This window comes from Prauserella isguenensis, assembly GCF_014191605.1.
Classification (GTDB): domain Bacteria; phylum Actinomycetota; class Actinomycetes; order Mycobacteriales; family Pseudonocardiaceae; genus Prauserella; species Prauserella isguenensis.
This window is the reverse complement of record NZ_JACHWU010000004.1, coordinates 1-57,671: the sequence shown is the minus strand read 5'-3', so window position 1 is coordinate 57,671 and position 57,671 is coordinate 1. Positions and strand designations below refer to the sequence as shown.

General features: G+C 70.2%; 51 protein-coding genes and 2 tRNA genes (1 of these 53 running past the window's edge). 21 read left to right on the top strand and 32 right to left on the bottom strand.

The window, feature by feature from the left end; genetic code table 11:
• The 3 genes from FHS23_RS16565 to FHS23_RS16555 form a co-directional block, all read right to left on the bottom strand.
• Positions 1-1,088, bottom strand: partial view of a pyruvate carboxylase gene (locus FHS23_RS16565; protein WP_183656377.1) — the beginning only. It extends 2,287 nt beyond the left edge of the window; the window shows 1,088 of its 3,375 coding nt (coding positions 1-1,088); it begins with the start codon at positions 1,086-1,088; its stop codon lies beyond the left edge, outside the window.
• 113 nt (positions 1,089-1,201) lie between these two features.
• Complete coding sequence (gene recG, locus FHS23_RS16560) at positions 1,202-3,358, bottom strand: ATP-dependent DNA helicase RecG (RefSeq protein WP_183656374.1); 2,157 nt, start codon at positions 3,356-3,358, stop codon at positions 1,202-1,204.
• Between the two features lie 141 nt (positions 3,359-3,499).
• A complete protein-coding gene (locus FHS23_RS16555; protein ID WP_183656371.1) occupies positions 3,500-5,176 on the bottom strand; it encodes a DAK2 domain-containing protein in 1,677 nt (558 codons plus the stop codon).
• Positions 5,177-5,323: 147 nt separating this feature from the next.
• Between FHS23_RS16555 and rpmB the strand changes: the two genes are divergently transcribed.
• Positions 5,324-5,515 (top strand): 50S ribosomal protein L28, encoded by a 192-nt coding sequence (rpmB, locus tag FHS23_RS16550; protein ID WP_075846683.1) that lies wholly within the window; start codon positions 5,324-5,326, stop codon positions 5,513-5,515.
• 331 nt (positions 5,516-5,846) lie between these two features.
• Here rpmB and FHS23_RS16545 read toward each other — a convergent pair whose 3' ends face one another.
• Complete coding sequence (locus FHS23_RS16545) at positions 5,847-6,479, bottom strand: LysE family translocator (RefSeq protein WP_221219692.1); 633 nt, start codon at positions 6,477-6,479, stop codon at positions 5,847-5,849.
• Positions 6,480-6,540: 61 nt separating this feature from the next.
• Here FHS23_RS16545 and FHS23_RS16540 point away from each other — a divergent pair, with 61 nt between their 5' ends.
• Positions 6,541-7,047, top strand: coding sequence for a CGNR zinc finger domain-containing protein (locus FHS23_RS16540; RefSeq protein ID WP_221219691.1), 507 nt, complete (start codon positions 6,541-6,543; stop codon positions 7,045-7,047).
• 218 nt (positions 7,048-7,265) lie between these two features.
• Here FHS23_RS16540 and FHS23_RS16535 read toward each other — a convergent pair whose 3' ends face one another.
• The 4 genes from FHS23_RS16535 to FHS23_RS16520 form a co-directional block, all read right to left on the bottom strand.
• Positions 7,266-7,928, bottom strand: coding sequence for a uracil-DNA glycosylase (locus FHS23_RS16535; RefSeq protein ID WP_183657375.1), 663 nt, complete (start codon positions 7,926-7,928; stop codon positions 7,266-7,268).
• Between the two features lie 69 nt (positions 7,929-7,997).
• Positions 7,998-8,519, bottom strand: coding sequence for a gamma carbonic anhydrase family protein (locus tag FHS23_RS16530; RefSeq protein WP_183656368.1), 522 nt, complete (start codon positions 8,517-8,519; stop codon positions 7,998-8,000).
• Between the two features lie 5 nt (positions 8,520-8,524).
• Positions 8,525-8,998: a GNAT family N-acetyltransferase gene (locus FHS23_RS16525; protein WP_183656365.1), complete on the bottom strand. Its 474-nt coding sequence runs from the start codon at positions 8,996-8,998 to the stop codon at positions 8,525-8,527.
• A 19-nt stretch (positions 8,999-9,017) separates the two neighbouring features.
• Positions 9,018-10,016, bottom strand: a complete 999-nt coding sequence (locus FHS23_RS16520) for a thiamine-phosphate kinase (RefSeq protein ID WP_343054016.1) — start codon at positions 10,014-10,016, stop codon at positions 9,018-9,020.
• Positions 10,017-10,106: 90 nt separating this feature from the next.
• Here FHS23_RS16520 and FHS23_RS16515 point away from each other — a divergent pair, with 90 nt between their 5' ends.
• Together FHS23_RS16515 and FHS23_RS16510 are read left to right on the top strand one after the other, a co-directional pair.
• Positions 10,107-10,346: an Lrp/AsnC ligand binding domain-containing protein gene (locus FHS23_RS16515; protein ID WP_183656361.1), complete on the top strand. Its 240-nt coding sequence runs from the start codon at positions 10,107-10,109 to the stop codon at positions 10,344-10,346.
• A gap of 271 nt (positions 10,347-10,617) precedes the next feature.
• Complete coding sequence (locus FHS23_RS16510) at positions 10,618-11,148, top strand: DUF3515 domain-containing protein (RefSeq protein WP_343054058.1); 531 nt, start codon at positions 10,618-10,620, stop codon at positions 11,146-11,148.
• An 81-nt stretch (positions 11,149-11,229) separates the two neighbouring features.
• Here FHS23_RS16510 and FHS23_RS16505 read toward each other — a convergent pair whose 3' ends face one another.
• Positions 11,230-12,327 (bottom strand): D-alanine--D-alanine ligase family protein, encoded by a 1,098-nt coding sequence (locus FHS23_RS16505; protein WP_183656355.1) that lies wholly within the window; start codon positions 12,325-12,327, stop codon positions 11,230-11,232.
• Positions 12,328-12,338: 11 nt separating this feature from the next.
• Complete coding sequence (gene pdxR, locus FHS23_RS16500) at positions 12,339-13,739, bottom strand: MocR-like pyridoxine biosynthesis transcription factor PdxR (protein WP_343054015.1); 1,401 nt, start codon at positions 13,737-13,739, stop codon at positions 12,339-12,341.
• A gap of 87 nt (positions 13,740-13,826) precedes the next feature.
• Between pdxR and FHS23_RS16495 the strand changes: the two genes are divergently transcribed.
• A complete protein-coding gene (locus FHS23_RS16495; protein WP_246382366.1) occupies positions 13,827-14,582 on the top strand; it encodes a pyridoxamine 5'-phosphate oxidase family protein in 756 nt (251 codons plus the stop codon).
• A 69-nt stretch (positions 14,583-14,651) separates the two neighbouring features.
• Here the strand turns inward: FHS23_RS16495 and FHS23_RS16490 are convergent, their stop codons facing one another.
• The 3 genes from FHS23_RS16490 to FHS23_RS16480 form a co-directional block, all read right to left on the bottom strand.
• Positions 14,652-15,203 (bottom strand): cysteine dioxygenase, encoded by a 552-nt coding sequence (locus tag FHS23_RS16490; protein WP_183656352.1) that lies wholly within the window; start codon positions 15,201-15,203, stop codon positions 14,652-14,654.
• A gap of 243 nt (positions 15,204-15,446) precedes the next feature.
• A complete protein-coding gene (locus FHS23_RS16485) occupies positions 15,447-16,508 on the bottom strand; it encodes an NAD(P)H-dependent glycerol-3-phosphate dehydrogenase (protein ID WP_183656350.1) in 1,062 nt (353 codons plus the stop codon).
• Positions 16,501-17,199, bottom strand: a complete 699-nt coding sequence (locus tag FHS23_RS16480; RefSeq protein WP_183656347.1) for a lysophospholipid acyltransferase family protein — start codon at positions 17,197-17,199, stop codon at positions 16,501-16,503. The genes FHS23_RS16485 and FHS23_RS16480 overlap by 8 nt, the downstream gene beginning before the upstream one ends.
• An 84-nt stretch (positions 17,200-17,283) precedes the next feature.
• Here FHS23_RS16480 and FHS23_RS16475 point away from each other — a divergent pair, with 84 nt between their 5' ends.
• Genes FHS23_RS16475 through FHS23_RS16465 form a run of 3 tightly spaced genes read left to right on the top strand, consistent with a single transcriptional unit; the run spans position 17,284 to position 21,252 of the window.
• Entirely contained in the window at positions 17,284-18,045 is a 762-nt protein-coding gene (locus tag FHS23_RS16475; protein ID WP_183656344.1) for a 2-phospho-L-lactate guanylyltransferase, read from the top strand.
• Between the two features lie 34 nt (positions 18,046-18,079).
• Positions 18,080-20,308 (top strand): RNA degradosome polyphosphate kinase, encoded by a 2,229-nt coding sequence (locus FHS23_RS16470; protein ID WP_183656340.1) that lies wholly within the window; start codon positions 18,080-18,082, stop codon positions 20,306-20,308.
• A complete protein-coding gene (locus tag FHS23_RS16465) occupies positions 20,305-21,252 on the top strand; it encodes an NUDIX hydrolase (protein ID WP_343054013.1) in 948 nt (315 codons plus the stop codon). Before FHS23_RS16470 ends, FHS23_RS16465 begins: the two co-directional genes overlap by 4 nt.
• A 201-nt stretch (positions 21,253-21,453) precedes the next feature.
• On the opposite strand, the gene FHS23_RS16460 is transcribed toward FHS23_RS16465, so the two are convergent.
• The 3 genes from FHS23_RS16460 to leuC all read right to left on the bottom strand — a co-directional run bounded on the left by FHS23_RS16460 (position 21,454) and on the right by leuC (position 24,665).
• On the bottom strand, positions 21,454-22,335 hold the full coding sequence (locus FHS23_RS16460; protein ID WP_183656334.1) for an HU family DNA-binding protein: 882 nt from the start codon (positions 22,333-22,335) through the stop codon (positions 21,454-21,456).
• Positions 22,336-22,585: 250 nt separating this feature from the next.
• Positions 22,586-23,191 (bottom strand): 3-isopropylmalate dehydratase small subunit, encoded by a 606-nt coding sequence (gene leuD / locus FHS23_RS16455; RefSeq protein ID WP_183656331.1) that lies wholly within the window; start codon positions 23,189-23,191, stop codon positions 22,586-22,588.
• A 61-nt stretch (positions 23,192-23,252) separates the two neighbouring features.
• Entirely contained in the window at positions 23,253-24,665 is a 1,413-nt protein-coding gene (gene leuC, locus FHS23_RS16450) for a 3-isopropylmalate dehydratase large subunit (protein WP_183656328.1), read from the bottom strand.
• A gap of 144 nt (positions 24,666-24,809) precedes the next feature.
• Between leuC and FHS23_RS16445 the strand changes: the two genes are divergently transcribed.
• Positions 24,810-25,529, top strand: a complete 720-nt coding sequence (locus FHS23_RS16445; protein ID WP_183656325.1) for an IclR family transcriptional regulator domain-containing protein — start codon at positions 24,810-24,812, stop codon at positions 25,527-25,529.
• Positions 25,530-25,691: 162 nt separating this feature from the next.
• Here FHS23_RS16445 and FHS23_RS16440 read toward each other — a convergent pair.
• From FHS23_RS16440 to gltX, 4 genes are all read right to left on the bottom strand, one after another.
• A tRNA-Glu gene (locus tag FHS23_RS16440) sits at positions 25,692-25,764 on the bottom strand.
• A 53-nt stretch (positions 25,765-25,817) separates the two neighbouring features.
• A tRNA-Gln gene (locus FHS23_RS16435) sits at positions 25,818-25,889 on the bottom strand.
• A 174-nt stretch (positions 25,890-26,063) separates the two neighbouring features.
• Positions 26,064-26,915, bottom strand: coding sequence for an HAD family hydrolase (locus FHS23_RS16430; RefSeq protein ID WP_425501134.1), 852 nt, complete (start codon positions 26,913-26,915; stop codon positions 26,064-26,066).
• Between the two features lie 87 nt (positions 26,916-27,002).
• On the bottom strand, positions 27,003-28,490 hold the full coding sequence (gltX, locus tag FHS23_RS16425) for a glutamate--tRNA ligase (protein WP_183656322.1): 1,488 nt from the start codon (positions 28,488-28,490) through the stop codon (positions 27,003-27,005).
• 173 nt (positions 28,491-28,663) lie between these two features.
• Here gltX and FHS23_RS16420 point away from each other — a divergent pair, with 173 nt between their 5' ends.
• Complete coding sequence (locus FHS23_RS16420) at positions 28,664-29,896, top strand: FAD-dependent oxidoreductase (RefSeq protein ID WP_183656320.1); 1,233 nt, start codon at positions 28,664-28,666, stop codon at positions 29,894-29,896.
• 1 nt (position 29,897) lies between these two features.
• Here FHS23_RS16420 and FHS23_RS16415 read toward each other — a convergent pair whose 3' ends face one another.
• The 10 genes from FHS23_RS16415 to FHS23_RS16370 all read right to left on the bottom strand — a co-directional run bounded on the left by FHS23_RS16415 (position 29,898) and on the right by FHS23_RS16370 (position 43,855).
• Positions 29,898-30,674 (bottom strand): fumarylacetoacetate hydrolase family protein, encoded by a 777-nt coding sequence (locus FHS23_RS16415; RefSeq protein WP_183656318.1) that lies wholly within the window; start codon positions 30,672-30,674, stop codon positions 29,898-29,900.
• Positions 30,675-30,977: 303 nt separating this feature from the next.
• Entirely contained in the window at positions 30,978-32,609 is a 1,632-nt protein-coding gene (gene cimA, locus FHS23_RS16410) for a citramalate synthase (protein ID WP_183656316.1), read from the bottom strand.
• Positions 32,610-32,968: 359 nt separating this feature from the next.
• Positions 32,969-34,015, bottom strand: coding sequence for a 3-isopropylmalate dehydrogenase (locus FHS23_RS16405; protein WP_183656313.1), 1,047 nt, complete (start codon positions 34,013-34,015; stop codon positions 32,969-32,971).
• Positions 34,016-34,276: 261 nt separating this feature from the next.
• Positions 34,277-37,579, bottom strand: coding sequence for a S8 family peptidase (locus FHS23_RS16400; RefSeq protein ID WP_183656310.1), 3,303 nt, complete (start codon positions 37,577-37,579; stop codon positions 34,277-34,279).
• A 150-nt stretch (positions 37,580-37,729) separates the two neighbouring features.
• Positions 37,730-39,325: a phosphoglycerate dehydrogenase gene (gene serA, locus FHS23_RS16395; protein WP_183656308.1), complete on the bottom strand. Its 1,596-nt coding sequence runs from the start codon at positions 39,323-39,325 to the stop codon at positions 37,730-37,732.
• A gap of 66 nt (positions 39,326-39,391) precedes the next feature.
• On the bottom strand, positions 39,392-39,559 hold the full coding sequence (locus tag FHS23_RS16390) for a hypothetical protein (RefSeq protein WP_183656305.1): 168 nt from the start codon (positions 39,557-39,559) through the stop codon (positions 39,392-39,394).
• Positions 39,560-39,749: 190 nt separating this feature from the next.
• Positions 39,750-40,199, bottom strand: a complete 450-nt coding sequence (locus FHS23_RS23935; protein WP_183656303.1) for a DUF397 domain-containing protein — start codon at positions 40,197-40,199, stop codon at positions 39,750-39,752.
• A 93-nt stretch (positions 40,200-40,292) separates the two neighbouring features.
• Positions 40,293-41,306: a ketol-acid reductoisomerase gene (gene ilvC / locus FHS23_RS16380; RefSeq protein WP_183656300.1), complete on the bottom strand. Its 1,014-nt coding sequence runs from the start codon at positions 41,304-41,306 to the stop codon at positions 40,293-40,295.
• 90 nt (positions 41,307-41,396) lie between these two features.
• Entirely contained in the window at positions 41,397-41,903 is a 507-nt protein-coding gene (gene ilvN / locus FHS23_RS16375; RefSeq protein WP_183656297.1) for an acetolactate synthase small subunit, read from the bottom strand.
• Positions 41,904-41,908: 5 nt separating this feature from the next.
• A complete protein-coding gene (locus FHS23_RS16370; RefSeq protein WP_183656281.1) occupies positions 41,909-43,855 on the bottom strand; it encodes an acetolactate synthase large subunit in 1,947 nt (648 codons plus the stop codon).
• A 660-nt stretch (positions 43,856-44,515) separates the two neighbouring features.
• On the opposite strand from FHS23_RS16370, the gene FHS23_RS16365 reads away from it, so the two are divergent.
• Positions 44,516-45,106, top strand: coding sequence for a PH domain-containing protein (locus FHS23_RS16365; RefSeq protein WP_343054012.1), 591 nt, complete (start codon positions 44,516-44,518; stop codon positions 45,104-45,106).
• A 154-nt stretch (positions 45,107-45,260) separates the two neighbouring features.
• Positions 45,261-47,105 (top strand): dihydroxy-acid dehydratase, encoded by a 1,845-nt coding sequence (gene ilvD / locus FHS23_RS16360; protein WP_183656278.1) that lies wholly within the window; start codon positions 45,261-45,263, stop codon positions 47,103-47,105.
• A gap of 108 nt (positions 47,106-47,213) precedes the next feature.
• On the opposite strand, the gene FHS23_RS16355 is transcribed toward ilvD, so the two are convergent.
• A complete protein-coding gene (locus tag FHS23_RS16355) occupies positions 47,214-47,834 on the bottom strand; it encodes a DoxX family protein (RefSeq protein ID WP_183656275.1) in 621 nt (206 codons plus the stop codon).
• On the bottom strand, positions 47,831-48,172 hold the full coding sequence (locus FHS23_RS23780) for an NPP1 family protein (protein WP_343054057.1): 342 nt from the start codon (positions 48,170-48,172) through the stop codon (positions 47,831-47,833). The genes FHS23_RS16355 and FHS23_RS23780 overlap by 4 nt, the downstream gene beginning before the upstream one ends.
• 254 nt (positions 48,173-48,426) lie before the next feature.
• Between FHS23_RS23780 and FHS23_RS16345 the strand changes: the two genes are divergently transcribed.
• From FHS23_RS16345 to FHS23_RS16305, 9 genes are all read left to right on the top strand, one after another.
• On the top strand, positions 48,427-49,668 hold the full coding sequence (locus tag FHS23_RS16345) for a Tm-1-like ATP-binding domain-containing protein (protein WP_183656269.1): 1,242 nt from the start codon (positions 48,427-48,429) through the stop codon (positions 49,666-49,668).
• Between the two features lies 1 nt (position 49,669).
• Entirely contained in the window at positions 49,670-50,512 is an 843-nt protein-coding gene (locus FHS23_RS16340) for a phosphoenolpyruvate hydrolase family protein (protein ID WP_183656266.1), read from the top strand.
• Positions 50,513-50,941, top strand: coding sequence for an SRPBCC family protein (locus FHS23_RS16335; RefSeq protein WP_183656263.1), 429 nt, complete (start codon positions 50,513-50,515; stop codon positions 50,939-50,941). It abuts the gene before it with no gap.
• Positions 50,942-51,206: 265 nt separating this feature from the next.
• The gene (locus FHS23_RS16330) at positions 51,207-52,193 is read left to right on the top strand and encodes an LLM class flavin-dependent oxidoreductase (RefSeq protein WP_183656260.1); all 987 of its coding nucleotides are present in this window, start codon (positions 51,207-51,209) and stop codon (positions 52,191-52,193) included.
• Between the two features lie 246 nt (positions 52,194-52,439).
• Positions 52,440-53,357, top strand: a complete 918-nt coding sequence (locus FHS23_RS16325; protein WP_221219685.1) for a bile acid:sodium symporter — start codon at positions 52,440-52,442, stop codon at positions 53,355-53,357.
• 549 nt (positions 53,358-53,906) lie between these two features.
• Positions 53,907-55,940 (top strand): SGNH hydrolase domain-containing protein, encoded by a 2,034-nt coding sequence (locus tag FHS23_RS16320; protein ID WP_183656258.1) that lies wholly within the window; start codon positions 53,907-53,909, stop codon positions 55,938-55,940.
• Positions 55,941-56,027: 87 nt separating this feature from the next.
• Positions 56,028-56,387 carry a metalloregulator ArsR/SmtB family transcription factor gene (locus FHS23_RS16315; RefSeq protein WP_183656255.1) on the top strand — a complete coding sequence of 120 codons (360 nt, stop codon included), beginning with the start codon at positions 56,028-56,030 and terminating at the stop codon, positions 56,385-56,387.
• Positions 56,384-56,878, top strand: a complete 495-nt coding sequence (locus FHS23_RS16310) for an SRPBCC family protein (protein ID WP_183656253.1) — start codon at positions 56,384-56,386, stop codon at positions 56,876-56,878. The genes FHS23_RS16315 and FHS23_RS16310 overlap by 4 nt, the downstream gene beginning before the upstream one ends.
• The gene (locus tag FHS23_RS16305) at positions 56,875-57,441 is read left to right on the top strand and encodes a TIGR03086 family metal-binding protein (RefSeq protein WP_183656251.1); all 567 of its coding nucleotides are present in this window, start codon (positions 56,875-56,877) and stop codon (positions 57,439-57,441) included. Before FHS23_RS16310 ends, FHS23_RS16305 begins: the two co-directional genes overlap by 4 nt.
• The last annotated feature ends 230 nt before the right edge of the window (positions 57,442-57,671 follow it).

The following is a 57,671-nucleotide window of genomic DNA, read 5'->3' as shown; positions in this document are numbered from 1 at the left end:
GAACGGTAAGCGCTGATCATGCCGGTGTCCGGCCGGAAACCGTTGGCCGGATCCTCCGTCGTGATCCGGCACTGCATCGCCGCGCCCCGCAGGTAGATCGCCTCCTGCGACAACCCGAGATCGGCCAGGCTCGACCCCGAGGCGATGCGCAGCTGCGACTGCACCAGGTCGACGTCGGTGACCTCCTCGGTCACCGTGTGTTCCACCTGGATGCGCGGGTTCATCTCGATGAAGACGTGATTGCCGCTGCGGTCGACCAGGAACTCGACCGTGCCCGCGTTGCGGTAGCCCATCTGCCGGGCGAGCTTCACGGCGTCGGCGCAGATCCTCTCCCGCAATCCGGGGTCGAGGTTCGGGGCCGGCGCGAGTTCGACCACCTTCTGGTGCCTGCGCTGCACCGAACAGTCGCGCTCGTAGAGGTGGATCACGTTGCCCTGGCCGTCCGCCAGCACCTGCACCTCGATGTGCCGCGGCTCGACGACCGCCTGCTCGAGGAACACGGTCGCGTCGCCGAAGGCCGACTCCGCCTCGCGGGACGCGGCCTCGATGGCCTCCCGCAACTGCGCCGGGTCCTCGACGCGCCGCATGCCGCGGCCGCCACCACCCGCAACGGCCTTGACGAACACCGGGAACGTCAGCTGCTCGGCGGCCGCGACCAGCTCGTCGACGTCGGCCGACGGGGCCGAGGAACCGAGCACCGGCACGCCCGCCTCGCGCGCGGCCGCGACGGCGCGCGCCTTGTTGCCCGTGAGCTCGAGCGTCTCGGCGTCCGGGCCGACGAACGTGATGCCCGCTTCCTCGCACGCACGCGCGAGGTCGGGGTTCTCGGACAGGAAGCCGTAACCCGGATAGACGGCGTCGGCACCGGCGCGCTGTGCGGCGCGGACGACCTCCTCCACCGACAGGTACGCCCGTACCGGATGTCCCGGTTCGCCGATCTCGTAGGCCTCGTCGGCCTTCAGCCGGTGCAGCGAATTGCGGTCCTCACGGGGAAACACGGCCACCGTTCCCGCACCCTGTTCGTAGGCGGCGCGGAACGCGCGGATGGCGATCTCGCCACGATTGGCGACGAGCACTTTGCGGAACATTCCCGGTCCTTCCGTCCCTCGGATCGGTCGCGGGGCACGTTACCCCGTATCTCCCGCCTCGTGGGAGCTCCTTCCCACGAAGCGGGACCCGCGGGGCGCCACGGCGGGTGAGACTAGGACTTCTCCAGGTATTCGGCCCGTTCGGAATCGATGACCTCGGCGACCATGCGGGCGAGCCCGGGACTGCCCGTCAGCTCCGAGTCCGCACCCACGACCTGTTGCGCCACCGTGCGTGCCCGCGCGATCACGTCCTCGTCGTCGAGCAGCGACAACAGCTTGAGCGCCGACTTCGTGCCCGACTGCGCCGCACCGAGGATGTCGCCCTCCCGGCGCAGCTCCAGGTCCAGCTTCGACAGCTCGAACCCGTCGGTCGTCGACTCCACCGCGGCGAGTCGCTGCCGCGTGCTCGTGCCGTCCGGCACCTCCGTCACGAGCAGGCACAGTCCCGGCTCCGAGCCACGGCCGACGCGGCCGCGCAGCTGGTGCAGCTGGCTCACGCCGAACCGCTCGGCGTCCATGATCACCATGACGGTCGCGTTGGGCACGTTGACGCCGACCTCGACGACCGTCGTCGCGACGAGCACGTCGACCTCCCCGGCGGCGAACGCGCGCATCACCGCGTCCTTCTCCTCCGTCGGCTGCCTGCCGTGCAGCACGCCGATCCGCAGGCCGTGCAGCGGGCCCTCCTCGAGCATCGGCACGAGGTCGAGCACGGCGATCGGCGGACGGCGATCGCCCGTGTCGCCCGGCGGTTCGTCCCCGATCCGCGGGCACACGACGTACGCCTGGCGGCCTTTGCCGACCTCCTCGATGATCCGCTGCCACGCCCGGTCCAGCCACGACGGCTTCTCGGCGACCGGCACGACCGTCGTGCCGATCGGCGACCGGCCCGACGGCAACTGACGCAGCGCCGAGGTCTCCAGGTCGCCGTAGACGGTCATCGCCACGGTCCGCGGGATCGGCGTCGCCGTCATGACGAGCACGTGTGGGCTGGTGCCGTCGGCGCCGCGGGTGCGCAGCGCGTCGCGCTGTTCGACGCCGAACCGGTGCTGTTCGTCGACGACGGCCAGCGCCAGGTCCGCGAACGTCACGTGGTCCTGGATCAGCGCGTGCGTGCCCACCACGATGCCCGCCTCGCCGGACGCCGCCTCGAGCAGCGCCTGCTTGCGTTCCTTCGCGCTCATCGACCCGGTGAGCAGCGTGACCTTCGTCGCGTGGTCGGCCGCGCCGAGTTCACCCGCCACGGCGAGATCGCCGAGCAGTTCCCGCAGCGACCGCGCATGCTGGGCGGCCAGGACCTCGGTCGGCGCCAGCATCGCGGCCTGCCTGCCCGCGTCGACCACCTGCAGCATCGCTCGCAGCGCCACGATCGTCTTGCCGCTGCCGACCTCGCCCTGCAGCAACCGGTTCATCGGATGAGCGGTCGCCAGGTCGCCGGCGATCGCTTCGCCGACCTCCCGTTGCCCCTCGGTGAGGTCGAACGGCAGGCGCTCGTCGAAGGCCGCCGCGATCCCGCCGTCGACCCGCGGGCAGGCGCGCGCCGGATCGCTCACCTCGGACTGCCTGCGCTGCGCGAAGATCAGCTGGATCGACAGCGCCTCGTCCCACTTCAGCCGTTCCCGCGCGGTGTCCAGCTCCTCCTGGCTCTCCGGACGATGGATCCGGCGCAGGGCCGTGTCGAGATCGGCGAGCCCGTGCTCGGCCCGCAGCACCTCCGGCAACGGGTCGTCGACCGGATCGAGCGTGTCGAGCACCTGGCGCACCGCACGCGAGACGGCCCACGACGTGATCCCGGCCGCCGCCGGGTACACCGGGATGATCTGCTTGACGAAACTGTCCACCGTGGACGAGCTGTCGTCGTCATCGTCGAACAGTTCGTATTCCGGATTGGACAGTTGGAGGTTGCTGCGGAAAGCCGACACCTTGCCCGCGAACAGCCCGCTCCTGCCGGGTCGCAGCTCCTTCTCACGCCACTCCTGACCGAAGAAGGCGCACGACATCCGGCGAGTGCCGTCGGTGAGCACGACCTCGAGGATCTGCCCCCTCCGGTTCTTCATCGGACGCCGCTTCGTGGACTCGATGCGCGCCAGCACCGTGGCGTACTCGCCGAGCTCCAGGCCGACGATGTCGGTGAGCTCGCCCCGCCGCGCGTACCTGCGCGGATAGTGCCGCAGCAGGTCGGCGACCGTGTGCAGGTTCAGCGACGCGGCGAGCGCCTTCGCCGTCTTGGCGCCCAGCACATCGGAAAGCCTGCCGGCCGTCGTCGTCATGTCACTCGCCCGCCCGTTCGTCGCCCTGCCCATCGGGACCCGTCCGTCGCGGCCCGGTCCCCCACGTCGTCGCGGCCCCGTCGTCGGGGCCCCGTCCCCACGTCCACGCCCGCATCGGTGTTCCCGCTTCCGGGGCCCGGTTCACTCCACACCCATCAGCAGCACCGCGTCGGACTGCCCACCGTAGTAGCACACCAGTTCGACCTCCGGATGACCGACGCGCAACCGCTCCGCCAGTACGTCCTCGACGTCCCCCGGTGCGTCGACTCCGGCGAGGACGGTGACGAGTTCCCCGCCGACGGCCAGCATGCGCTCCAGCACGTCGATCGCCGCGTCGAGGACGGCGCCGGCCTCGCCGATCCGCACGACCTCGCCGTCGACGAGCCCCAGCACGTCGCCTGCACGCACCTGGCCCACCCACGTGAGCGCGTCCTCGCCCGCGACGACGATGTCGCCCCGCCGAGTGGCGGCCGCGGCCTCCGCCATCGCGACGACGTCGGCGCTCGCCCGTCGCTCGGGATCGTGCACCGCCAGCGCCGCCAGCGCCTGGGCGGGCGACGCACACGGCACGACGACCACATCCCGCTCCGCCAGCACAGGGTGCCCCACCGCGCGTTCGGCCGCCGCCGTCAGATCCACGTCGCCGGGCACGAGCGTCACGTGCTCGGCGGCGACCTCCCCGACGAGGCCGAGCAGCTCCTCCGTCGTCGGCTCCACTCCCGGGGCCACGGCCAGCACCGGTACTCCCTCGCCACCGACCAGCTCGACCACCCCGTCACCACGAAGCACGGCCACGACGGCGCGATCGGCGGCGGTGCTCTCCGGCGGCGCGGGCGTCATGAGCGGCTCGACCCGGACCCGGTGCGGCCTGCCGTGACGCAGCCCCGCCTCCAACGCGGCGCCGATGTCGTCGCAGTGGACGTGCACGGCGTGGTTGCCCGCTCCGTCCCCGGCGACGGTGACACTGTCGCCGAGTTCCGCCAGATCACGGCGCAGAGTCACGAGCGCGGCGTCCTCGGCAGCGGGGTCCAGGTCCGCCAGCAGATACATCACCTCCCACGCCTGCGGCGCGGGCAGGGCCGAGGTCGCGGCAACGGGACGGGGCGTCGCGGCGGCCGCCTCCCCCGCGACGACGGCGGCGAGTGCGTCCAGCACGGCCACCAGTCCCCTGCCGCCCGCGTCGACCACGCCCGCCGCCGCCAGCGCGGCCAACTGCCGCGGGGTCTCCGCCAGCGCTTCGGCAGCGGTCCGGGCGGCCGTGCATGCCACGACGTCGAGCGCCACCGGGGCGCCGTCGTCGGCCGTCGGTACTGGGGTGGAGGTGTCGGGGGTGGAGGTGTCGGGGGTGGAGGTGTCGGGGGTGGTGCGGGCGCCACCGGCGGTCGCTGCGACCGCCGTGCCGACGGCGTGCAACACGCTCAGCATCGTCCCCGCGACGGGCCGGGCGACGGCTCCCGTCGCACGTGCGTCCGCGTGCTGCAGGGCCGCGGCGAGGGCCGGGCCGTCGAGAGCCGTGGTGTCCCCCGCCGACTCGGCGAATCCCCGCAGTACCTGCGACAGGATCACCCCGGAGTTGCCGCGCGCCGCCGCGACCGCACCGCCGGCCAGCACCCGCAACGCCTCACCCGCGCACGCGACCTCGGGACGCTCGGTGAGAGCGGTGTACGCGGCTGTGACCGTGTGGAGCAGGTTCGAGCCGGTGTCCGCGTCGGCGACCGGGTACACGTTGATGCCGTTGATGTCGGCGCGCAGCTCCTCGAGGCTCCGTACGCAGGCTCCCGCCCACGCGCGCACGGCCGCCGCGTCCAGGGAGTGCACCGCGTATCCTCCTGCAGGGGAAAGGTGGGTTCGACGCGAGCGTATCGACCCGGATGGAGCCGTGGTGAACGCACCGGCTACCCTGTTCGAGATGCCCGGCATTCCCGGGTGGATTGTGTTTACCTACTTTCTCGAGGAGTGTTCGACGTGGCTGCCGTGTGCGACGTCTGTGGCAAGGGGCCGGGCTTCGGCAAGTCGGTCTCGCACTCTCACCGGAAGACCAACCGCCGGTGGAACCCGAATATCCAGACCGTGCACGCGAAGCTCGGGCTTTCCCAGAAGAAGCGCATGAACGTGTGCACTTCCTGCCTGAAGGCCGGCAAGGTCGTTCGGGGCTGACGCCTCAGAATACGAAGCTCTCGGAGCCCCGGGGATCAACTGATCCTCGGGGCTCCGTGCTGTGCGCGTGTCCTGCACTCGACCCCGCGTGTTGCGGCTTCCGGGGCCCGTGTTGCGGGTCCAGGGGATCGCGTTGCGGATTCCGGGGACCGTGTTGCGGGTCCAGGGGATCGTGTTGCGGCTTCCGGAGGGCGTGTTGCACCCGCAGGTGTCCCCGCCTCCGCCGCACGCGGATCCCCACCGCCGCCCGGCGCGTGTGTGCACCGCTACCCTCCGGGAGTGCGCCACTGAGCCTGGATTCAGTCGCGAGCGTCTGCGCTCGGGGCCGGCGTCAGCGCAGGGAGTCGGCGACCAGTGCGGCGGCCAACGCTCCGTAGACGGTCGCCGCGAGCCGTTCGAACGCCGTGCGCACCCGTGGCCGCTCCAACACCCGCTCACGGACCGCACCCGCCAGCTGGCCGGTGACGAGGTCCACAACCAGGCCGGTCACCTGCAGCAGCAGGCCGAGCAGGAGCAGCTGCAACGCCGGATTCGCCGCGGCGTCGCCCAGGAACTGCGGCAGGAACGCGGTGAAGAATAGCAGGATCTTCGGGTTCGACAGATTCACGAGGAAGCCACGCCGGAACGCCCGCGGCTGCGGCGCGGCGTCGACCGCGACCGGCGCGCCGGCACTGCGCCAGGTCGTCCACGCCAGGCAGCCGAGGTACACGGCTCCGCACAGCCGGATCACATCGCCGACCTGCGGCATCGCGGCGAGGAGCGCACCGAGACCGAGGGCCGTCAGCACGACGTACACGCTGACGCCCGCGGTGATGCCGAACGCCGCCCGCGCCGCCGCGCGCCGGCCGTCGCGCAAGCCGGTGGCGACCATGAACGCCATGTCGGGCCCCGGCACGACCATCAGCACGACGACCGCTCCCAGGAACGCGGGCAGCACCCCGACATCGATGTAACCGGAAGACATAGTTGATCAGGTTACCTGGCGCGTAACCCCATGACACGGCGCAACGGGTTAGTGTGACGAGATGCCGGATGTTCCCGTGCTCGAGATGCGCGGCGTGGTCGAGTTCGTGAACGAGTTCGCCGACGCGGCCCGCGACGCCGCAGGCGAGCAACACACCGCCTACCCCGACGCCGCGGAGCTGCTGACCTGGACCGGACCTCTGCCCGACGTCGACGGTCTCGTCGCCGCCGCCAACGCGATCCACCCGCTGTTCGCCGCAGACCCGTCCGCTGAGCGCCTCAACGAGCTGTTGCAGTCCCTGCGGCCGACTCCGGTCGCGGCGGCCGACGGCCTGCGATGGGCCGTGGACGACCCCGCCGACCTGCTACCCGCCGCCCTCGCGACGACCGTGCTGGCGTGGCTCCTACGACACGACCCGGGTCGGCTCGGCACCTGCAGCGCCTCGAACTGCGTCGACGTCTACGCCGATTCCTCCCCCGCGGGCCGGCGCCGGTTCTGCTCAACGACCTGTCTCAACCGGCACAAGGTCGCCGCCCACCGACGCCGCGCCGCCGGCGCCGGCCGCTGAGCCCGGCGCACGACGAGGCCCCGCGCAGGCGCTCGCGATCGCGTCCCGGCTCGGTACCAACTCTCGGGGAGGGGCGGCGGTGCGGAGCCGCGCGGGGCGGGGTGGGGATACCTGCGGGTGCACACGCCCCCTGAACCCGCAACACGGCCCCCGGAATCCGCAACACGATCCCCTGAACCCGCAACACGGGCCCGTCGAACCAGGACATGCGGGAGTCGTTACGGGAGGCGCCAGTCGACCGGGTCGGCGCCCTGCGCCTGGAGAAGGTCGTTGGCGCGACTGAACGGCCTCGACCCGAAGAAGCCGTTGTGCGCCGACAGCGGGCTCGGATGCACAGACTCGATGCACCGCTCTGCCCCGATGAGCGGCTTGAGCTTGCGCGCGTTGCTGCCCCACAGGACCGCCACGAGCGGCTGGTCACGAGCGGCGAGCGCGCGGATCGCCTGCTCGGTCACCTGCTCCCAGCCCTTGCCCTGGTGCGAATTGGGCTTGCCCGGCTGCACCGTGAGCGACCGGTTCAGCAACAGCACGCCCTGCCGGGTCCACGGCGTCAGATCACCGTTGGACGGCATCGGATGCCCGAGGTCCTCGCAGTACTCCTTGTAGATGTTGACCAGGCTCTTCGGCAGCGGGCGCACGTCCGGGGCGACGGCGAAGCACAGGCCGATCGGATGTCCGGGCGTCGGATACGGGTCCTGGCCGACGATCAGCACGCGCACGTCGGCGAGCGGCTGCTGGAACGCGCGCAGGATGTGCTCACCCGAGGGCAGGTAGGTGCGTCCCGCGGCTATCTCGGCGCGCAGGAACTCCCCCATCGCGCCGATGGTGTCCGCGACCGGCGCAAGGGCCTCGGCCCAGCCCGCCTCGACGACATCGGTCAGCTCGCGTCCCGAAGTACCCGTGGAAGTCACGGCCCGGACTCTAGCGCGCCGGTGAATCCGGTCTCACGGTCAGTCGAGCCTGCGCAACTCGGCCCGGTACCGCTTCGCGCGCTCGACGTAGCCGTCGACGATGCGCGCGATCGCGTCGGCGTCCAACGAGGTGTTCTCCCGCGTCCTGGCCGGTACGCCGAGGGCGATGTGCCCGGTCGGAACGTGCCCGCGGTACGACACGACGGCTCCCGCGCCGACCACGCCTCCGTCCTCGACGACCGTGCCGTTCAGCACGACGGAACCGGACGCGAGCAGGCACCCCGTGCCGATCGTCGCGCCTTCGACGTGGACGTTGTGGCCGATCGCCGATCCCGGACCGAGGACGGTGGGCTGGCCCTTGGCGACGTGGACGATACAGCCGTCCTGGATATTGGAGCGCGCGCCGACCTCGATGCGGTCGTTGTCGGCGCGCAGCACGGTCTGCGGCCAGATCGACGCCTCGGCGCCGAGGCGCACGTCGCCGATCAGCGTCGCGTCCGGGTGCACCCACGCGTCGGGATGGATGTCGGGTTCGAGGTCACCGAGCGCGTAGATCGCCATGCGGGTTACTCCAGTTCCTTCGCCATGCACACGCTGATCGGGTCCTGGGCGTACACGCCGAACTTCTCGATCTCGTAGTAGCCCGACGAACGGTACAACGCGATGGCCTCGGGCTGTTTGTACCCGGTTTCGAGAACGATGCGCCCGCACTCGTGCTCGGCCGCGGTGCGTTCGAGTGCGGCCAGCATGGCGCGCGCGTGACCGCGGCCGCGCTCGCCGTCGACGACGAACATGCGCTTGATCTCGGCGTCCCCCGCGCGCAGTGACCCTTCGTCGGTGGCGTGTGCGCGCCACCCGCCGCAGGCGACGGGGACGTCATCGCGGTAACCGACGAGGAAGATCCCCTGCGGGGGCGCGAACTCCGCCGGGTCGACGGGCGTCACGTCGGGGTCGCCGTAGCGACTGACGTACTCCTGTTGGACGAGGTCGATCAGCTTGGTCGAATCGGGGTGGTCGAAGGCGAGCACGTGAATGTCCACGAGCTCCATGTAACCCGATTCAGCGCCAGTGTTCCCATCCGATGTCGCCGTCGTAGGGCTTGCCGTCGACGGTGACGCCGGTGTCGGGCATCAGCACGGTGCCGATCTGCCGCCAGCCCTGGGGAAGGTCCACGAACGACGGGAACGTCGCCACGAGTGCGTGATCCTCCCCACCCGTGAGCACCCACCGCATCGGGTCGGCACCGAGCGCACCCGCGACGTCGACGAGCTTGCGGTCCACCTCGAGCGACTCGGACGTGATGTCGATGCCGACACCGGATTCCTCGGCCAGGTGCGAGAGGTCGGCGAGGAGCCCGTCGGAGATGTCGATCATCGCGGTGGCGCCCGCGTCGGCCGCCGCGAGGCCCGCGGTGTACGGCGGTTCCGGCGCTCGCTGGGCGTTGACCACACCCACCGGCGAGCGGAAACCCCTGCCCAGCACGGCGAGTCCGGCGGCCGCCCAGCCCAGCTTGCCGCACACCGCGACGATGTGGCCCGGCCGTGCACCCGAGCGCGTCACCGGCGCGCGACCGCCGAGGTCACCGATCGCTGTGACGCTGACGACCAACTGGTCCGACCGCACCACGTCGCCGCCCACGACGCCCGCGCCCACGCGCGCGGCCTCCGCCGTCAGTCCGTCGGAGATGCCGGTCGCGACGGCGGCGTCGGTGTCGGCCGGACAGCCGAAGCCGACCACGAGCGACGTCGGCGTCGCGCCCATGGCGGCGATGTCGGCCAGATTCACCGCGGCGGCCTTGTGGCCGACCTGCTCGGGACTGGACCAGTCGAGGCGGAAGTGCACGCCCTGCACCAGCATGTCCGTGCTGATCACCACGCGTCCGTCCGGCGCCGACACCACGGCCGCGTCGTCGCCGGGTCCGACGACCGTGCCGACGGGCTGCTGCTGCCGGCCCGTGACCTCGCGGATCAAGCCGAACTCGCCGACGTCGGCCACGGTGCCGCCCACGTCCTGCCCTGCTCCGTCTTCCGCGGCTCTGCCGCTGTCCCTGCCCTCCACACAACACCTCCGGTGCCCCACCTGCGGTACGTTGCAGCGACGTTACCTATCTTGGGCCCACGGGGGCCGAAACGGACGAAGGGACGCGCCGTGGTGCACGCATACATCCTCATCCAGACCGAGGTCGGCAAGGCCGCGTCGGTGGCCGCCAAGATCGCCGAACTGCCCGGAGTGGCCAGCTCCGAGGACGTCACCGGCCCGTACGACGTCATCGTCCGCGCGGAGGCCGACAACGTCGACGACCTCGGCCAGCTCGTGGTCGCCAACGTCCAGAACGTCGACGGCATCACCCGAACACTGACCTGCCCGGTGGTGCACCTGGCCCAGTGACGGGTCCCACCCGCGACAGGCCGCAGGGTGATCCGTACCGGGGACGACCGACACCGAGGACCGACATCACCGCATGACCGACAGCTCCGACACGCCCGGCCGGGCGGACCGGTCCGGCGACAACGCCGATGCCGCACCTGACGACGCCACTCCTGCCGACGCCCCTGTCGGCAGCCCTGTCGGCGGAACCTCACCCGCCGACGATTCGGAGGTAAGCAGCGCCGCCACGCCCGCTCCCGGCACGACCGACACCGGTGCGCCGCCGCGGAAGGTGCTCATCGCGGCCGTCGCTCTCGCCGTGGCCCTGGTCGCGGGCGTCGGGGCCGTCGGGCTGTTCGGCCGGAGCGCCGGGTCGGACGCAGGCAACGACTCGCAGGCGGGCGGCGACGTGGGGCCGCTACCGCTCGTGTCGATTCCCGCACCGGAGGCGGGCAGCGACGCATGCCGCGGAATGCTCGAGGCCGTACCCGAGGAGTTGACGTCGTCGGGCGAGCAGCTGGAGCGGCGCGAACTCGCCGAACCGGTGCCGCCCGCCGCCGCAGCATGGGGACGCGACAATCCGGTGGTGCTGCGCTGCGGCCTCGACAGGCCGCCGGAACTGACACGCACGTCCTCGCTGCGGCAGATCAACGGCGTGCAGTGGCTGCACGTGCCGGACGAGTCCAGTCCGAGCGCCACCTGGTACGTCGTGGACCGGCCCGTCTACCTCGCACTCACCGTGCCCGAAGGCACGGGAACCGGACCGCTGCAGCGGATCTCGGACCTCGCCGGCAAGCACATGAAACAGGTCTCACCCTTCTGAGGATCCGCCGCGAGCGGCGCGCCCGCGGCGGATCGCCCCCGAAGCGAATCGGTCCGGTGCACGACCCGACAGCCGATCGGCTCAGCGCAGGCCGGTGCCGCGGGCGATCGCCGTGTCGACCAGAGTGGACAGCAGCGTCGCGTAGTCGATGCCCGTGACGGCCCACATCTTCGGGTAGGCCGACGTCGTCGTGAAGCCCGGCATCGTGTTGACCTCGTTGATGACGAGCTCGCCGGAGTCGGTGACGAAGAAGTCGACACGGGCCAGTCCCTGGCAGTCCAGCGCACGGAACGCCTCGATCGCGGCCAGGCGCAGGCGTTCGGTGACGTCGTCGCCGAGCTTGGCGGGAATGTCGAGTTCGGCGTCCTCGCCGAGGTACTTGGTCTCGAAGTCGTACCAGGCATCGGCGTCGTCGGCGAGCACGCGAATCTCCGCGGGCAGCGACGCGCCGACGCGGCCGTCGGGGAACTCCAGCACGCCGCACTCGACCTCGCGGCCGGTGACCCCCGCCTCGACGAGCACCTTCGGGTCCGTCCGGCGTGCCAGTGCGATCGCGTCGTCGAGCTGCGACCAGTCGGTGACGCGCGTGATGCCGACCGACGAGCCGGCCCGCGCCGGCTTGACGAACACCGGAAGCCCGAGCCGCTCACGCTCGGACTCGTCGAGGGTGGACTGTCCACGGCGGACCGTCGCGTACGGGCCGACCGGCAGGTCCTCGGCCGCCAACAGCTTCTTCGCGAACTCCTTGTCCATCGCCGCCGCACTGGCGAGCACGCCGGCGCCGACGTAGGGGAGGTCCGCCATCTCCAGCAGCCCCTGGATGGTGCCGTCCTCGCCGAAGGCGCCGTGCAGCACGGGGAACACGACGTCCACCTCGGACAGCACCTCGGACTCGCGGCCGGGTTCGACACTCACGACGCGCTTGCTCGTCGGGTCACCCGGCAACACGAGCCCGCGGCCGTCGTCGACCGACGGCAGTTCGCGCCCGCGGATCTCGAGGGTCTTCGGGTCGTCGGTGCCCAGCACCCAGCCGCCCTCAGGGGTGATGCCGACGGGCACGACGTCGAACCGTTCCGGGTCCAGGTTCTCCAGCACGCAGCCTGCGGACACGCAGGAAATCGTGTGCTCACTGCTGCGGCCGCCGAACACCACGGCCACGCGCGTCTTGCGGCTACTCATGACGGATCACCCTACCGGTGCCTCATCCGGGTCAGTTCAACGAGCGTCGGCACGCATTCGGCGAGTTCGGACCGCGAACACCCCGCGTAGCCGACGAGTACACCGTGTGCCGTCGGCGCGGTGGCGAAGTGGCGCGCGAGGCCGTCGAGCAGCACTCCGCGGCGCTTGCCCGCCGCGAGCCGCTCACGTTCCTCCTCGGCCGACGACAGCGGCACCACGAGGTGGGCACCGGCGTCGTCGCCGAGCACCGGCACCCCCGCGGCGGCGAACGCGTTCACGAGGATCGACCGCCGGTCCGACAGCTCCCGTCGCAGTCTGCGCAGGTGCCTGCCCAGGTCGCCGTGCCGGGCGAGCTCGACGACCACGTGCTGACCGGCCGGCGACGGACGGGTGCCGGTCAGCTCGCGGTGTTCCAGGACGGCCCGCGTCACCGACGGCGGAGCGACCATCCACCCCGCACCCAGCGTCGGTGTGAGGATCTTGCTCGTGGTGCCCAGGTGCACGACGACGTCGGGGGCGAGCGAGGCCAGCAACGGCAACGGGGCCACGTCGTAGCGCAGCTCGCCGTCGTAGTCGTCCTCCACGACGAGGAAATCCCGCTGCCGGGCCAGTTCCGCGAGCTCGACGCGGCGGGAGGCACTCATCCGGCAGCCCATCGGGTACTGGTGCGCGGGCGAGCAGTACACGACCCGCGCGCCGGGCGGGATGCGGTCGGTGCGCATCCCCTCGCCGTCCACCGGCACCCCCGCCACGCGTATGCCGGCACGGGAGAACGCCTGCACAGCGCGCTGATATCCCGGTTCCTCGACGGCGACGAGGTCGCCCGGCGACAGCACGGCAGCGGCCAGTTCCACCACGGCGGCCGTCGTGCCTCCGGTGGCGAGCACCGACTCGGTACCCGCGTCGAGACCGCGGTGGCGCAACAGGTGCTCGGCGATGACCTCGCGGTACTCCCCCAGCCCCGTTCTCGACAGGTACACGGCGGGAGGCGTGTCCGATGCCGCCCGCCACGCGCGCCGCCACGCCGACCGGTCCAGTCCTTCCGCCCACGGCACACCCGGGAGCAAGGCGAGCCTGCCTGCCGGGGGCTCGTCACGCGGAGCCACGGAACGGTGTTCGGGCCGGGCCGTCGGCGGCGACGTCGTGACGTACGTGCCCGAACCGTGCTTGCCGACGATCCAGCCCTCGGCGTGAAGCTGTTCGTACGCAGCGGCCGTCACGGTGCGGCTGACGCCGAGCCTGCCCGCGAGCGCACGAGTGGACGGCAGTCGGTCCCCACCGCGCAAATGACCCGACGACGCCGACTCCCGCAGCGCATCGGCCAGCTGCACGGCCAACGGCACACTCGAGTCCCGGTCCAGTGTCACCGGCAACGCCGTCTCACGCTGCGGCGTCGCCTCGACGTGCGTCACACCGACTCCCTCACAGCAGCTCCCTCACAGCGGCTCCCTCGCCACCGAAGTGGCCTTTCGAATCAGTTCGACTGTGGACATTTCACCATGCCACTTGTCTCGGCGATGGTGAGCCTCATGCCGACCTCTCCGCAACCGCGCGCCACGCGGTCTTCCTCCGCGCCGCCGTCCTCCGCGCCACTGTTTTCCACGCCACTGTCCTCCACCGCACGCAGCACGCTGACCCGCAAACAGGATCGGGCCGTCGCCGACCGCGGCGAGTTGCGCGCCGTGCTCGACGCCGGGCTGTTCTGCCACCTCGCGCTCGTGTCCGGCGGCTCGCCGCTGTGCGTGCCGACCGGATACGGCCGCGACGGCGACACGCTCTACCTGCACGGCTCCACCGGCTCCGGCAACGTGCGCACCGCCGCAGGCGGTGTGGACATCTGCGTCACGGTCACGATTCTCGACGGAATCGTCTATGCGCGCTCGCTGAACAACCACACGATGAATTACCGCTCCGCCGTAGTGCACGGGGCGGCGCGCGCCGTGACCGAGGAGACCGAACGCGACCGCGCGCTGCGCGTGATCAGCGACCATCTCGCGCCCGGATCATGGGACTACGCCCGGCGGCCGGACGCCAAGGAGCTAGCGGGTGTCGCGGTACTGGCTCTCGACTTGACGGAAGCGTCGGTGAAGGTCCGCGGCGGCGATCCCGCCGAGCAGCCCGCCGACCTCGACCGCGACGACGTATGGGCGGGCGTGATCGACGTCCGCACGGTGTTCGACCCGCCCCGTGCAGCGTCGTACGTCCCGGCCGATCTGCCCGTACCACCACACATCGCCGATCGGACACGACCTTGACCAGGTGCCCTGCACCCATCCCCGCGGGTTCTGCGCTCAGCCCCGCGGGTCCTGTGTACGGCCCGCGTCTCAGCCGGGCTCGGCCACGGAGCCGATGAGCGCGTCGGCGCGGACGGGGCGGACCGTGCGGCCCTCCGCGCGGTAGACGTGCACGCTGATCGCCGGGTCCGGGCCCTCGTTGAGCACGTCGTGCGCGTATCCCGGCCCGAACACGCGGGACTGACCCTCGCCGAGCGTGTGCACCTGGGTGGCCGCCCGCCCGTCGGCGCCGCGCTCCGCGACCCCGACAGCAGTGTCGGCCGCCGAGCCGAAAGCAGTGCCGTCCACGGCCCGGCGTGCGACCGTCTCGGTGAGCTTCCCGGACACGACGGTGAACGCACCGGTGGCCGTGCCGTGGTCGTGCAGGCCGGTGTGCTGGCCGGGAAGCCAGCTCAGCAGCCATACCTCGTCACCGTCGATGCGGTCGATCAGCGCGGCGAACCGCTCGTCCGGGTCGTAGCGCAGCAGTGTGCGCCAGCGGTCACGGTCGAGTGCGTAGTCGCGGGCGATGCGCACCGGGTGGCGCGCGACGTGGGCGGCGGACTCGGGCAGGGCGATGGTGTTCTCGGGAACGGCGAACATGGGAACGCGGAAGATCCTTGCTGTCGAAAAGGGAATCGTCGAAAGACGTCAGAGCGGTTGCGGCGTCGAGTAACGCGTCGGATTCACCGGCAACAGCGACAACAAGGCGCGCAGCACGTACCGCGGCGACCGATGAGCGGTCGCCGCGGCGCGGATACGTTCTGCGTCAGCACGTAAGCCAGAAAACCAGCCCGGTGGTGGAGCGTCAAGCCGATTCCACGCAGCGAACCGGTGTGCCGACGCTCACATGCGCTCGGGTTTCTGCTCCCGTCCGAGGAGTTCGGCGCCGACGGTCACGGGGTCGCTGCCCTCGTGGCACACGCGGTACATCGCGTCGGTGATGGGCATGTCGACGCCCGCGCCATGGGCCAGATCACGGATCGAGCGGCACGACATGACGCCCTCCGCGACCTGTCCCCCCACTGCCTCCTGTGCCTGCTCGATCGTCTCGCCCCTGCCGATGCGCTCACCGAACGTGCGGTTCCGCGACAGCGGAGAGGCGCACGTGGCGACCATGTCGCCGACCCCCGCCAGGCCCGCGAACGTCATCGGGTCGGCGCCGAGCTTCACGCCCAGGCGGGCCGTCTCGGCGAGTCCGCGGGTGATCAGGGTCGCGACCGTGTTGGCGCCGAAACCCAGACCCGCCGCGATGCCGCACGAGAGTGCGACGACGTTCTTGCAGGCGCCCGCGAGCTCGCTGCCGACCACGTCGTTGTTGGTGTACGGGCGGAAGTACGACGTGAACGCCGCCTCCTGCACCGCGACGGCCCGTTCGTGGTCGCCGCAGGCGAACACCCCGGCGGCCGGCTGACCCGCGGCGATCTCCTTGGCCAGATTCGGCCCCGCCACGACGACGACGGAATCGTCCGCCACCCCGGCGATCTCGCCGACGACCTGGCTCATGCGTTTGAGCGTGCCCAGCTCGACGCCCTTCGCCAGGCTGACGAGGATCGTGTCCGCGGGCAACAGCTCGCGCCAGCGGCCGAGGTTGTCCCGCAGGCTCTGACTCGGCACCGCGAGTACGACGGCGTCGGGGCCGTCGAGCGCAGCGGCGGCGTCGGAGGTCGCGGTGAGGTTGTCCGGCAGCGTCGCACCCGGCAGGTAGGCGGAGTTCGTGTGCTGGCCGGCGATCTCGGCCGCGACCTCGGGTCTGCGCGCCCACATCGTGACGTCGCGACCCGCGTCGGCGAGGATTTTCGCGAACGTCGTGCCCCACGAACCGGCGCCGAGCACCGTGACGGTCCGCACAGCGGGCCGCGCGGATCCGGGTACGGCCGAGCCGGCGTCCAGCGACCGCTCAGGCATCGCTGTCGGCCTTCGCGGGCGGCTCCTCACCACGGACGTCGGCCAGCAGTGTCGTGACCTCCGCCATGAGCAGGTCGGTCACCTCGCGCAGCACGTCCGGTGTCGGCTCCTTCTCCCGGTAAGCGCTCAGGTCCACGGGCTCGCCGACCACGTGTGTCACCGTCTTCCGGGGCAGCGGGCGGAACTTCTTGGTGTAGCCGTTGAACACCTCCTGGGTGCCCCAGCGCGCGCACGGGATGACCGGGATGTCGTTCGCCAGCGCCAGCCGCGCGACGCCCGTCTGCGAGCGCTTCGGCCAGAACTCCGGGTCCTTCGTGATCGTGCCCTCGGGGTAGATCACGATGACCTTGCCGTCCTCCAGCGCCTGGTGCGCCGCCCTGAGGCTGTCGCCCGCCGAACTCGTGCCCCGGGCGACGGGGATCGAGCCCGCGCCGGTCATGATCTTGCCGAAGATCGGGACGCGCACAAGGCTCGCCTTGGCCAGGAACCGCGGGACCCGCTTGGCCCGGTGGACGAACACCGCGTCGACGGCCGGATCCAGGTGGGAGACGTGGTTCATCACCAGCAGCACGGGGCCACTCCGGGGAATGCCCTCGAAGTTCCGGTACACGCGCTTGCTCAGGTACGCCAACGGGTAGAACAACGCCGCCGCGGCACCGACCCAGAAGCCGCCCCTCTCGCGATCCGCCAAGACTCCTCCTCGCCCACTTCCACGCTTCGGCGCTCGATCCTCCCACAGGCGCCGGACCACGAGAGATGCGAGAAGATGGCCGATGTGACCGTCACACTCCTCGTGCCGATGAAGCCGCCTCACGTCGGCAAATCCCGGCTCCGCGGAGCACTCGCCCCTGCCGTTTCGGCTGGTTCGCCGGACTTCGCAGGCCTCCGGAGCCCCGGAACGCACCCCTCACTGGTACTCGCGCTGGCACGGGACACCGTGTCGGCGGCACTCGACACGCCCGGCGTCGACCGCGTGGTGGTCGTCACAAGCGACGTCGACGCGCTCGTGGCCCTGGCCGAACTGGGCGCCGACGTCGTCGACGACCGCGGCGCCCCGGACCTCAACACCGCCCTGCGCACGGCGGAGCGGCTGATTCGCGCCGATGTCACCGCGGGAGCGGCGGGAACCAGCGGAGCGGGCGGCGCCGCGGGAGCCGCGTCACCGGGCGACGCGTGCGGCGTCGTCGGGGCGTTGCAGGCCGACCTGCCCGCACTGCGTACCGGCGACCTCGCCGCGGCACTCGCCGAGGCCGACGGTCGCCGTGCGTACACGGCCGACCGGCACGGCACCGGCACGACGTTGTTGCTGTCGGCGCCCGGGGAGCCGCTCGCGCCCGCCTTCGGCCCCGGTTCGGCCCAGGCGCACGCGCACTCCGGTGCGATGGCGGTCACGGCCGCGGCGCCGTCGCTGCGCTCGGACGTCGACACCCCATCGGACCTGCGCCACGCGCGCACGCTCGGCCTCGGGCCGAGCACCACCGAACTGCTGGGACGGTCAGGTGCCGTTCCGGCGGCCGCGTACCGACCGGAGGGTTAAACCTGCCCGCCGGACCTGCCCACGGGCCCGGCTGTTGGTGGACAATGCGTCCGTGACCAACGACGAGAGCACCCCGCCCGCTGCGAGCTCTCCGGGCGCAAGGCGGGTGACCACCGAACCGCCGCCGGAAGCGAACGTCACCGACGCCGCGAACCACGCCCTGCCCGCCGCCCTGCCCGCTGCGACCCCCACCGACCGCAGCCCCGACGAACTGCCGGACGACCGGTATTTCAACCGCGAACTCTCGTGGCAGGACTTCAACGCCCGGGTGCTGGCGCTGGCCGAGGACGAGTCCCAGCCGCTGCTCGAGCGGGCCAAGTTCCTCGCGATCTTCTCGTCCAATTTGGATGAGTTCTACATGGTGCGGGTCGCAGGGCTGAAGCGCCGTGACGAGACCGGCCTGTCCGTGCGCAGCGCCGACGGGCTCACGCCCCGGGAGCAGCTGGCCCACATCGCCAAGCGCAACCAGGAGCTCGTCCAGCGGCACAACACCGCCTTCGAGGCGCGGGTGCGGCCCGCACTGGCGGGCGAGGGCGTGCACATCGTGTCGTGGTCCGGTTTGGACGAGGCCGACCACGAGCGGCTCTCGCGCTACTTCCGGGAGCAGATCTTCCCGGTGCTCACGCCGCTGGCCGTCGACCCGGCACACCCGTTCCCGTACATCTCGGGCCTGTCGCTCAACCTCGCCGTCACGGTGCGCGACCCGGACGAGGGCACCGAACGGTTCGCCAGGGTGAAGGTGCCGAACAACGTGCCCCGGCTGGTCCGCACCGAACCGCAGCGCGACAGCCGGACGGCCACCTTCCTGCCCCTGGAGGAACTCATCGCCGCCCACCTGGGCGAGCTGTTCTCCGGCATGGAGGTCATCGAGCACCACGCGTTCCGCGTCACCCGCAACGCCGACTTCGAGGTCGAGGAGGACCGCGACGAGGACCTGTTGCAGGCGCTCGAACGGGAACTGGCACAACGCCGGTTCGGCCCGCCGGTGCGGCTCGAGGTCTCGCAGGACATGAGCGAGCACATGCTCGAGCTGCTGTTGCGCGAACTCGAGGTGGATCCGCGGGACGTCGTCGAGGTGCCCGGACTGCTGGACCTGTCGTGCCTGACCCAGCTGATGGCACTCGACCGCCAGGAACTCAAGGACCCGCCGTTCGTTCCCGCGACCCCGCCCGCGTTCGGCGAACGCGAGACACCGAAGAGCGTGTTCTCGACGCTGCGCGACGGCGACGTGCTCGTGCACCACCCCTACGACTCGTTCTCCACGAGCGTGCAGCGGTTCATCGAGCAGGCAGCCGCGGACGACAAGGTGCTGGCGATCAAGCAGACGCTGTACCGCACGTCGGGCGACTCGCCGATCGTCGACGCGCTCATCGACGCGGCCGAGGCGGGCAAACAGGTCGTCGCCCTCGTCGAGATCAAGGCCCGGTTCGACGAACAGGCCAACATCACGTGGGCACGCACCCTCGAGCGTTCGGGCGTGCACGTCGTCTACGGGCTCGTCGGCCTCAAGACGCACTGCAAGGTGTCGCTGGTCGTGCGGCAGGAGGGTTCGACCATCCGCCGTTACTGCCACATCGGCACGGGCAACTACAACCCGAAGACGGCGCGCCACTACGAGGATCTCGGCCTGCTCACGGCGGATCCGGCGATCGGGGCCGACCTGACGGACCTGTTCAACGTCCTGACCGGTTATTCGCACCAGGCGACGTACCGCAACATCCTCACGTCCCCGAGCGGCATCCGCCGCGGGATCCTCGACAACGTCTCCCGGGAGATCGAACTCGCGCAGCAGGGTCACGACGCCGGCATCCGCCTCAAGTGCAACTCGCTCGTCGACGAACAGGTCATCGACGGGCTGTACCGCGCATCACAGGCCGGAGTTCCCGTCGAGGTCATCGTCCGCGGCATCTGTACGCTCAAACCCGGCGTGCCGGGACTGAGCGACAACATCACCGTGCGGTCGATCCTGGGCCGGTTCCTCGAGCACTCGCGGATCTTCCACTTCCGCGCCACCGCGTCGTACTGGATCGGCAGCGCCGACATGATGCACCGCAACCTCGACCGTCGCATCGAAGCGCTCGTCCAGGTCCGCAACCCGAAACTGACCGCCGAACTCGACGAGATCCTCAGTTCGACGATGGACCGGCACACCCGATGCTGGATCCTCACGTCGACGGGCGAGTGGCAACCCTCCCCCGCGGATTCGTCCGAGGTCCGCGACCATCAACTGGAAACGCTACGCAAGCACGGAGCAACAGGGTGAGTACCACCACCGGGGCCACAGACGAGATCGTCGCCCACGCGGCGGGCGCGGTGCTGTGGAGGCCTGCCACGGGCGACGCGCCGGGCGTCGAGATCGCGGTCGTCCACCGGCCGCGCTACGACGACTGGTCGCTGCCGAAAGGACATCTCGATCCGGGCGAAACCGCACCGGTCACGGCGGTACGGGAACTCCGGGAGGAAACGGGCTTCCCCGCCGTACTCGGAGCATTCCTGAAACGGATCGAATACCGCGTCGCCCGCGGTAGGAAAGCGGTCGACTACTTCAGTGCACGCGCAGGCGACGGCGCATTCGAAGCCAATGCGGAAGTCGACGAACTGCGCTGGGTCGCACCGTCCGACGCGGCCCGGTTGCTGTCGTACGAATCGGATGCCGACGTCGTCGCCTGCTTCGACGCATTGCCCCAGCAGGTCACATCGTTGCTGCTCGTGCGACATGCCAAGGCGGGCAAACGTGAGAGCTGGACCGGTGACGACGACCTGCGACCGCTGAGCGACGCGGGTGAACGTCAGGCGAGGGCCCTGCGCACGGTCCTGAACACGTTCGCTCCCGACCGGGTGGTGTCCGCTCCCCTGTTGCGCTGCGTCCAGACGGTGCAGGGCGTCGCCGAGGAACTCGGCACCGAGGTGGGACACGACGACGCGCTCTCGGAGCGCAACTTCGCCGCCGACCCGGGTCGGGCGGTGCAGCGCATCGTCGAGATCGCGGTCGAAGGCGGCACCCCCGTGGTGTGCAGCCAGGGAGGCGTGATCCCGCACGCCGTGGCCACACTCGCCGACCGCGGTGGCATCACGTTGCCGCAGACCAAACCGGACGGTGTCCCGGCGAAGAAGGCCTCGGTCTGGCAGCTCTCGTTCGACCGAGTGGGACGTCTCGTCGCGGCCGGCTACCTGTCGAACCCGTTGGCCGCACCACTCGCCGTCTGAGACGGCCGGAGCAGCCCGCACGGGAGACGCCCGGGCTGCCGGGCCCGCCGTCGCTTCCCCACGGCGTCACACGCCGCACAGCGGCTCGCCACAGCGATTTGTCTGCCCACGCAGCGACGGGCCCCGCACCACCGAATGTGGTGCGGGGCCCGGCTGCGCGTGACGTGAACGACGCCACGTGAGGATGAGCCGACGAGCGGCTCACTTCTTCTTGGTGGCCGTCCTGTTCGTCGTGGACGCCTTGGCGGTGGTCTTCGCCGGCTTGGCGGCCGCCTTGGTCGTCTTCGTGGCGGTCTTCGGCGCCGCCTTGGTCGCGGGCTTCTTGGCCGTCGACTTGGCGGCGGTCGACTTCGCGGTCGTGGCCTTGGCCGTCGTCGACTTGGCCGTGGTCGACTTGGCGGCCGTGGACTTCGCCGCCGCGGACTTGGTGGCCGTGGACTTGGCGGCCGTCTTCGGCGCGGCCTTCGTGGTGCTCTTGGTCGTGCTCTTGGGCGCGGTCGACTTGGCGGCGGTCGACTTGGCAGCCGTGGACTTGCTCCCGGTCGACTTGCTCGCGGTCGACTTCGCCGCCGTGGACTTCGCCGCCGTGGACTTGGCGGCCGTCTTCGGGGCCGACTTGGTGGCCGTGGACTTCGAAGCCGTCGACTTGGTCGCTGTCTTCGGGGCCGACTTCGTGGCCGTGGCCCGGGTCGCGGTCGTGGCACGCGAACGGGTGGTGGTGCTGCGCGTGGACGACGCCGTGGAGGTTGTGCCGCGCGCGGTGGTGCCGGACACCGGCTTGGCCTTCGTGGCCTTCGGCAGCTTCTTCGTGCCGCTCACCACATCCTTGAACGTGGTGCCCGCACGGAAGGCCGGGACGTTGGTCTTCTTCACACGGACGGTCTCACCGGTGCGCGGGTTCCGCGCGGTGCGGGCGGCACGGGCGCGCTTCTCGAACACACCGAAACCGGTGATGTTCACCTTTTCACCCTTGTTGACCGTCCGAATGATGATGTCGACGAGATTGTCGACGGCCTGCGTGGCGACCTTCTTGTCGCCCAGGCGCTCGCCGAGCGCCTCGATGAGTTGGGCCTTGTTGGCCATTCCAGTCCTCCAAGAAGAACTACGTGTTACCCGGCCACACCGGCCGACATGCGCACACGGTATTACCTACGCAGCACAATTTCCAAACGGCACGCGGATTTTTCCCTTACCGGATGGGCGATCGCCGCCGAGGAGCGGCGATCGGATCCGGTTCAGGAGGTGCCGTCCGATTTCGGATGCCGGCCGGTGGGCCGAGCCGGATTCCCTTGCTGAACAGGGAATCTTCGAGGTTCTCCAGGAGGTCAGTGGCCTACTGAGGCTGCTCGGCCGGAAGCGTCACGGGCTTGTGGCCGGGCCGGTTGCGTTCGAACTCGGCGATGTCGTCGGAGTGGCGCAGCGTCAGGGCAATGTCGTCGAGCCCCTCCATCAGCCGCCAGCGCGTGTAGTCGTCGATCTCGAAGGGGGCGCTGAAGTCCTTCGCCCGCACGGTCTTCTCCGCGAGGTCCACAGTGACCGTGGTGCCGGGCTCGTTCTCGAGGATCTTCCACAGCAGTTCGACGTCGTCCTGCGAGCACTGCGCGGCCACGAGCCCCTGCTTGCCCGCGTTACCGCGGAAGATGTCGGCGAAGCGGGGCGAGATGACGACGCGGAAGCCGTAGTTCATCAGCGCCCACACGGCGTGCTCCCGCGAGGAGCCGGTGCCGAAGTCGGGCCCGGCGACGAGCACGGTGCCGCGGTCGAAGGGCTCGACGTTGAGCACGAACTGCTCGTCACCGCGCCAGGCGGCGAACAGGCCGTCCTCGAAGCCGGTCCGGCTCACACGTTTGAGGTAGACGGCGGGGATGATCTGGTCGGTGTCCACGTTGGACCTGCGCAGCGGCACTCCGATGCCGGTGTGCTCGGTGATCGGTTCCATGAGGGGTCACTCCCGGTGTGTGCGATCGCCTCTCGTGCGATCGGTGTGAAGTGGTGGTGGGTCAGAGATCTTCCGGGGACGACAGCGTGCCGCGCACGGCCGTGGCGGCCGCCACGAGCGGCGAGACGAGGTGCGTCCGGCCACCCTTGCCCTGCCTGCCCTCGAAGTTGCGGTTGGACGTCGAGGCGCTGCGCTCACCCGGCTTGAGCTGGTCCGGGTTCATGCCCAGGCACATCGAGCAGCCGGCCTGACGCCACTCGGCCCCCGCATCGATGAAGACCGTGTCGAGGCCCTCTTCTTCCGCCGTCTTGCGCACCCTCATCGAGCCGGGGACCACGAGCATGCGCACACTGTCGGCGACCTTCTTGCCGCGCAGCACGTCCGCGGCCGCGCGCAGGTCCTCGATCCGGCCGTTGGTGCAGGAGCCGAGGAACACCGTGTCGACCGCGATCTCCCGCAGCGGCGTACCGGGCTCGAGATCCATATAGGACAGGGCCTTCTCAGCGGCGTACCTGGCACCCTCGTCGCCCAGCTGCTCGGGGTCCGGCACCGTCTCGCCCAGCGGGAGACCCTGCCCCGGGTTCGTGCCCCACGTCACGTACGGCGTCAGCGCGTCGGCGTCGATGGTGACCTCGGCGTCGAACCCGGCGTCGGCGTCGGTGCGCAGTTCCCGCCACGCGGCCACGGCCTCGTCCCACTGCTCGCCCTGGGGGGCGTGCGGACGTCCCTTCAGGTACTCGAACGTGGTCTCGTCGGGCGCGATCATGCCCGCACGGGCACCCGCCTCGATGGACATGTTGCAGATCGTCATACGGGCTTCCATCGACAGCGACTCGATCGCACTGCCCCGGTACTCGAGCACGTAGCCCTGACCGCCTCCGGTGCCGATCTTCGCGATGACGGCGAGGATGATGTCCTTCGCGGTGACGCCGGGACGCAGTGTGCCCTCGACGTTGATCGCCATCGTCTTGAACGGCCGCAGCGGCAGCGTCTGCGTCGCGAGAACGTGCTCGACCTCGGAGGTGCCGATACCGAAGGCCATGGCGCCGAACGCACCGTGGGTCGAGGTGTGACTGTCGCCGCACACCACGGTCATGCCGGGCTGCGTGAGGCCCAACTGCGGGCCGATCACGTGGACGATGCCCTGTTCTGCGTCACCCATGGGGTGCAGGCGGACGCCGAACTCCTCGCAGTTCTTGCGAAGGGTGTCGACCTGGGTCTTCGACACCGGATCGGCGATCGGCAGTTCGATGTCCACCGTGGGCACGTTGTGGTCCTCGGTGGCGATCGTGAGGTCCGGCCTGCGGACCTGACGGCCGGCGAGCCGGAGACCGTCGAACGCCTGCGGGCTGGTGACCTCGTGCACGAGGTGCAGGTCGATGAAAAGCACGTCGGGTTCGGCGCCTTCACCGCGTCGTACCGTGTGCTCGTCCCACACCTTTTCGGCGAGTGTGCGGCCCCGTTTCTCCGCCATCAGGGCTCCTCCATGAACGTCGCTGGGAACTGTGGTCGCTGGGAACAATGACCATCGGGAAATGTGGTGGTCGGCCGGACTGTAGAGCACCCGAACCGTCCCAAATGGTGGACGTCCCAGACTTCGGGATTGTAGTATCGCTGTGTGGGACAGCATAACTCTGAGGCTCAGCAGAGCGGTATCGGTGTCTTGGACAAGGCGATCGCCGTGTTACAGGCGGCGGCGCAGCAGCCGTGTGGCTTGGCGGAGTTGTGCGCCGAGACGGGGTTGCCGCGGGCGACGGCACACCGGTTGGCGGTGGGGCTCGAGGTGCACCGGTTGTTGCGGCGGGGTCCGGACGGCCGGTGGCGTCCCGGGGCCGCGTTGGCGGAGTTGTCCGGTGGGACGGCGGATCCGTTGTTGGATGCGACGGCGGTCGTACTGCCCAAATTGCGGGACATGACGGGCGAGAGCGTGCAGGTGTACCGCCGGGACGGGGTGCAGCGGGTGTGTGTGGCGTCGGCCGAGCCGCCGAGTGGGCTGCGCGACACGGTGCCGGTTGGTTCGCGGTTGCCGATGACGGCGGGTTCCGGGGCGAAGGTGTTGACGGCGTGGGCGGATGCCCATACGCAGCAGGCGATTCTGGCCGAGGCGGTGTTCGGGGAGCGGACACTGTTGGAGGTTCGGCGTCGTGGTTGGGCGCAGAGTGTGGCCGAACGCGAGCCGGGGGTGGCGAGCGTGTCGGCGCCGGTGCGGGATTCCTCGGGTGCGGTCGTTGCGGCGGTGTCGGTATCGGGTCCGGTGGATCGGATCGGCCGCAAGCCGGGTGCTCGTTGGGCGAGCGATCTTCTGGACGCCGCGGAATCCCTCCAGGAACGCCTCTGACCCACCCACCCCACGCACCACGCGACCACAGGCAGGGATCCGGGGGTGAAACCCGCCGGGCTGGGGTGTGGGGGCTGGGGCGTGGGGACTGTGCCCTCACAAGACACAACGAGAAAAGCCCTATCTGCGTTTTCCGCAGATAGGGCTTTCCCGTTGTGCTCGTACCCCCGATGGGATTCGAACCCACGCTACCGGCGTGAGAGGCCGGCGTCCTAGGCCGCTAGACGACGGGGGCTTGTTCTTTTATGTTGGAAGTGAACTTACCAGAGCGGTTTGTTCGCTTCTCAGCTGGGGTACCAGGACTCGAACCTAGACTAACTGAACCAGAATCAGTCGTGCTGCCGATTACACCATACCCCAACGGACACTTCGTCCGAGTCGATCCGCGGAGCACTTCGGCTCGCCAGGCCCGTCCCGGGTCCGTATCGCGTTGTTGAAGAAAGCATAGACCACGCTGAGTGGCCGCCTGCAGCCGGGGTCCCGTCTGCTGCGCGGACGAACCGTTGCCGCAGGTGTCGCGGCAGGTTCGGCGTCTCAGCGCGGCGCGGGGACGCCCACGCGCACGAACTCGGTGACGAGCAGTTCGGGTAGGCCTGCCAACGAGGTGAGGACGTGGACGTCCGCGGGCGCCCCGCCGCGGGCCGCGTTCTCGGTGTCGTCGTTCTCGGTGTCGTCGTCGGCTACCCGCGGGGCGAGCTCGCCGTCGGGTTCGCGGTGCAGCCAGATTCCGGTGAGACCCGCATCACGCGCTCCGATGGCGTCGGTGGTGAGCTTGTCCCCCAGGTGCACGGCTTCGCGTGGGTCACAGCCGAGCTGGAGGCAGACCGACTGGAACATCGCGGGGTCGGGTTTGGCGACGCCGAGCTCGCCCGCAATGGCGACGTGGTCGAAGAACCGGGCGAGACCGAGGGATGCGAGTTTGTCGCGCTGGTGGGCGCCGGAGGCGTTCGTCACGGCGGCCAGTTGGATACCGGCGGCGGCGAGCCATTCGAGGCACGGCACGACGTCGTCGAAGAGCCGCCAGGACCGGTTCAGCAGCGCTTTGCGGCGGGTCTCGAACGCGGCCGCGGCGGCGAGGTCGACGTCCATGCCGAGGCCGCGCAGGAACGCATGGGTGCGCCGGGCATGCATGTCGGCGTAGTCGAGTTCGCCCGCGACGACGCGTGCGACGTGTTCGTCGGTGACCCGTTCCCATTCGTCCCAGATGTCGCGACGTCCGGTGAGCGCGGCGAGCGTGCGCTTGCCCGTCTCCGTGAAGTCGATCAGCGTGTCGTCGATGTCCAGGCACACGACCCGGAGTTCGGGCGGTGCCCAGACGTCGACGTCGTCACGATCGGTGTCGGCGACGGGATGGGGAGCTGTCGGGGAGCCAAGCGCAAAAGCCACTCACGCGAGGCTAGGGGTTTTTGCGTCGGCCCGACTCTGCTGACGAGGTGATATGGCCCAGTCTGTTTCGGTCCAGCTCGCCTACGCTCAGTTGCCCGGCAGTGCTCGGCGCAGCCGTCCGAGTGACACGTCACGGCCGAGCAGTTCCATCGATTCGTAGAGCGGCGGTGACACGGTGCGTCCGGTCACAGCGACGCGCACGGGGGTGAAAGCCTTGCGTGGCTTGAGTCCCAGGCCTTCGACGAGCGCGTCCTTGAGCGCCTGCTCGATGTCGGCCGCGACCCACGACGAGAGTCCTTCGAGCGCCTCGATGGCGGCCCGCAGCGCCGGTTCGGAGTCCGGGCCGAGCGCCTTCGTGGCCGCGGCCTCCTCCGGTGCGAACTCGGCCTCGTCGACGAACAGGAACCGCAGCAGATCGTTCGCCTCGGACAGCACGGCCACGCGCTCCTGCACCAGCGGCGCGATCGCGCTGAGTTTGGCCTGCTGGTCCTCGGACGGCCGGGCGGGCAGCACGCCCGCGTCGACGAGGTACGGCGTGACGCGGGCGACGAAATCGTCGTGACTCAGCGAGCGCACGTGGTTGCCGTTGATCGACTCGGCCTTCTTGATGTCGAACCGTGCGGGGTTGGCACTGACCTTGCTGATCTCGAACGCCGCGATGAGCTCGTCGACGGTGAAGATGTCGCGATCGTCGGCGATCGACCAGCCGAGCAGCGCGAGGTAGTTCAGCAGCCCCTCGGGGATGAAACCGCGGTCGCGGTAGTTGAACAGGTTCGACTGTGGGTCTCGTTTGGACAGTTTCTTGTTGCCCTCGCCCATGACGTACGGCATGTGGCCGAACTCGGGGACGAACTCGGCGAGGCCCACGCGCTGCAGCGCCCCGTACAGTGCGATCTGCCTCGGCGTCGACGGGAGCAGGTCCTCACCGCGCAGCACGTGGGTGATGCGCATCAGGGCGTCGTCGACGGGGTTGGTCAGCGTGTAGAGCGGCGCCCCGTTGGCGCGCACCAGCACAGGGTCGGGGACGGTGCCCGCCTTGAACTCGATTTCCCCGCGCACGAGGTCGTTCCAGGACAGGTCCTCGTCCGGCATCCGCAGGCGCAGCACCGGTTCGCGACCCTCGGCGCGGAAGGCCCGCTTCTGCTCCTCGGTGAGGTCGCGGTCGTAGTTGTCGTAGCCGAGCTGGGGGTCCTGCCCGGCGTCCTTACGCCGCTGCTGGACCTCCTCGTTCGTGGAGAAGGCCTCGTAGAGCTCGCCCGCCTCGAGCAGCGTGGCGGCGACGTCGCGGTAGATGTCGCCGCGTTCGCTCTGCCGGTACGGGCCGTACTCGCCCCCGGCCTCGGGCCCCTCGTCCCAGTCGATGCCGAGCCACCGAAGCGCGTCGAGCAGAGCCGCGTACGACTCCTCGCTGTCACGCGACGCGTCGGTGTCCTCGACGCGGAACACGAGCTTCCCGCCGTTGTGCCGGGCGAACGCCCAGTTGAACAGCGCGGTGCGGATCAGGCCCACGTGCGGCGTACCGGTGGGCGACGGGCAGAAGCGAGCACGAACGGCGGCGGGCTTGTTGTCAGTCATAGCCCACCCAGCGTAGCGCTGTTGACTTCCGCCGCCCGCGAGCGCATGCTGAAACTATTCAACGCACGTTGAATAGCGGTGATACCGGCGGCGGACACCGGTCGGACTCCACGCCGAGTCCCGAAGGGCGCGCTCCGGCGAAGGAACGTTGACGAGGAAACGAGGTGGTCGTGATGACCGCACGCACCGACTGCGTCATCGCCGGCGGCGGCCCCGCGGGCATGGTGCTCGGACTGTTGCTCGCCCGCGCGGGCGTCGAGGTGACCGTGCTCGAGAAGCACGGCGACTTCCTCCGCGACTTCCGCGGCGACACCGTGCACCCGTCGACACAGACCCTGTTGGACGAGCTCAGCCTCGGCGAGGAGTTCGCGACACTGCCGCAGAGCAGGCTCAACGAGATCGCCTTTCCCTCCGCGAACGGCACGCCGGTGGTCGTGGGCGATCTGCGCAGGCTGGCCCGCGTCACCCGGCACCCGTACATCGCGCTGACGCCGCAGTGGGACCTGCTGAACCTGCTCGCGAAGGCCGGCGCCGACGAGCCGACGTTCACGCTGCGCATGAACACCGAGGTGACCGGACTGGTCCGCCGCGAAGGCCGGGTCGTCGGCGTGCGTCATCGGGGACCGGACGGCGAGGGAGAGATCCACGCCGACCTGACCGTGGCCGCAGACGGCCGCCACTCGTCGGCCCGGCACGAGGTGGGGCTGGCACCGAAGGAATGGCCGGTGCCGTTCGACGTCTGGTGGTTCCGGCTCGGCCGCGACGCCGACGACACGACCGCGGCCCTGTCGCCCACCATGCACAGGGGCCGGTTCGTCATCGACATCCCGCGCGAGGGTTTCCACCAGCTCGCCTACCTGGGCCGCAAGGGCACCGACGGCGAGCTGCGCCGCCGCGGCGTCGAGGCGTTCCGCCGCGACATCGCCGAGGTCGTGCCGCATCTCGCGCACCGCGTCGACGAGCTGACGTCGATGGACGAGGTCAAACACCTCGACGTGCGACTCAACCGGCTCCCCCGCTGGCACGCCGACGGGCTGCTGTGCATCGGGGACGCCGCGCACGCGATGTCCCCGATCGGCGGTGTGGGGATCAACCTCGCGGTGCAGGACGCGGTGGCGGCCGCGACGCTACTGGCCGAACCGTTGCGCCGCGGCACACCGACGACCTCCGAGCTGGCCGCGGTGCGCAGGCGCAGGCTCCTGCCGACGGCGGCGGTGCAGACGCTGCAACGGGCGCTGCACCGCATGGTGGCCGCGCCCGTCGTGGAGGGCAGACGGCTGGGCCCGCCGAAGTCGGCCCAGCGACTGTTGCGCCGGGTTCCGGCGCTGTCGTTCGTGCCCGCCTACCTCGTCGGCATAGGACTGCGGCCCGAGCACGCGCCCGAGTTCGCCCGCAGGGAGCGGTGACTCAGGCGTTCTCCACTGGATTGGTGAGGGTGCCGATCCCGTCGATCGTGATCGACACCTCCTGGCCCGCGACGATGGGACCGACGCCCGCAGGCGTGCCGGTGAGGATGGTGTCACCGGGCAGCAGGGTCATCACCGACGACACGAACTCGATCAGCTCGGGGACCTTGTGGACCAGCTCCGAGGTGCGCGAGTCCTGTTTGGTCTCGCCGTCGACCGTCGTGCGGATGGGCAGGTCGGCCGGGTCGAGTTCGGTCTCGATCCACGGGCCGATCGGGCAGAACGTGTCGAATCCCTTGGCGCGGCCCCACTGGCCGTCGGAGCGCTGGAAGTCGCGGGCGCTGACGTCGTTGGCGACCGTGTAACCGAGCACTGCCTGCCGTGCCTGCGCCGCAGGCACGTTCTTCACGGGCTGGCCGATGATGACGGCGAGTTCACCCTCGAAGTCGACCTGCTCCGACTGCTTCGGCCTGCGGATCGGCGCGTTCGGACCGATGACGGTCGTCGACGGCTTGAGGAAGATCATCGGCTCGGCCGGGACCTCGTTGCCCATCTCGCGGGCGTGGTCGGCGTAATTACGGCCGACGGCGATCACCTTCGTGGGCAGGATCGGCGAGAGCAGGCGGGTGTCGGCCAGCGGCCACTTCCTGCCGGTGTAGTTCGGCGTACCGAACGGATGGTCGGCGATCTCCGAGACCATCGTGTCGTCGCTGTCGCCGTCTCCGTCCACCGAGACGAAGGCGACACCTTCCGGGTGAGCAATCCGAGCCAAACGCACGGTCCCCATCGTAAACAGTGGCGCGGAGCGTCTCCGTTTGGGCGGTGGTGGGCGACGGGCGGGCGTACCTGGGGCGCGGAGCGCCTCGTTGTGGGTGGTGGCGGGCCCCGTGTTCTGCCACTCGGCACCGCGTGTTCTGCACTCGGCACCATGGCGACCGCTCCACGGCGGTACACCCCGCGAGGGGAAGACCCGTCGCGCCCACCCGGTGCCCGACCTGCCCCCTCGCGGACACGCCTCACGTGACTGCGTTCGATGCAACCACGGTGCCCTTGGTGCAGTGGTTCGCCCGTGGCGACGGCGTCAGGACGCCTCGGGAGTGACGCGGAGGGCCTTGTGGGCGAGCGCGTCGCACAGCGCGAGCCAGCTGGCCTCGACGATGTTCTCGTGTACGCCGACGGTGGTCCATTCGCGCTCGCGGTCGGACGACTCGACGAGCACGCGGGTGACCGCGCCGGTGCCCTGGCGGTTGACGAGGATGCGCACCTTGTAGTCCGACAGGGACATCTCGTCCAGCCACGCCAGGTGCGGCGACAACGCCTTGCGCAGCGCGGCGTCGAGCGCGTTGACCGGGCCGTTGCCCTCAGCCGTGGCGATGACCCGCTCGCCCGCGACGTGGACCTTCACCGTCGCCTCGGACACGATCTCACCGTCGGTGCGGTGGTCGAGTACCACGCGGTACGACTCGAGGGCGAACGGCGGGCCCACGGGTTCCCGCCCGTCCGATCCGGCGATCTCCCGCCGCATCAGCAGTTCGAGCGAGGCGTCCGCCGCCTCGAACGACCAGCCGCCCGCCTCGAGATCCTTCACCTTGTGCACCGTGTTGCTGAGGGCGCGGGGGTTGCCCGCGAGGTCCACACCGAGTTCCTGCCCCTTGAGTTCGAGGCTCGCCTTGCCCGCCATCTCCGTGACGAGCACGCGCATGTCGTTGCCGACCTGCGCGGGGTCGATGTGGTTGTACAGCAACGGGTCCACTTTGATCGCGCTCGCGTGCAGCCCTGCCTTGTGGGCGAAGGCCGACGACCCGACGTATGCCTGGTGGGTGTCGGGTGCGATGTTCGCGATCTCGGCCAGCGCGTGCGAGACGCGCGTCAACTCGGCGGCCCCTCCTGTGGGAAGGACCTCCATACCGAGCTTGGCCACGAGGTTGCCGGTGACGGCGAACAGGTCGGCGTTGCCTGCGCGTTCGCCGTAGCCGTTGGCGGTGCACTGCACGTGGGTCGCGCCCGCCTGCACGGCGGCGATGCTGTTGGCCACGGCGCAGGACGTGTCGTCCTGGCAGTGGATGCCGATGCGCAGCCCGGTGCGCTCACGCACCTCGCGCACCGTCTCGGCGAGACCCAACGGCAACTGCCCTCCGTTGGTGTCACACAGGACGGCGACGTCGGCGCCGGCCGACCCCGCAGCGTCCAGCACGCGCAGTGCCGTGTCCGGATCGTAGGCGTAGCCGTCGAAGAAGTGCTCCGCGTCGAGGAACACCCGCCTGCCCTCGCCGACGAGGAACTTCACCGTGTCGGCGACCATCGCGCATGCCTCGTCGACGTCCACACGCAACGCACGCTCGATGTGGCGGATGTCCGATTTGGCCACGAGGGTGACGACCGGCGCCTGCGAATCGAGCAGCGCGCGCACCTGCGGGTCGTCACCGGCCGCCACACCGGAACGCCGTGTCGATCCGAACGCGACGAGCGCGGCGTGCTTCAGCTGCAGTTCCCCCGCTGCGGCGCGGGCGAAGAACTCGGTGTCCTTCGGCATCGCGCCGGGCCAGCCGCCCTCGATGAACCCGACACCCAGCTCGTCGAGGTGCCGTGCCACGGCGATCTTGTCGGCGACCGAGTACGAGATTCCCTCACGCTGCGCACCGTCGCGCAGCGTCGTGTCGTACAGGTGGAAGTCATCGCCGAGCGGGGTGCCTGCGGGTTCCGTGCGGGTCACGGGTTCGTCTCCTCGTCGCGGTGCCGGACAAAAGCGGAATGGCCAACAACTGGGGCCGGTGGCGAGCCGACTGCGGCCGTCCGCGGCCACAAAAAAGACCCCCCGCGGGAAGATGCGAGAGGTCTGCGCGCCGGGTGCCTACGGGGCACTTACCCGGCGCGCCTGCCAATAATGATCACGCGAAACGTGTCCATGGACGCCGAGCATGCCATATCGCCGGCAGCCGCGTCCAACCACTGGGCGCAGTTCCCACATTCCGGACACGCCGTCCGCCGGTCCGGCACCGCCGCCGGGCCCGAACATGCGAAGGGCGCCCCGACCCTCGGCCGGGGCGCCCTTCGCGGGAGCTCAGCGTGTGCTCAGAGAGCGGGCCGCGGCGCCGCGTTGGACGACACCAGCGCGGCGAGCCGGTCGCCGATCGCCGTCGTCGTGCCCGGCGACGCCTGGTCCCGCGTGGCGAGATCGAAGGCGACCGACGCCTCGATGCGGCGGGCGGCCTCCTTCTCCCCCAGGTGGTCGAGCAGCAGCGACACCGACAGCACCGTCGCCGTCGGGTCTGCGACGTTCTGCCCGGCGATGTCGGGGGCGCTGCCGTGCACGGGCTCGAACATGCTCGGGTTGCGCCCCGAGATGTCGAGGTTGCCGCTGGCGGCCAGGCCGATACCGCCGGTCACGGCGGCCGCAAGGTCGGTGATGATGTCGCCGAACAGGTTGTCGGTGACGATCACGTCGAACCGGCTGGGGTCCGTGACCATGTGGATCGTCGCGGCGTCCACGTGCGAGTACGCCACCGACACCTCCGGGTACTCGAGCGAGACCTCCTCGACGATCCGCGACCACAACGATCCGGAGTGCTCCAACACGTTGGTCTTGTGCACGAGCGTGAGGTGCTTGCGCGGGCGCTCGTTGGCGCGGCGGAAGGCGTCCGACACGACCCGACGGATGCCGAAGGCCGTGTTCAGGCTGACCTCCGTGGCGATCTCGTGTTCGGTGTCCTTGCGCAGCAGTCCGCCGTTGCCGGCGTAGGGCCCCTCGGTGCCCTCCCGAACGACGACCATGTCGATCTCGCCCGGGTCCGCCAGCGGGCCCTGCACGCCCGGGTACAGCCGACCGGGGCGGAGATTGACGTGGTGGTCGAGCTCGAACCGCAGGCGCAGCAGCAGACCGCGCTCGAGGATGCCGCTCGGCACGCTCGGGTCACCGACCGCGCCCAGCAGGATCGCGTCGTGCTCGGCGAGTTCACCCAGCACCGACTCGGGCAGCAGTTCACCCGTCGAGTGCCAGCGGGACGCACCGAGGTCGTAGCTCGTCGTCTCGGCGTTCGGGACGACCTCCCCGAGCACCTTGAGCGCCTCGGAGACCACTTCGGGCCCGATCCCATCACCCGGGATCACAGCGAGCCGCATCCTCACACCTCCGTCAGATCGGGCCCCATCGACCGCGGGTACCCCATTCGCATCCAAAGCCAGCGACGGCAGGTTACCGGGCGTCGACGAACTGTCGACCCACGACCACCCCAACGGCCCATGCGACCCCCTCGCGGGTCCCCCGGCCGGTGGCCTCACGGCTGTGCCCGGGACCCCGCGCTGAGCTCCCTCCCGCGGCATCGGCCCAGCGGAGTGTCCACCCGTCGGGACGGCCGCCGCGGGAGGGCTCACCCCGTCCGCTCAGCCGTCGGTCGTCGAGACCGTGCGGTGGTCGAGTCCGTGCACGCCGATCGTCGAGGCCCGGCTGCCGGAGGCGTTGTGGTGGCTCAGCACCAGCAGGCCCTCGGCCGATTCCGCCGAATCCGGGTGCCGCGTCACCGTGAACGTGTCGCGGCGGCCCGCCACGTACGAGAGCGCCGCACCGTCGGCACCCGCCACGGTGTACTCGGGGTTCAGCGGGTCGAAGATGATCGGCTCGTCGATCGTGTCGACGTCGCCGGTCTCCGGGTCGCCGTAGTACCCGGAGACACCGACCGTGTAGCCGATCTCGTGCGCGGCGGCCGCCGGGTCGATTCCGAGCGCGCTCAACGACACCGGCAGCACCGCCACGTTGCTGTCGAACGTGTTGGTGTCGACATCGCCGAACTGGCCGTTGACCGGTTGCAGGTCCACAGTGGAGCCGTCGGCGAGTCGCACGGTGTGGGCGACCAGCACGTCGGTGGACGGCATCGGCATGGCGTATGTCTCGTAGTCGGGCCGGCCGTCACCGTCGGTGTCGGTCTGGACGTACGGGATCGTGTGCCCGCCGAGGCTCGACCAGTTGCCCCACGTGGACAGTCCGAACGCGAGCAGCGCATCGTCGCCCTCGCCCACCGATGTGGCACCGACGTGGCGCAGGTCGCCGCCCTCTGCCGTCTCGTTGACGGTGCACTCGCTGGTCTGCTCACCGAGGCACGGCGGCAGCTGCGGTGAACGGGCGTGCAGCTCCATGATGCTCATCAGCGAGCGATACGCCTCGCTGCCGGACCCCTGGTCCAGGCCACGCCCCCGCACCCGCACGTCCGCGGTGTCGGAGCCGCCGCGGAACGCGATGTTGCGCGAGTGGTGCAGCTTGGCCACCGGCTTCGGCGCGGCGTGCACCGGCAGCCGCAGCGTCGCCCCGTCGCCCTCGGGCTGCAGCACCATGCGGCCCGCCGCCTCGGCGACGAACTGCCGCGGCGCGCCGAGCTGGTTCCGCTCGAGCGTCGGGTCGATCGTCTTGCGCATCGCCGACGGGTCGATCCGCAACGTCACGGTCACGTGGGCGCTGCCGCCCGCGGGCACGGTCACCGATTCCTTCGAGAGCTCGTAGCTCACGCCCGGCATCGTGGAGGAGGCCTCGTGGCCGACCGAGTACGTCGCGGTCTCGTCGCCCTTGTTGACGATGCGGACGACCTTGCGCTTCGTGGTCGGACGCGCGACCTCGAGCACGCCGAACGACACGCTGACGGCCTCGCGGTCACGCAGCGAGTACGCCATCACGTCGTTGTCGACCGCGGCCTCGGCATCGATGCGGCCTGCGCCGACGCGCTGCGGCCCGACGACCGTGCCGTCGGAGGTCACCTCGTGGGCCGCGGTGTTCATGACCGAGTTCTTGACCTCGGTCGCGGTCCAGTCCGGGTTCACCTCACGCACGAGCGCCGTGATGCCCGCCGCGTGCGGCGAGGCCATCGACGTACCGGACATGACGGTGGCGGCGTCCCCGCCGCCCATGAGGGCCGAGGCGATCGTGTCACCCGGTGCGGCCAGGTCCGGCTTCACGGCCGGGCCGCGCACCCCGCGCGAGCTGAACGAGCTCGGAGTGTCCTCGATGGACTCGTCCTCGGTGGGAAGCGACGTGCGACCGTCGCCGGACATGGTGATCTCGAGGGTGCCCGCGTCGAGGGCGGGGCGCAGCTTCTCCGTGGCCTCACCGGTCAGCTGGAACACGGGAACGTCCTCGTTGCCCGCGATGGCCGCGCCGAAGTTCTGCAGGCCGGAGGTGAACACGACGCCGGCGGCACCGGCCGCCGTGGCGTTGTCGGCACGGGCGCCCGAGCCGCATTCGCGCGTCCCGTCGTTGTCGTCCCATTCCAGCCAGACGATCCCGCCTTCGGCCGTGGCCGCGTCGGACTCGGAGTACTCGCCGCAACCGTGGGCGTTGCCCTCCGACAGCGCCACGACCGGCTTCGTGATGTCGAGGGACTCGTAATCGGTGTAGTACAGACTGAACTGCCCGGCCACCCGACCGGCCACATCGGACGGCGCGGCCACTTCGACCGCGTCACGCAGGACGTAGGAGTCACGGATACTCGCGACGCCGAGGCCCTCCCGCGTGTTTCCGGGGCTGCCGCCGACGTCGTACAGGTCGCCGCCGTTGCCCGCCGACATCACCGGCAGCACGTCGTTGTCGACGAGCTTGCGCACGAAGTCGGCCTCCGGGTCGTCCGGCGCGCCGTAGTCGCTGCCGACCGACATGTTGACGACGTCGAGCTTGTCGGAGAAGTCGCCGTCGCCGTTCGGGTCGAGCGTCCAGTCCATCGCCTGCGCCATGACGGCCGTCGACCCGGCGCAGCCGAACACCTTGATGTCGTACAGCTCGGCCTTGGGGGCGCTGCCCGGTGCGACCTTCATGTCCATCAGGTCGTCGCCGTCGAGCTTCGAGTAGTCACCGGTGAACGTCGACCCGTCGGCCTCGACGCCGTAGCCCGCCGCGGTACCGGCCACATGCGTGCCGTGGTCCATGCAGGGCAACGGGTTGGGATCGGGGTTCGGGGTCTCGGAGCCGTTCTCACCCGAGGCGTCGTAGTCGTCGCCGACGAGGTCCGTGCCGCCCGCGACCTTCGCCGACGGGAACAGCTCCGGGGCCTCCTTCGTCGGGTCGACCGACTCGTACGCCTCCTTGGTGCCGGGCCCGCCGAACGTGGCGTGCGTGTAGTCGATCCCGCTGTCGATGACGCCCATCTTGACGCCCTCGCCGTAATGCCCCGTCCGCTGCCAGACGTCGACGGCCTTGGTCAGCTGGTCCGCACCGGCGTTCTGGTGCTGCTTCGGCACGATCGGCTTGACCGACACGACGTCGTCGCGCCGCGCCAGTTCACGCAGCCGCTGCGCGTCCGCGGAGACGACGGCGCCGACGATCGCGTTGGCCGTGCGCGCCAGTACGGTCGTGCGCCCGTCCGACGCCCTGAGACCGCCGACGACCTTGTCGACGGCGCCGAGAGCGGACTCCCTGGCACGCTTGGCGGCCGCCGCGGCGGTCTTCGTCCCGTTGGCCTTCTCGTCGTTGAACGCGTCGACCGCCGCCTGCTTCCTCACCTCGACGAAGGCCGACACCCGGCCCTGCGCGTCGGCCAGGCGCGGCGAGATGCCGTCGGGAGCGAGGCCCGGGTCGAGGTCGGCCGACGCGGCCGGCAAGGGGTCGATACTCGCCGCGTCCCGCGCCGACGCCCCGCCCGCCGCGAACGTCGCGGCCAGCAGGGCGGTCGAACAGGTCGCGAGCAGTCGTGCTCGCCAGCGATGCATATTGGGGCGCCCCCAATGGGTCGGGAGGTTGACGATCGATAGTCAGCCAGCCAACACCATCGGGGGCGTCACCCAATAGCGTAATTCGTAGCGTTTTACCCGAATGTGATGGTTCGGACCTGTTACAGGGCCGCCGTCACGGGAAGGTCATCACGGGAAGGTGACCGACCGGATCTTCCGGGCCGACACCGCGGCGCCGATCGGGTCGAGCAGGGCCGGGTCGACCGGGCGGTCCACACGCAGCAGCATCACGGCATTCGACCGGTCGGCCGTCTGGCTGATCTGCGCGGCGTCAATGTTCACCCCGGCCTCGCCCAGGACGGTGCCCACGCGGCCCATGGTGCCCGGCTTGTCCGGGTACTCCATGAGGAGCATGTTGCCCTCGGCGCGGATGTCGAAGTGCCTGCCGTCGATCTCGATCAGCTTCTGCACCTCCTCCTTGCCGGTTACCGAACCCGACACCGTGTGCGCCGTGCCGTCGTCCTGCACCGCACGCACGGTCAGCTGGCTGCGGTAGTTCTGGCTCTCCGGCTCGGTGGTCACCGACACCTGCACGCCGAGCTCCTCGGCCAGCCGCGGCGCGTTCACGAACGTCACCTGCGACTCGACGACGTTGGCGAACACGCCGCGCAACGCCGCCAGCTGCAGCACGCTGACATCCTCGCCCGACAGCTCACCGGAGGCCACGACCGCCACCGACTGCGGCGCCTTCGCGCTGAACGCCGACAGCACGGTGCCGAGCTTCTGCGCCAGCGGCAGGTACGGCCGTACCTCGTCGGTGACCGCACCGCCCGCGACGTTCACGGCGTCCGGCACGAACTCGCCACGCAGCGCCAGCAGTGTCGACTTCGCGACGTCGGTGCCCGCGCGGTCCTGCGCCTCACTGGTCGACGCACCGAGGTGCGGCGTGACGACGACGTTGGGCAGGCCGAACAGCGGGCTCTCGGTGACCGGCTCGGACTCGAACACATCGATGCCCGCACCGCCCACGTGGCCGTCCGACACTGCCTTGGCCAGCGCAGCCTCGTCGATCAGGCCGCCACGGGCGGCGTTGACGACGACGACGCCCTTCTTGGTCTTCGCCAGGGCCGCCGCGTCGATCAGGCCCTTGGTCTCGGGCGTCTTGGGCAGGTGCACCGTGACGATGTCGGCGCGCTCGAGCAGCTCCTCGAGGCTGACGAGCTCGACGCCGAACTGCTTGGCTCGGGCCGCCGAGGCGTACGGGTCGTAGGCCAGCAGCTTCGTGTCGAACGCGCCGAGGCGCTGCGACACGAGCTGGCCGATCTTGCCGAAACCGACGACGCCGACGGTCTTGCCGTTCAACTCGACACCGGTGTAGGAACTGCGCTTCCATGCGCCGCCCTGCAGGCTCTGGTCGGCGGCCGGGACGCGGCGCAGCACCGACAGCAACAGGGCGACGGCGTGCTCGGCCGCGGAAACGATGTTCGACGTCGGCGCGTTCACCACGAGCACACCGTGCTGGGTGGCCGCGGGCACGTCGACGTTGTCGAGACCGACACCGGCGCGGGCGACCACCTTCAGCGAACTGGTGGCGTCGAGCACCTCGGCGTCGACCTGCGTCGCGGACCGTACGAGCAGCGCGTCGGCGGTCTTCACCGCCTCGAGCAGTGCCGGCCGGTCCGTTCCGTCCACGTGCCGGATCTCGACCTCGTCTCCGAAGACGCTCACCGCGGAGGGAGCGAGCTTCTCGGCGAGGAGGACGACGGGCTTGGTGGAAGTGGTCACGTTGCGCCTTTCGTAGCTCGACTCACTGGTTTTGCGCGGCAGACACTCTCGCTCTCGCGGCATCGCTCACCGCAGGCCGGCCCGAGCCGCCTGCACGTCGGCCGCCCCGGCGACGCGGACCTCCGTCTCGCGCCACGGGCTGCGTGTCACGACCTGCGCCTGCCCCGCACTCGCCGACCGATCTGCCGGGTGCTGATCGCCGGCCGCGGCGATCGTCGACGTGGTCGAGGTCACGTCGGTGTGCCCTCGATCGGGAGGAGTGTATCCGCCTGAGTTAACGCAGACGCAATGCTCGAACGACAAATCGGCGCCATCGTGGCGGATCCTTCGTGCGTCGTCGCTGGTCACGGCGACCTATTTCGAACTTCGTTCGTCAGGTCACTATGCCCGATTCAGGTGCCGAATCAGGCCGGGCCCGCATCGATCAATCCTGCGGACGGTCGAATTCGCCGTCACGCGCCCCGGCGAGGAACGCGTCCCACTCCGAGGGAGTGAACACCAGCACGGCCCTCTCCCCCGTGCCGCCGCCGTGCGTGTCGGCACTGCTCCCGTCGGCGCTACTCCCGTCGGCACTGCTCCCGTGGGCGCTACTCCCGTGGGCGCCGTCGGTGCCGGTCCGGGGGTCGCCGCCGTCGCTCGCGCCGCGGAGGGCGGAGCGCAGCACGACGTACGTCACGCCGTCGCTGTGGGGAACGAACGCGTACTCGACGGGGCCTCGTTCGGCGCCGGACTCGTCACGCAGTCGCGCCCAGCGGACAGAGTTCAGGTCCAGTGCGGCCGACACTTCCTGTTTCGCCTGCTGGTCGCGGGACGGGCCGGCGGTCCCGCCCGGGCCCGGGGCCGATGACGCGCCAGGGTCAACGCCGTCGATCATCACCCCGCACGGTAGTCCTGAGCAGCACAAACCCCCAAGACGTCGGTGGACGTCCTGGGGGTTCGCGGCGAAAAAACGGACCTATCGAACGAATCAGGCCGTCTCGGTGATCGGGCGGTCCACCCACGACATGAGGTCGCGCAGCTTCTTGCCGGTCTCCTCGATCGGGTGCTGCTCGCCCGCCGCGCGCAGCTTGGTGAAGTTCGGCCGGTTCGCCTCGTCCTCGCCGACCCACTCACGGGCGAACGTGCCGTCCTGGATCTCCGCCAGCACGGCCTTCATGTTCTCCTTCACCTCGGGCGTGATCACGCGCGGACCACGGGTGAGGTCGCCGTACTCGGCGGTGTCGGAGATCGAGTAGCGCATGCGCGCGATGCCGCCCTCGTACATGAGGTCGACGATCAGCTTGAGCTCGTGCAGCACCTCGAAGTAGGCGATCTCCGGGGCGTAGCCGGCCTCGGTCAGCACCTCGAAGCCCGTCTGCACGAGGGCCGACGCGCCGCCGCAGAGCACCGACTGCTCACCGAACAGGTCGGTCTCGGTCTCCTCGGTGAACGTCGTCTTGATGACGCCGGCACGCGCACCACCGATCGCGGCCGCGTACGACAGCGCGAGAGCCTGGCCGCCACCGCTCGGGTCCTGCTCGACGGCGATCAGGCACGGCACGCCCTTGCCGTCGACGAACTGCCTGCGCACCAAGTGACCCGGGCCCTTCGGCGCCACCATCGCGACGTCCACGTCGGCAGGCGGCTTGATGAGGTCGTACCGGATGTTGAAGCCGTGGCCGAAGAAGAGCGCGTCGCCCGGCTTGAGGTTCGGCTCGATGTCGGCGGTGTAGATCTCGCGCTGCTTGGTGTCGGGCGCGAGGATCATGATCACGTCGGCCCACGCGGAGACCTCGGACACCGTGCCGACCTGCAGGCCCTCCTCCTCGGCCTTCGGGCGCGACTTCGAACCCTCGGCCAGGCCGATGCGGACGTCGACGCCGGAGTCGCGCAGGCTCAGCGCGTGCGCGTGGCCCTGACTGCCGTACCCGATGACGGCGACCTTACGGCCCTGGATGATGCTGAGATCGGCGTCGTCGTCGTAGAAGATTTCGACTGACATGAGGGGCGGTACTTCCTTTCCCATCGCATGATGTGCCCGCGACGCGCCGTCGGCGGCGCCCGGGCTCGGCGGCCGCGGTGGCCGCAGGTTCTATCGGGTTGAGTTCGCGGTGATCGACCGGGCGCCCCGGCCGAGCGCGACCATGCCGGATTTCACGAGCTCACGCACACCGTACGGTTCCAGCATGCGCATGAGCGCGTTCAGTTTGTCGTGCGTGCCGGTCGCCTCGACGGTGACGGCCTCCGGCGAGACGTCGACCACCTTCGCGCGGAACATCTCCACGGTTTCGAGGACCTGACTGCGCACGGTGGCATCGGCCCGCACCTTCACGAGCAGCAGGTCGCGCTGCACGGAGCTGGCGGGGTCGAGTTCCACGATCTTGATGACGTTCACGAGCTTGTTGAGCTGCTTGGTCACCTGTTCGAGGGGTTGTTCCTCGACGGCGACGACGATCGTCATCCGGGACACCTCGGGGTTCTCCGTGGGCCCGACGGCGAGGGACTCGATGTTGAAGCCCCGGCGGGAGAACAGGCCGGAGACACGGGCGAGCACGCCGGGGACGTTCTCCACCAGGACGCTCAGCGTGTGCATGCTCATGACTCTTACTGCTCCCCTCGCACGTCGGTGACGGCCCTGTCGGCGACGATGCCGTCGGCCGCGGGACCGTCGGCGACGTCGTCGTCGTCGAACAGCGGCCGGATGCCGCGAGCCGCCATCACCTCGTCGTTGCTGGCGCCCGGCCCGACCATCGGCCACACCTGAGCATCCTTGCCGACGACGAAGTCGATCACGACAGGGCGGTCGCCTATCGCCATCGCCTGCTTGATGACGTCGTCCACCTCCTCCTTGGTCTCACACCGCAGACCGGCACAACCGAGCGACTCCGCGAGGAGCGCGAAATCGGGGATGCGGTGCTTGTGCGTGCCGAGGTCGGTGTTGGAGTACCGCTCGTCGTAGAAGAGGTTCTGCCACTGCCGCACCATGCCCAGGTTGCCGTTGTTGATCACGGCGACCTTGATGGGGGCACCTTCGAGCGCGCACGTGGCCAGTTCCTGGTTGGTCATCTGGAAGCAGCCGTCGCCGTCGATCGCCCACACCTGCGTGTCGGGGTGGCCGAACTGCGCGCCCATCGCCGCGGGCACGGCGAAACCCATCGTGCCGAGCCCGCCCGAGTTGATCCACGAGCGCGGGTTCTCGTACTTGATGAACTGCGCGGCCCACATCTGGTGCTGGCCCACGCCCGCCGTGTAGTAGGCGTCGGGGCCGACGAGCTCGCCGATGCGCTCGATGACGTACTGCGGCGAGAGGGCGCCGTCGTCGGGCCACTCGTAGCCGGCGGGGAACGTGTCGCGCCACGAGTCGATCTGCGTCCACCACGCCGTCAGGTCCGGCTTGTCGCCCCGGTCGTGCTCGAACTTCACGGCGTCGATGAGCTCGCGGATGATCTCCTTGCAGTCACCGACGATCGGCACGTCGGCCTTGCGGTTCTTGGAGATCTCGGCCGGGTCGATGTCGGCGTGCACGACGGTGGCCTCCGGCGCGAACGAGTCGAGCCTGCCGGTCACCCGGTCGTCGAACCGCGCGCCGAGCGCCAGCAGCAGGTCCGAACGCTGCATCGCGGCGACGGCGGACACGCTGCCGTGCATGCCGGGCATGCCGACATGGTGGTCGTGCGAATCGGGGAAGGCGCCGCGCGCCATGAGCGTCGTCGCGACCGGGATGCCGGTCAGCTCCGCCAGTTCACGCAGCTCCTCCGACGCCTCCGCCTTGAGCACGCCACCACCGACGTACAGCACGGGCCTGCGCGCCTGCGAGATCAGCCGCGCGGCCTCGCGCACCTGCTTGCCGTGCGGGCGCAGGGTCGGGCGGTAACCGGGCAGCGTCATCTCGGGCGGCCACGCGAACGACGTCGTCTCCTGGAGCACGTCCTTGGGGATGTCGACCAGCACCGGGCCGGGACGGCCCGTGCTCGCCAGGTGGAACGCCTCCGCGATGACCCTCGGGATGTCGGCGGGGTCGGTCACCAGGAAGTTGTGCTTGGTGATCGGCATGGTGATGCCGCAGATGTCGGCTTCCTGGAACGCGTCCGTGCCGATGAGCGCCCGCGTCTGCTGACCGGTGATCGCCACGAGCGGCACCGAGTCCATGTTGGCGTCGGCCAGCGGCGTGACCAGGTTGGTGGCGCCGGGACCCGACGTCGCCATGCACACGCCGACCTTGCCGGTGGCCTGGGCATACCCGGTGGCGGCGTGGCCCGCGGCCTGTTCGTGCCGCACCAGCACGTGGCGGACCTTCGTCGAGTCGAGAAGCGGGTCGTAGGCGGGCAGAATCGTGCCGCCCGGAATGCCGAAGACGACCTCCGAGCCGATCGCCTCGAGCGCCCGTACGAGCGACTGCGCGCCGGTGACGCGGACGGGCGTGCCCGCGGGCGGGGTGGGCTTCGGGCGGGGGGCGTTCGGCTGGGCGGACTTGCGGGACGCCTCGGTGGCGTCCGTGGCTTCGGCGTCTCCGGCGGAGCCGGATTCCGATCGCGAGGTCGCGCTAGTCATCGATGTCTGCCTCGTGTCCTGGTGCTCTCGAGCGTGCTGAGTCGATCCTGCTGGGCTCGTCGGCTTCTCGGGTCGGTTCGGTTGGGTTCGTCGGGTCGCTGTGGGTGTCGGTTCGTTGTGGGGGTCGTCCCGTTGTGACTGTCGGTCGTGCCGGCCGGGTGAGGCCGTGGTGCGAGGCGTCGCCGTGGTGTTCGCCTGACGTCACCCGATCGGTGCTGCACCGCCGCAACCCCGACGACATCGCAACCTCGACATCAAAAAACCCCCGCCGACCGGGGTGGTCGTACGAGGGTCGCGCGTTGATGCAGAGGCGGCTTCCTAAGCGTCGCTCTCGGCGTCAACGCGCTTGGGAAGTACGAGAATCGTCTGCGGTGTCACGCCGGTGACGGTAATCGGGCCGCGGTATGAGTGTCAACTCTGCGGGATCGTGATTCCGGATACTGGAACGCTGATCCACTCGGCGGACACCGGCACCTCCGAGCGGACGTCATCGCGTGCCCACCACCGTCGTGTTGCGGGTTCCGGGGCTCGTGTTGCGGGTTCCGGGTCCCGAGGCGCCGCCCGGCATCCGCACGCGGGCGCGGCGGCGTCGTGATCGTTCTCCCTGCGCAAACCCGCCCGGAGTGCCGGAACGGCACCCGGCGGTGGCACCATCGGGGTGTGGCAGACGAATCGGGTGAACCGCAGCAGCAGCAGTCCGGGGCACAGGTCCGCGAGCGCGCGAGCCGCGACGAACACGTCGTGCGCAAGCAGCGCCGCGCGGTGTTCCGTGTCCCGCCGGTGTCGCTGTTGACCATCCCGATCCTGTTGTTCTGCATCACACCGGTGGCCTTCACCGTGCCGGGTCTGCAGTTGCTGTACCTGATCCCGGTGGCCGTCGTGGCCTGGGTGGTGCGCGTCCGCACGGTCGCCACCCCCGAGGGACTGAGCGCCCGCACGCTCACGACCTCCCGCTCGATCCCGTGGGACGACCTCGCCGGCCTGTCGGTCACGGAGAAGGCCGCGATCCGCGCGGCACTGCCGGACGGCACGACCGTGCCGCTCCCCTACGTCCGCCTGCATCACGTGCCGGTGCTGTCGCTGCTGTCCGACGGCCGCATCCCCGATCCGTCGGGCGCACTGGCCGACGAGGGCGCGACCGGCAGCGATGCCGAACCCGGAACCGACACCGCCGCCCGCGAAACCGACACCGCCTCCGAACACGCCACCGAGAACGCCGGCGAGGCGGAGCGGCCGGCCAGCCCGGCCTGATACCGACCGGCCGCCACCGGCTCACTCGCCGCCGCCTCATCTGCCGCTGGCTCCAGGGCGGCGTGTCCCACAGTGCGGACGGGTCACGCGCGGATCACCGCATGTCGGGCCGCCACCTGTCCACGCCGTGGGAGGCCGGGCGTAGCCTGTCGACATGCCTGCTCTGCGTTCCCGTACCACCACTCACGGCCGCAACGCTGCCGGGGCGCGTTCCCTGTGGCGAGCGACCGGGATGACCGACAGTGACTTCGGCAAGCCGATCGTCGCGATCGCCAACTCGTACACGCAGTTCGTCCCCGGTCACGTACACCTCAAGGATCTCGGTGAGATCGTGGCCGAGGCGGTCGGCGAGGCGGGCGGCGTCGCACGCGAGTTCCACACGATCGCGGTCGACGACGGCATCGCCATGGGCCACTCGGGCATGCTCTACTCGCTGCCCTCGCGCGAGATCATCTCCGATTCCGTCGAGTACATGGTCAACGCGCACCAGGCCGACGCGCTCGTGTGCATCTCCAACTGCGACAAGATCACGCCGGGCATGCTCAACGCCGCGATGCGGCTGAACATCCCGACCGTGTTCGTCTCCGGCGGCCCGATGGAGGCCGGCAAGGCCGTCGTCGTGGACGGCGTCGCGCACCCGTCGAGCGACCTGATCACGACGATCTCGGCGTCGGCCAACGATGCGGTCGACGAGCAGGGGCTGTCCGAGGTCGAACGGTCCGCGTGCCCGACCTGCGGCTCGTGCTCGGGCATGTTCACCGCGAACTCGATGAACTGCCTCACCGAGGCACTCGGCCTGTCACTGCCGGGCAACGGCTCGACGCTGGCCACGCACGCGGCGCGGCGCGCACTGTTCGAGAACGCGGGCCGCACGGTCGTCGAACTGGCCAAACGCTGGTACGCCGAGGACGACGAGTCGGCCCTGCCCCGCAGCATCGCGTCGAAGGAGGCGTTCGAGAACGCCATGGCACTCGACATGGCGATGGGCGGGTCGACGAACACCGTGCTGCACGTCCTCGCCGCCGCGGAAGAGGGCGAGATCGAGTTCTCGATCGACGACATCGACCGCATCGGCCGGTCCGTGCCGTGCCTGTCCAAAGTGGCGCCCAACTCGGACTACCACATGGAGGACGTGCACCGGGCCGGCGGAATCCCGGCGATCCTCGGCGAGCTGTACCGCGGTGGACTCCTCCACACCGGCGTCTCGTCGGTGCACTCGCCGTCGATGGAGCAGTGGTTGTCCACGTGGGACATCCGTGCCGAATCGCCGTCCGAGGAGGCCGTGGAACTCTTCCACGCCGCCCCGGGCGGGGTTCGCACGACGGCGGCGTTCTCGACCGAGAATCGCTGGTCCTCGTTGGACACCGATGCCGCGGGCGGCTGCATCCGCGACGTCGAACACGCCTACACCGTCGACGGTGGCCTCGCCGTGCTGCGCGGCAACCTCGCCGAGAACGGCGCGGTGATCAAGTCCGCCGGCATCGACGAGGAGCTGTGGCACTTCGAGGGGCCCGCGAGGGTCGTGGAGAGCCAGGAGGCGGCCGTCTCGGCGATCCTCGGTAAACAGGTGCAGCCCGGCGACGTCGTCGTCGTCCGCTACGAAGGGCCCTCCGGCGGTCCCGGAATGCAGGAGATGCTGCACCCGACCGCGTTCCTCAAGGGTGCCGGCCTCGGCAAGGTGTGTGCGCTGATCACCGACGGCCGATTCTCGGGTGGCTCGTCGGGCATCTCGGTCGGCCACATCTCCCCCGAGGCCGCCGACGGCGGCACGATCGGCCTGGTCGAGAACGGCGACCCGATCCGCATCGACGTGCACGAGCGCACCCTCGAGCTGCTCGTCGACGACGAGGTGCTGGCCGAGCGGCGCGCCAAGATGGACGCGAGCGAACGGCCGTGGCAGCCCGCCGAACGCGAACGTCCGGTGACCACGGCGTTGCGTGCCTACGCCAAGATGGCGACGTCTGCCGACCGCGGGGCCGTGCGCGACCTCAACGGGTAGCGGGCACAGGCCTCCGGCACGGGCCGTCGGCGAACGACAGCGGCGCCGCACCCCGGCGAGGGTGCGGCGCCGTTTCTCGTGCCTGGTACGCCGGAGCGGCGGGGTTCGCTACCGGAACATCACGATGACCACGATGGACGCGGCGATGGCGAGGAGGAGTCCGAACAGGCCGAAGACGCCGGGCTTGCGCCGCCACGGCGTGTTCTTGTCGATCGCGATGCGGCCGGCCCCGGTGAACAGCAGCGTGAGTGCCGCGACCCCGACCATGAGGTCGAGTTCGGCCTCGAAGTAGCCGCTGCCGAGCTGGAACTTGGACACGACGATGTTGATCGCGACCCCGAGAACCGCGGCCGCGCCGATCGGGGTGAACAGGCCGACCGCCAGCAGCAGTGCACCGCCGGTCTCCGCGAATGCCGTGATCCACGCGAGCAGCGTCGTCTGTCCCGTGTAGCCCATGGCGGTCAGCGCGTCGGCGAAGCCGCCGATGCCGGGGCCGTCGAACAGGCCGAACAGCTTCTGCAGGCCGTGGGCGCCCATCACCATGGCGAGCCCGAGCCGCAGCACGAGCAGGCCGACGTCGAGCCCGGCGTGCCAGCGGTCGGGTTCGGGGGCGGACTCCTCGACGTCCGCGAGCAGGCTGTCGTTGCCCTGCCGGTCGGAGCCGGAGTCGTCGAACGTGCCGGCGTCGAACTTCGTCGTCGGGGAATCGAAGTTGTCGGGTGTGCTCATAGCCGCGCAGAGTAGAGCATCACCGCGACCACCGGGTGAACGCCACGGCACACGCGGTGTCGCGATGGTGACGTCTCGTCACACGTGCGGATCGAACGCGAAGTCCCCGGGCGGCCTTCTGCACGGTGCTCTCGAAAGGACCGTCGGAGATCGCCAGGCTCGAGCCCGGGGACGGCCTGGTCCTTCTCGAAGTACAGGTCGTACCGGTAGGCGCACCGGTCTCCGTCGCACCGGGACCGCGAGCAGGCGTTCGGGTTGTCCACATCGGATGTGTCGCGACAGTTGCCGTCGAGCGCTCCGGAACTGTCGAGCCGCTCCTGTCGGCCACCCGACCGCATGCCCGAAGGGCTCGTGTTCGTCTGGAACGGTGGGTCCGCCACCGCGTCCGAGGTTGAGGGCCTCACACTCGCCGACCCCGGAAATCGTTTCCGCAGGGCTCCACGCGCTCGACGACGCGGCCACGAAGGTCCCGGCCTCGCCGCCCGCGCCCCGGGGCACAAGCCGACGCCTGGCATCGAAACCGCGGTCGTGGTCAGATGGACGGTGATCACAGGTTCCCCGCACGAAAGAACCTGCGCCGAAGGAGGCGTCCGTGGGCAGTGCATACGTTGTCGGCACGTTCGACACCAAGGGCGACGAGCTGCGCTACGTCGCCGAGCTGATCCGCGAGACCGGGGTGCCCGTGCGCACCGTCGACCTGGCCACCGATACCGCGCCCTCCGATACCGCGCCCTCGGGCGTCGACGTCCCGGCGCGCGAGGTCGCCGCCTGGCACCCTGACGGTGCCGACGCGGTGTTCACCGGGGACCGCGGTAGCGCCGTCGCCGCGATGACCCAGGCGTTCGCCCGGTTCCTCCCCGCCCAGCGCGACCTCGACGGCGTCGTCGGCCTCGGCGGCTCCGGCGGCACGGCCCTGGTCACGCCCGCCCTGCAGGGCCTGCCCGTCGGCGTGCCCAAATTCATGGTCTCGACCATGGCGGCGGGCGACGTCGGCGCCTACGTCGGCGCGAGTGACATCGCCATGCTGCACTCCGTGACCGATGTCGCCGGGCTGAACCGCATCTCCCGCCGGGTTCTCGGCAACGCCGCCCACGCGCTCGCAGGCGCCTGCGCCCATCCCGTGCCCGCGGGTGACACCCGCCCCGCCGTCGGGCTCACCATGTTCGGCGTCACCACACCGTGCGTCGACGCGGTCGCCCACCGGCTCGGCGAGACGTACGACTGCCTGGTCTTCCACGCCACCGGCACGGGCGGCGCAGCGATGGAGAAGCTCGCAGCCGACGGCCACCTCGCGGGTGTCCTCGACATCTCCACGACCGAGATCTGCGACCTCGTCGCGGGCGGTGTCCTCGCGGCGGGCGAGCACCGCCTCGACGCGATCGCCCACACCGGGATCCCCTACGTCGGCTCGTGCGGCGCACTCGACATGGTCAACTTCGGCGCTCCCGACACCGTGCCCGACCACTACTCCGACCGGCTGTTCTACCCGCACAACCCGCAGATCACGCTCATGCGCACCACCGCCGACGAGGTCCGAGCGATCGGCGAGTTCCTGGCGCGCAAACTCAACGCCTGCGACGGCCCCGTCCGCTTCCTGCTGCCCGAGGGCGGCGTGTCCGCATTGGACGCGCCCGGGCAGGCGTTCCACGACCCCGACGTCGACGCCGTGCTCTTCGACACGCTCGAGCGCGAGGTCAGGCAGACAGAGAACCGGCGGCTGATCCGCTCGCGGCACCACCTCAACGACCCCGAGTTCGCCGACGAGCTCGTGGCCGCATTCACCGACGCGACGAACCCGACATCGGCACAGAGCACGAGCACAGCAAGGAGTTGACGTGCCCCGGATCGACAGGCAGGAACTGCTCACCACGTTCACCGCGATGGCACGACGCGGCGAGCCGATCGTGGGCGGCGGCGCCGGAACGGGTCTGTCCGCCAAGTGCGAGGAGGCGGGCGGTATCGACCTCATCGTCATCTACAACTCCGGTCGTTTCCGCATGGCGGGCCGCGGTTCCCTCGCAGGCCTGCTCGCCTACGGCAACGCCAACGACATCGTCGTGGAGATGGCCGACGAGGTGTTGCCCGTGGTCAAGCGGACGCCGGTGCTGGCGGGCGTCAACGCGACCGATCCGTTCCTCGACACCGACCGTTTCCTCCACAGGCTCGCCGACCTCGGCTTCTCGGGGGTGCAGAACTTCCCCACGGTCGGGCTCATCGACGGCACCTTCCGCGCCAACCTCGAGGAAACGGGTATGGGCTACCAGCACGAGGTCGACATGGTCTCAGCCGCCCGCCGCGCCGACCTGCTCACCACGCCGTACGTGTTCGCCGCGGACGACGCCCGCGCCATGACCGAGGCCGGCGCCGACGTCCTCGTCTGCCACATGGGCCTGACCACCAGCGGATCGATCGGCGCGGTGACCGCGAAGACCCTCGACGACTGCGTCGCGGCGATCGACGAATGGTCCGCCGCGGCCCGCGAGATCCGCGACGACGTCCTCGTCCTCTGCCACGGCGGACCCATCGCCACCCCGCAGGACGCGGCCTACGTCCTGTCCAGAACGCAACACTGCCACGGGTTCTACGGCGCCAGCAGCATGGAGCGGCTGCCCGTCGAAGAGGCGCTCACCGCGCGCACCCGGGAGTTCAAGGAGCTGGAAACCGCAAAGGAGAAGTAGATGCCACGGCCCTATGCCAGCGGAATCGTGCCCGGTGACGTCGACGAGGTGTGGCGGCGCGTCCGCGACTTCAACGGCCTGCCCGCCTGGCACCCGGGGATCGACAGCAGCGAGATCGAACCGGGCCACAGCGCCACCGAGGTGGGCGCCGTGCGCAAACTGACGCTCGCCGACGGAGCCGTCGTGCGGGAGCAGCTGCTGGCACTCGACGACCCCGGCCACAGTTACACCTACAACATTCTCGACGGGCCGTTCCCGGTCCGCAGCTACATCAGCACCATCCGCCTCGCCCCGGTGACCGCCACCGGCGACACGTTCGTCGAATGGTGGACCGAGTACGACGCCGACGCCGCGGACGAGGCGACACTCGACAAGACGTTCAGCCAGGGTGTCTTCGCGACCGGTATCGCCGGTCTCGCCGGAGCCTGACCACCCGGCGGCGCCCACGGCGACCACGCGGCCGAGGACTCCCCCGTTCGGGTGACGGCACCGCTGTGGGCAACCGTGTGGAGTCGGCATGGCCAACAAAGCGACAAGAACGTCGTCCGCATTGGGGTGGTAGATCGCGTGCCTTCCGGAGGGCGAACCACTGTGAGCCACGACCCCCACCGAAATATCGGGTCCGGCGCAGTGGTTGTCCGTGACGGGACACCCCGTGTCCCCGGTGGATCCCCGACGAAAGGTGCACGCGATCATGACCCCTCCGCTGTCCATTCTCGATCTCGCCACGGTCGGCAGCGGAGAGTCCGTGGGTGACGGGCTCCGCAACAGCGTCGCCCTCGCCCAGCACGCGGAGCAGCTCGGCTACCGGCGGGTCTGGTACGCCGAGCACCACAACATGTCGACGATCGCGTCCTCGGCCACGAGCGTGCTGATCGCACACGTGGCCTCGCAGACCGAGACGATCCGCCTCGGTTCCGGCGGCATCATGCTGCCCAACCACGCCCCACTGACCATCGCCGAGCAGTTCGGGACGCTCGAGACGCTGCACCCGGGCCGTATCGACCTCGGCCTGGGACGCGCGCCGGGCACGGACCAGAACACGCTGCGCGCGCTGCGCCGCGACCCGAGCTCGGCGGAAGCCTTCCCCCGGGACGTGCAGGAGCTGCAGGGCTACCTGGGTGAGCAGTCCCTCGTCTCCGGCGTGAAGGCGACCCCGGGCAAGGGCACGCACGTGCCGCTCTACGTCCTCGGCTCCTCGCTGTTCGGCGCCAAGCTGGCCGCAGCGCTGGGACTGCCGTACGCGTTCGCGTCGCACTTCGCGCCGGACGCGCTCGAAGCCGCGGTCGCGGCCTACCGGAGCGAGTTCCAGCCGTCCGAACAGCTCGACGAGCCGTACGTGATCGCGGGCGCGAACGTCATCGCGGCCGACACGGCGGAGCAGGCCGAATCCGACTCCCAGGTCGTCAAGCGCTCGCGACTGCGGCTGCTCGCGGGCCGAGGCCGCACGTTCACCGACGCCGAAGCCGACGCCGTCCTCGACTCGCCGCAGGGCAAGCCGATCATGGACATGGTCCGCTACTCCGCGGTCGGCACGGCCGACCAGGTCGCCGACTACCTCGACTGGTTCGGCAAACACGCCGATGCCGACGAGCTGATCGTCACCCACCCGTCCCCGACGCTCGAGAACCGGCTGCGGTCCGCCGAGCTGACCGCCCGCGCCACCGGGCTGAGCGACTGACGCCGCGCCGGCCGGTCGGTACCCGCGCAGCCGGACGACCCGGGTCGACGTCCGCGCGAAGCTTCGGCCCGGGCGCGCGGGCGTGCCCCGGACGGACCACCTTCGCGCGGTGATACCCGGAAGTACCGGGTCTCGGTACCGGCCGACGGTCCCGGCGGAGAGCCCGGCGACATCCCCTTCGGCCGCGCAGCAGCGGCCGCACTCGCGGCAAAGCTGGGATGATCGCTGACAGCCGGGAGGTGAGGCGTGAACGAGAATCACCCACTGCTCGACGGCCCGCTGCTCGACACGGGCCTTCCTATCGCCCTGTTCGTCATCATGATCGGGATCGGACTGAGCCTCCGCGGCAGGGACTTCAGCCAGGTGCTCCGCACTCCCCGGAGTGCCATTGCCGGGACTCTGGGCCAGGTGGTTCTGATGCCCCTGCTCGGTCTGGCCCTGGCATGGCTACTGGCGCTACCGCCGCTCGTCGCGGCCGGCCTGGTGATCATCGCGGCGTGCCCGGGCGGGACGACGTCGAACCTCATCGCGTACCTGGCCAGGGCCAACGTCGCGCTGTCGATCGTGTTGACGGTGAGTGCCAGCCTCATCACGATCGTGACCCTTCCGATCTTCGCCAATCTGGCGCTCGACATCTGGCCGGCGGCCGGCGTCGGCGAGATCCACGTGCCCGTGCTGCGAACCATCGCCCTCCTCCTCGTGCTCGTCCTGGTTCCGGTCCTGCTCGGGATGGCGGTTCGGGCCGCCAGACCCGCGGTCGCCGATGCCATGGAGCGGGCCGTGTCGGTGTTCGGCGGTCTCGTCTTCGCGGCGCTGATCGTGGTGATCTCGGTGTCGCTGGGTGACGAGCTCTGGGAGTACCTGCGGGCCGCCGGCCTCCCCGTCATCCTGCTCAACCTGGGTGGGCTGGCGGTCGGTTTCGGGGTGACGGCGTTGACGCGGGCATCGTGGGCCGACCGGGTCGCCGGCGCCGTCGAACTCGGGATCAAGAACGCCACGATCGGCATCCTCATCGCCGTCACCGTCATCGGACAGCCCGAGATGGCGGTTCCGCCCGGGGTCTACGGCCTGCTCATGTATGCCTCGGCAGCGGCGGTCATCTGGTACGGGCGCCGCCACGCACGAGGGCCGGAGAACCGGGCGGACGAGCCCCGTGAAACGTGACCGGGGAGGAGACTCACCGCACACCGACCGCGATCCCGGTCGGTGATATCCACATTGGACTGTACGAACCGGCCGGTCCGACCCGCTCGCCGACGAGGTGCACCCGAGGTCCGACGGGGGTGTCGGTGGAAGCCTCGCCCGAGCGTCGCCGACGTCGTCTCGGTGGACTCACGTGCTCCTCGCCGCACACGTTCCGGCCTGACCTCCGCCTCACCGATGTGATCTCCCCGTGAGCTCTCGGGTAAAACCATTGTGAGCCAACGAGAAACGTGGTCGACACCCTTGACAGCCGCAACGAGGGGAGGCAGCTTTGCGGTGACCCGCCCGCGGCGAACCGCGTCTTGATCCGTGCCGACACCGCTGTCGCCTCGCAGCCGCTCGCCGTGCCCCCATGCGGGCCCACGACGTCGATCGAGAGGTTCCATCACTGTGCGTTCGCAGCCGCGGCCAGGGCTTTCGCCGTCACGCCACGGGGATTCGCCGACGCAGGCGACCGCACCGTCTCCGGGAACCGCACCGAGCGCGACTCTTCCGGGCGACGCCGGGGCGGTGAGCGCCGACGCGGCCCGCCGGTTCCGGCCCGACATCGAGGGCCTGCGTGCGGTGGCGATCCTCGCTGTTCTGCTGTACCACGCGGGGCTGCCGGTCACCGGCGGCTACGTCGGCGTCGACGTGTTCTTCGTGCTGTCCGGATTCCTCATGACCCGGCTGATCGCCGACGAGATCGCACACACCGGATCGCTGTCTCTCGGCCGGTTCTACGCGCGTCGCGCCCGGCGGTTGCTGCCGGCGGTCGCCGTCGTACTCGCTGCCGTGGCCCTCCTGGCCTGGCTGCTGTTCTCTCCCGTCGACCGCGACTCGGTCGCCGCCGACCTCGTCGCCTCGGCCCTGTACGCGATCAACTGGTGGCTGTCCGGACAGGCGGTCGACTACTTCGCATCCGGCATGCAGGCTAGTCCCGTGCAGCACTTCTGGTCACTGGCCGTCGAGGAGCAGTTCTACGTCGTGTGGCCACTTCTCCTCCTCGGGGCGGTGTGGCTGGTGCGGCGCTTCGCCGGTGCGCACGACCCTCGGCGGACGCTGCTCGCCGTCGTCGCCGGCGTGGGCACGCTCTCGCTGGCGTACTCGGTGGTCGGCACGCTGCGGGCCGCCGACACGGCGTACTTCGACACGCTGGGCCGCGGCTGGGAGTTCGCCGTCGGCGGGGTGATCGCACTCGTCCCGATCACCCGGCTCACCCCGAGGGCGGCGACGATCCTGGCCTGGGCTGGTCTCGCCGCGATCGGCGGTTCGGTCGTGATGTTCGACGAGGCGACGCTGTTCCCGGCCCCGTGGGCCATGCTGCCCGCGCTGGGCACGGCGGCCGTCATCGCCGCGGGTACGGCGCTGCCGTCGGCCCGGCCGCAGCAGCTCCTCTCGTCGCCGGTCATGCGACACCTCGGGCGGGTGTCGTACTCGTGGTACCTGTGGCACTGGCCGGCGCTGGTGTTCGCCGCCGCCGCGTTCGGCGAGTTGTCGGCGGTCGAAGGACTGGCGGTCGTCGCGGGCGCCTACGTGCTCGCGGTGGCGACGTACCACCTCGTCGAACAGCCCTTCCGCTTGTCACCGGTGTTCCGCCGGTCACGGCGCGCGCTGACACTGGGAGCGGCGTGCACCGTGTTCACCGTCGCCTCCGGACTGGTACTGGCACTGACGATCCCGTCGCTGCCCACCAAGGCTCCCGACGAGGCCACCGGCGCACCCGCGCTCGGACACGGCGACGCCGTGCAGCGCTCCGTCGACGCGGTGCGCCCCGAACCACGGCTCGCCCCGCAGGACTGGCCCCGCAACTACGACGACGGCTGTCACGCCGACCGCCCGGAGACGACCTCGCCCGCGTGCGTCTACGGCGATCCGGAGTCCGACCGCACCGTCGTGCTGTTCGGCGACTCGCACGCCATGCAGTACTTCCCCGCACTGGAGCGCGTCGCGAAGGACCGCGGCTGGCGACTGGTGGCGCTGACCAAGTCCGGATGCCCGCCGCCGCAGGTCGGCCTCCACAACGACGCACTGCGGCGGTACTACTCCGAGTGCGACACCTGGCGTTCGGACATGCTGACCCGCATCACCGAGAAGGAGAAGCCCGATCTCGTGCTGACCGGCGGCCGTGACACGTACACGGCGATGGAGGGCGAGCGCCGCCTCGACCCCGCGGCGAGCGCCGAGAAGCTCCGCGACGGGTACGCCGACACGCTGTCCGAGCTGCGCGGCTCCGGCGCGCAGGTCGTCACGATCAAGGACAATCCGCATCCGGACAAGGACGTACCCAGCTGCGTCTCGCGGGCTCCCCAGCGGCTGGACGACTGCGCCGTCCCACAGGACGTCGCGTTCGACTATCCGCACGTCGCCGACCACGCCGCGAACCGTGTCGAGGGCGCGAAGCTGCTCGACTCGACGCCCGCGTTCTGCCGCGACGGCACGTGCCCGGCGGTCATCGGCGACGTCGTCGTCTACGGCGTGACGACCCACCTGACCGCGACCTATGCGCGCACGCTCGCGCCGTGGCTCGACGAGCAGCTGTCGTCGCTCGACGTCATGGGCTGACCACCACCACGTTATTCAACCATTGGGTTGACAACACGGCGCACGCAGTCCTAGCGTTTATTCAACCGACAAGTTGAGGAACGAACGGTGGACGACAGGACCGAACAGCTCAACCGCGCCTTCGCCGCACTCGCCGATCCGACCCGCCGCGACCTGGTCGCCAGGTTGGCCGTCGACGACGCGACCGTGGGCGAACTCGCCGAGCACTACGACATGAGCCTGCAGGCCGTGTCGAAGCACGTGAAGGTACTGGGAGACGCCGGACTGGTCACCCGTAGCAAGGAGGCCCAGCGCCGGCCGGTCCACCTGGACGCGGACGTGTTCGACCTGATGTCGACTTGGATCGAGCGCTACCGCAGGCGAGCCGAAGAGCGTTACCGCAGGCTCGACGCCCTCCTGGCCGAGGAGAGCGATCGAGAACGAGAGTCCGAAGCGGAGGCATCATGACCACGACCACCCACGAAACCGAGATCACGGCCGACGAACGGGTCCCGACGATCGAGATCGTCCGCGAGTTCGACGCCGAACCCGACCGCGTGTTCCGTGCCCACGTCGATCCCGAGCTGTACCGCCGTTGGGTCGGGCCGCACTCGCTGACGACGCGGATCATCAAGTGGGACGCCCGCACCGGCGGCGAGTGGGCGTTCGCCAACGACCGGGACGGCGAGGAGATCGCCTCCTTCTACGGCAGCTTCCACGAGGTGCGGCCGGACGAACGGATCGTGTGGACGTTCACCTACGAGGGCGCGCCGGACGGCGTCTCGCTCGAGACCCTGACGTTCGAGCGACTCGACGGCGGCCGCACCCGGCTGCGGGGGCTGAGCCTGGTCGAGGACTTCGAGACCCGCGACGGCATCCTCGCCAGCGGCATGGACACCGGAGTCCGCGAAGGCTACGAGAAGCTCGACCAGCTGCTGGCCACCGGCGCCCAGCGATGACGACCGCACCCGTCGGCCCGGCCCGGCGGCACGCCGACGACGCGGCGGCGCTGACCGCGCTGGTCGACTCCGCCGCGCCGGGCGACTGGGCGCGACCCTCGCCGGTCGCGGAGTGGACGGCACTCGACGTCGTGACCCACCTCGTCGAGTGGTCGCGCGGGTTCCTCACCGGTGCCGGCGTCACGCTGCCGGACCTGGACGTCGGGGCCGATCCCGCCGCGGCGTGGCGTCGGCACACCGCCGACGTCCAGTCGATCCTCGACGACCCGCGCGACCGGCGGCTCGTCAACCCGCACATCGGCACCAAACCCGTGGCCGAGGCGGTCGACGAGTTCTACACGGCGGACGTCTGGATGCACTCGTGGGACCTGGCCAAGGCACTCGGCCGCGAACCCGACCTCGACCCGGCACGGTGCGCCGCCGCGCTGGAGGGCATGCGGGCCGTCGAAGACCTGCTGCGGAACAGTGGACAGTTCGGACCGGCCGTCCCGGTGCCCGGCGACGCACCGGCCCAGGACCGGCTGATGGCGTTCCTCGGCCGCGACCCGGCCTGGCGTCCCTGACACGGCCAAGCGCGGCACCGGGCCGGATGCCGGTCACGACCCACCGGCACCCGGGCACGGGGTCAGCGTGGTGTGGCCCGGTCGCCGTCTTCTGCGGCGGGCCGGTCGGTGTCGCGCCGGCCTGTAGAGCCGCCGTGCCTGTCGTCGGCGTAGCGTTCGAGGATTTCTTGGGAGTGGTGTTCGGCTCCGAGGGCGGAGTCGGTGAATTCCGGGGTGTTGAATATTTCGCC

Coding starts and splice junctions, on each gene's coding strand:
- recG (WP_183656374.1), bottom strand. CDS start 3,358: ATGACGACGACGGCCGGCAGGCTTTCCGATGTGCTGGGCGCCAAGACG.
- FHS23_RS16545 (WP_221219692.1), bottom strand. CDS start 6,479: ATGTCTTCCGGTTACATCGATGTCGGGGTGCTGCCCGCGTTCCTGGGA.
- FHS23_RS16540 (WP_221219691.1), top strand. CDS start 6,541: ATGCCGGATGTTCCCGTGCTCGAGATGCGCGGCGTGGTCGAGTTCGTG.
- FHS23_RS16530 (WP_183656368.1), bottom strand. CDS start 8,519: ATGGCGATCTACGCGCTCGGTGACCTCGAACCCGACATCCATCCCGAC.
- FHS23_RS16505 (WP_183656355.1), bottom strand. CDS start 12,327: ATGAGTAGCCGCAAGACGCGCGTGGCCGTGGTGTTCGGCGGCCGCAGC.
- FHS23_RS16495 (WP_246382366.1), top strand. CDS start 13,827: ATGCCACTTGTCTCGGCGATGGTGAGCCTCATGCCGACCTCTCCGCAA.
- FHS23_RS16490 (WP_183656352.1), bottom strand. CDS start 15,203: ATGTTCGCCGTTCCCGAGAACACCATCGCCCTGCCCGAGTCCGCCGCC.
- FHS23_RS16485 (WP_183656350.1), bottom strand. CDS start 16,508: ATGCCTGAGCGGTCGCTGGACGCCGGCTCGGCCGTACCCGGATCCGCG.
- FHS23_RS16460 (WP_183656334.1), bottom strand. CDS start 22,335: ATGGCCAACAAGGCCCAACTCATCGAGGCGCTCGGCGAGCGCCTGGGC.
- leuD (WP_183656331.1), bottom strand. CDS start 23,191: ATGGAACCGATCACCGAGCACACCGGCATCGGAGTGCCGCTGCGCAGG.
- leuC (WP_183656328.1), bottom strand. CDS start 24,665: ATGGCGGAGAAACGGGGCCGCACACTCGCCGAAAAGGTGTGGGACGAG.
- gltX (WP_183656322.1), bottom strand. CDS start 28,490: ATGACTGACAACAAGCCCGCCGCCGTTCGTGCTCGCTTCTGCCCGTCG.
- FHS23_RS16420 (WP_183656320.1), top strand. CDS start 28,664: ATGACCGCACGCACCGACTGCGTCATCGCCGGCGGCGGCCCCGCGGGC.
- FHS23_RS16405 (WP_183656313.1), bottom strand. CDS start 34,015: ATGCGGCTCGCTGTGATCCCGGGTGATGGGATCGGGCCCGAAGTGGTC.
- FHS23_RS16400 (WP_183656310.1), bottom strand. CDS start 37,579: ATGCATCGCTGGCGAGCACGACTGCTCGCGACCTGTTCGACCGCCCTG.
- FHS23_RS23935 (WP_183656303.1), bottom strand. CDS start 40,199: ATGATCGACGGCGTTGACCCTGGCGCGTCATCGGCCCCGGGCCCGGGC.
- ilvC (WP_183656300.1), bottom strand. CDS start 41,306: ATGTCAGTCGAAATCTTCTACGACGACGACGCCGATCTCAGCATCATC.
- ilvN (WP_183656297.1), bottom strand. CDS start 41,903: ATGAGCATGCACACGCTGAGCGTCCTGGTGGAGAACGTCCCCGGCGTG.
- FHS23_RS16370 (WP_183656281.1), bottom strand. CDS start 43,855: ATGACTAGCGCGACCTCGCGATCGGAATCCGGCTCCGCCGGAGACGCC.
- ilvD (WP_183656278.1), top strand. CDS start 45,261: ATGCCTGCTCTGCGTTCCCGTACCACCACTCACGGCCGCAACGCTGCC.
- FHS23_RS16355 (WP_183656275.1), bottom strand. CDS start 47,834: ATGAGCACACCCGACAACTTCGATTCCCCGACGACGAAGTTCGACGCC.
- FHS23_RS23780 (WP_343054057.1), bottom strand. CDS start 48,172: ATGCGGTCGGGTGGCCGACAGGAGCGGCTCGACAGTTCCGGAGCGCTC.
- FHS23_RS16335 (WP_183656263.1), top strand. CDS start 50,513: ATGCCACGGCCCTATGCCAGCGGAATCGTGCCCGGTGACGTCGACGAG.
- FHS23_RS16330 (WP_183656260.1), top strand. CDS start 51,207: ATGACCCCTCCGCTGTCCATTCTCGATCTCGCCACGGTCGGCAGCGGA.
- FHS23_RS16310 (WP_183656253.1), top strand. CDS start 56,384: ATGACCACGACCACCCACGAAACCGAGATCACGGCCGACGAACGGGTC.
- FHS23_RS16305 (WP_183656251.1), top strand. CDS start 56,875: ATGACGACCGCACCCGTCGGCCCGGCCCGGCGGCACGCCGACGACGCG.